Origin of the sequence: Rahnella sp. GSA61A (genome assembly GCF_019969905.1) — a bacterium.
Lineage (GTDB): Bacteria > Pseudomonadota > Gammaproteobacteria > Enterobacterales > Enterobacteriaceae > Rahnella > Rahnella aceris.
In genome coordinates, this window is record NZ_JAHXYO010000025.1 from 1 (window position 1) to 57671 (window position 57671).

50 protein-coding genes and 1 pseudogene (1 of these 51 running past the window's edge) are annotated in these 57671 nt (G+C 50.3%); 26 read left to right on the top strand and 25 right to left on the bottom strand.

Annotated features, from left to right (window positions below):
- Positions 1–224: pseudogene (locus LC431_RS22740) on the top strand (IS4 family transposase); the annotation flags it as partial.
- 47 nt (positions 225–271) lie between these two features.
- Here the strand turns inward: LC431_RS22740 and yeiP are convergent.
- A complete protein-coding gene (yeiP, locus tag LC431_RS22745) occupies positions 272–844 on the bottom strand; it encodes an elongation factor P-like protein YeiP (RefSeq protein WP_015696520.1) in 573 nt (190 codons plus the stop codon).
- A gap of 244 nt (positions 845–1088) precedes the next feature.
- Between yeiP and LC431_RS22750 the strand changes: the two genes are divergently transcribed.
- The gene (locus LC431_RS22750) at positions 1089–1343 is read left to right on the top strand and encodes a YkgJ family cysteine cluster protein (RefSeq protein WP_013574660.1); all 255 of its coding nucleotides are present in this window, start codon (positions 1089–1091) and stop codon (positions 1341–1343) included.
- Here the strand turns inward: LC431_RS22750 and LC431_RS22755 are convergent.
- Entirely contained in the window at positions 1340–2554 is a 1215-nt protein-coding gene (locus LC431_RS22755) for a sugar efflux transporter (RefSeq protein WP_013574661.1), read from the bottom strand. The two genes, LC431_RS22750 and LC431_RS22755, sit on opposite strands and share 4 nt — an antisense overlap.
- Positions 2555–3017: 463 nt before the next feature.
- On the opposite strand from LC431_RS22755, the gene fruB reads away from it, so the two are divergent.
- From fruB to fruA, 3 genes are read left to right on the top strand one after another with little or no spacing between them, the layout of a single operon-like run.
- Positions 3018–4148 (top strand): fused PTS fructose transporter subunit IIA/HPr protein, encoded by a 1131-nt coding sequence (fruB, locus tag LC431_RS22760; RefSeq protein WP_223510356.1) that lies wholly within the window; start codon positions 3018–3020, stop codon positions 4146–4148.
- Positions 4145–5080: a 1-phosphofructokinase gene (gene fruK / locus LC431_RS22765; protein ID WP_013574663.1), complete on the top strand. Its 936-nt coding sequence runs from the start codon at positions 4145–4147 to the stop codon at positions 5078–5080. The genes fruB and fruK overlap by 4 nt, the downstream gene beginning before the upstream one ends.
- Positions 5081–5095: 15 nt before the next feature.
- Positions 5096–6796, top strand: a complete 1701-nt coding sequence (gene fruA, locus LC431_RS22770) for a PTS fructose transporter subunit IIBC (protein ID WP_013574664.1) — start codon at positions 5096–5098, stop codon at positions 6794–6796.
- A 106-nt stretch (positions 6797–6902) separates the two neighbouring features.
- Here the strand turns inward: fruA and nfo are convergent, their stop codons facing one another.
- On the bottom strand, positions 6903–7769 hold the full coding sequence (gene nfo / locus LC431_RS22775) for a deoxyribonuclease IV (protein ID WP_013574665.1): 867 nt from the start codon (positions 7767–7769) through the stop codon (positions 6903–6905).
- Positions 7770–7859: 90 nt separating this feature from the next.
- Positions 7860–8966 (bottom strand): YeiH family protein, encoded by a 1107-nt coding sequence (locus LC431_RS22780; RefSeq protein WP_166860034.1) that lies wholly within the window; start codon positions 8964–8966, stop codon positions 7860–7862.
- Between the two features lie 188 nt (positions 8967–9154).
- Between LC431_RS22780 and yieE the strand changes: the two genes are divergently transcribed.
- The 4 genes from yieE to LC431_RS22800 all read left to right on the top strand — a co-directional run bounded on the left by yieE (position 9155) and on the right by LC431_RS22800 (position 13789).
- Positions 9155–10027 carry a DNA-binding transcriptional regulator YeiE gene (gene yieE, locus LC431_RS22785; RefSeq protein WP_013574667.1) on the top strand — a complete coding sequence of 291 codons (873 nt, stop codon included), beginning with the start codon at positions 9155–9157 and terminating at the stop codon, positions 10025–10027.
- A 131-nt stretch (positions 10028–10158) separates the two neighbouring features.
- Positions 10159–11634 carry an amino acid permease gene (locus LC431_RS22790; protein WP_013574668.1) on the top strand — a complete coding sequence of 492 codons (1476 nt, stop codon included), beginning with the start codon at positions 10159–10161 and terminating at the stop codon, positions 11632–11634.
- Between the two features lie 233 nt (positions 11635–11867).
- The gene (locus tag LC431_RS22795; RefSeq protein ID WP_013574669.1) at positions 11868–12950 is read left to right on the top strand and encodes an iron ABC transporter permease; all 1083 of its coding nucleotides are present in this window, start codon (positions 11868–11870) and stop codon (positions 12948–12950) included.
- Positions 12950–13789, top strand: coding sequence for an ABC transporter ATP-binding protein (locus tag LC431_RS22800; protein WP_013574670.1), 840 nt, complete (start codon positions 12950–12952; stop codon positions 13787–13789). Before LC431_RS22795 ends, LC431_RS22800 begins: the two co-directional genes overlap by 1 nt.
- A 193-nt stretch (positions 13790–13982) precedes the next feature.
- Here LC431_RS22800 and LC431_RS22805 read toward each other — a convergent pair whose 3' ends face one another.
- Both LC431_RS22805 and ompC read right to left on the bottom strand, forming a co-directional pair.
- Entirely contained in the window at positions 13983–14789 is an 807-nt protein-coding gene (locus tag LC431_RS22805; RefSeq protein WP_013574671.1) for a 5'-nucleotidase, lipoprotein e(P4) family, read from the bottom strand.
- Between the two features lie 203 nt (positions 14790–14992).
- Positions 14993–16102: a porin OmpC gene (gene ompC, locus LC431_RS22810; RefSeq protein WP_013574672.1), complete on the bottom strand. Its 1110-nt coding sequence runs from the start codon at positions 16100–16102 to the stop codon at positions 14993–14995.
- Between the two features lie 324 nt (positions 16103–16426).
- Here ompC and dinG point away from each other — a divergent pair, with 324 nt between their 5' ends.
- From dinG to LC431_RS22830, 4 genes are all read left to right on the top strand, one after another.
- Entirely contained in the window at positions 16427–18601 is a 2175-nt protein-coding gene (dinG, locus tag LC431_RS22815; RefSeq protein WP_013574673.1) for an ATP-dependent DNA helicase DinG, read from the top strand.
- Between the two features lie 45 nt (positions 18602–18646).
- A complete protein-coding gene (gene ybiB, locus LC431_RS22820) occupies positions 18647–19609 on the top strand; it encodes a DNA-binding protein YbiB (protein WP_013574674.1) in 963 nt (320 codons plus the stop codon).
- Between the two features lie 321 nt (positions 19610–19930).
- A complete protein-coding gene (locus tag LC431_RS22825; RefSeq protein ID WP_013574675.1) occupies positions 19931–20272 on the top strand; it encodes a zinc ribbon domain-containing protein YjdM in 342 nt (113 codons plus the stop codon).
- Positions 20273–20384: 112 nt separating this feature from the next.
- A complete protein-coding gene (locus LC431_RS22830) occupies positions 20385–22247 on the top strand; it encodes a M3 family metallopeptidase (RefSeq protein ID WP_153375120.1) in 1863 nt (620 codons plus the stop codon).
- An 84-nt stretch (positions 22248–22331) separates the two neighbouring features.
- Here LC431_RS22830 and LC431_RS22835 read toward each other — a convergent pair whose 3' ends face one another.
- Complete coding sequence (locus LC431_RS22835; RefSeq protein ID WP_223510357.1) at positions 22332–22961, bottom strand: flavin reductase family protein; 630 nt, start codon at positions 22959–22961, stop codon at positions 22332–22334.
- Between the two features lie 203 nt (positions 22962–23164).
- Between LC431_RS22835 and rlmF the strand changes: the two genes are divergently transcribed.
- The 3 genes from rlmF (at position 23165) to LC431_RS22850 (ending at position 26729) form a co-directional block, all read left to right on the top strand.
- Positions 23165–24133 carry a 23S rRNA (adenine(1618)-N(6))-methyltransferase RlmF gene (gene rlmF, locus LC431_RS22840; protein WP_223510358.1) on the top strand — a complete coding sequence of 323 codons (969 nt, stop codon included), beginning with the start codon at positions 23165–23167 and terminating at the stop codon, positions 24131–24133.
- 342 nt (positions 24134–24475) lie between these two features.
- Entirely contained in the window at positions 24476–25786 is a 1311-nt protein-coding gene (locus tag LC431_RS22845; RefSeq protein ID WP_013574679.1) for a PAS domain-containing methyl-accepting chemotaxis protein, read from the top strand.
- A gap of 703 nt (positions 25787–26489) precedes the next feature.
- Positions 26490–26729: a hypothetical protein gene (locus LC431_RS22850; RefSeq protein ID WP_013574680.1), complete on the top strand. Its 240-nt coding sequence runs from the start codon at positions 26490–26492 to the stop codon at positions 26727–26729.
- Positions 26730–27086: 357 nt separating this feature from the next.
- On the opposite strand, the gene glnQ is transcribed toward LC431_RS22850, so the two are convergent.
- The 4 genes from glnQ to LC431_RS22870 form a co-directional block, all read right to left on the bottom strand.
- A complete protein-coding gene (glnQ, locus tag LC431_RS22855) occupies positions 27087–27809 on the bottom strand; it encodes a glutamine ABC transporter ATP-binding protein GlnQ (protein WP_013574681.1) in 723 nt (240 codons plus the stop codon).
- Positions 27806–28465 carry a glutamine ABC transporter permease GlnP gene (gene glnP, locus LC431_RS22860; RefSeq protein WP_013574682.1) on the bottom strand — a complete coding sequence of 220 codons (660 nt, stop codon included), beginning with the start codon at positions 28463–28465 and terminating at the stop codon, positions 27806–27808. Before glnP ends, glnQ begins: the two co-directional genes overlap by 4 nt.
- 108 nt (positions 28466–28573) lie before the next feature.
- Complete coding sequence (gene glnH / locus LC431_RS22865) at positions 28574–29317, bottom strand: glutamine ABC transporter substrate-binding protein GlnH (protein WP_013574683.1); 744 nt, start codon at positions 29315–29317, stop codon at positions 28574–28576.
- Positions 29318–29718: 401 nt separating this feature from the next.
- The gene (locus tag LC431_RS22870; protein WP_013574684.1) at positions 29719–29985 is read right to left on the bottom strand and encodes a DksA/TraR family C4-type zinc finger protein; all 267 of its coding nucleotides are present in this window, start codon (positions 29983–29985) and stop codon (positions 29719–29721) included.
- A 497-nt stretch (positions 29986–30482) separates the two neighbouring features.
- On the opposite strand from LC431_RS22870, the gene LC431_RS22875 reads away from it, so the two are divergent.
- The 5 genes from LC431_RS22875 (at position 30483) to LC431_RS22895 (ending at position 37716) form a co-directional block, all read left to right on the top strand.
- Positions 30483–31571 (top strand): capsule biosynthesis protein, encoded by a 1089-nt coding sequence (locus tag LC431_RS22875; RefSeq protein ID WP_370633942.1) that lies wholly within the window; start codon positions 30483–30485, stop codon positions 31569–31571.
- A gap of 54 nt (positions 31572–31625) precedes the next feature.
- Positions 31626–33302, top strand: coding sequence for a polysaccharide biosynthesis/export family protein (locus tag LC431_RS22880; RefSeq protein WP_013574686.1), 1677 nt, complete (start codon positions 31626–31628; stop codon positions 33300–33302).
- Entirely contained in the window at positions 33302–35341 is a 2040-nt protein-coding gene (locus tag LC431_RS22885; RefSeq protein ID WP_223510359.1) for a capsular polysaccharide biosynthesis protein, read from the top strand. Before LC431_RS22880 ends, LC431_RS22885 begins: the two co-directional genes overlap by 1 nt.
- Positions 35342–35388: 47 nt before the next feature.
- Complete coding sequence (locus LC431_RS22890) at positions 35389–36660, top strand: capsule biosynthesis protein (protein ID WP_223510360.1); 1272 nt, start codon at positions 35389–35391, stop codon at positions 36658–36660.
- Positions 36661–36795: 135 nt separating this feature from the next.
- Positions 36796–37716 carry a right-handed parallel beta-helix repeat-containing protein gene (locus tag LC431_RS22895; protein ID WP_223510361.1) on the top strand — a complete coding sequence of 307 codons (921 nt, stop codon included), beginning with the start codon at positions 36796–36798 and terminating at the stop codon, positions 37714–37716.
- Positions 37717–37745: 29 nt separating this feature from the next.
- Here LC431_RS22895 and LC431_RS22900 read toward each other — a convergent pair whose 3' ends face one another.
- From LC431_RS22900 to rhtA, 11 genes are all read right to left on the bottom strand, one after another.
- A complete protein-coding gene (locus LC431_RS22900) occupies positions 37746–38930 on the bottom strand; it encodes a DUF6270 domain-containing protein (protein WP_223510362.1) in 1185 nt (394 codons plus the stop codon).
- Positions 38931–41234: a glycosyltransferase gene (locus tag LC431_RS22905; protein WP_112197083.1), complete on the bottom strand. Its 2304-nt coding sequence runs from the start codon at positions 41232–41234 to the stop codon at positions 38931–38933.
- Positions 41235–41249: 15 nt separating this feature from the next.
- A complete protein-coding gene (locus tag LC431_RS22910; RefSeq protein ID WP_112197084.1) occupies positions 41250–42119 on the bottom strand; it encodes a hypothetical protein in 870 nt (289 codons plus the stop codon).
- A gap of 14 nt (positions 42120–42133) precedes the next feature.
- Positions 42134–43240, bottom strand: coding sequence for a Stealth CR1 domain-containing protein (locus tag LC431_RS22915; RefSeq protein ID WP_112197085.1), 1107 nt, complete (start codon positions 43238–43240; stop codon positions 42134–42136).
- 107 nt (positions 43241–43347) lie between these two features.
- Positions 43348–44013, bottom strand: coding sequence for an ABC transporter ATP-binding protein (locus tag LC431_RS22920; protein WP_013574694.1), 666 nt, complete (start codon positions 44011–44013; stop codon positions 43348–43350).
- The gene (locus LC431_RS22925) at positions 44010–44786 is read right to left on the bottom strand and encodes an ABC transporter permease (protein WP_013574695.1); all 777 of its coding nucleotides are present in this window, start codon (positions 44784–44786) and stop codon (positions 44010–44012) included. The genes LC431_RS22920 and LC431_RS22925 overlap by 4 nt, the downstream gene beginning before the upstream one ends.
- Before the next feature lie 622 nt (positions 44787–45408).
- Entirely contained in the window at positions 45409–45912 is a 504-nt protein-coding gene (gene dps / locus LC431_RS22930; protein ID WP_015689551.1) for a DNA starvation/stationary phase protection protein Dps, read from the bottom strand.
- 414 nt (positions 45913–46326) lie between these two features.
- Positions 46327–47004, bottom strand: a complete 678-nt coding sequence (locus LC431_RS22935; protein WP_223510363.1) for an anti-sigma factor domain-containing protein — start codon at positions 47002–47004, stop codon at positions 46327–46329.
- Positions 47001–47582, bottom strand: coding sequence for a sigma-70 family RNA polymerase sigma factor (locus tag LC431_RS22940; RefSeq protein WP_013574698.1), 582 nt, complete (start codon positions 47580–47582; stop codon positions 47001–47003). Before LC431_RS22940 ends, LC431_RS22935 begins: the two co-directional genes overlap by 4 nt.
- Positions 47583–47647: 65 nt before the next feature.
- The gene (locus tag LC431_RS22945) at positions 47648–48211 is read right to left on the bottom strand and encodes a fasciclin domain-containing protein (RefSeq protein ID WP_217244203.1); all 564 of its coding nucleotides are present in this window, start codon (positions 48209–48211) and stop codon (positions 47648–47650) included.
- Between the two features lie 176 nt (positions 48212–48387).
- Complete coding sequence (rhtA, locus tag LC431_RS22950; protein WP_013574701.1) at positions 48388–49374, bottom strand: threonine/homoserine exporter RhtA; 987 nt, start codon at positions 49372–49374, stop codon at positions 48388–48390.
- Positions 49375–49773: 399 nt separating this feature from the next.
- On the opposite strand from rhtA, the gene ompX reads away from it, so the two are divergent.
- Entirely contained in the window at positions 49774–50307 is a 534-nt protein-coding gene (gene ompX / locus LC431_RS22955) for an outer membrane protein OmpX (RefSeq protein ID WP_013574702.1), read from the top strand.
- Between the two features lie 81 nt (positions 50308–50388).
- Here ompX and LC431_RS22960 read toward each other — a convergent pair whose 3' ends face one another.
- Genes LC431_RS22960 through LC431_RS22970 form a run of 3 tightly spaced genes read right to left on the bottom strand, consistent with a single transcriptional unit; the run spans position 50389 to position 52437 of the window.
- The gene (locus LC431_RS22960; protein ID WP_013574703.1) at positions 50389–51153 is read right to left on the bottom strand and encodes a molybdopterin-dependent oxidoreductase; all 765 of its coding nucleotides are present in this window, start codon (positions 51151–51153) and stop codon (positions 50389–50391) included.
- The gene (locus LC431_RS22965; RefSeq protein ID WP_119261412.1) at positions 51146–51787 is read right to left on the bottom strand and encodes a cytochrome b/b6 domain-containing protein; all 642 of its coding nucleotides are present in this window, start codon (positions 51785–51787) and stop codon (positions 51146–51148) included. The genes LC431_RS22960 and LC431_RS22965 overlap by 8 nt, the downstream gene beginning before the upstream one ends.
- 26 nt (positions 51788–51813) lie before the next feature.
- Positions 51814–52437: a hypothetical protein gene (locus LC431_RS22970; protein ID WP_013574705.1), complete on the bottom strand. Its 624-nt coding sequence runs from the start codon at positions 52435–52437 to the stop codon at positions 51814–51816.
- A gap of 213 nt (positions 52438–52650) precedes the next feature.
- Between LC431_RS22970 and LC431_RS22975 the strand changes: the two genes are divergently transcribed.
- The 4 genes from LC431_RS22975 to LC431_RS22990 all read left to right on the top strand — a co-directional run.
- Positions 52651–53325 (top strand): heavy metal response regulator transcription factor, encoded by a 675-nt coding sequence (locus LC431_RS22975; RefSeq protein WP_013574706.1) that lies wholly within the window; start codon positions 52651–52653, stop codon positions 53323–53325.
- Entirely contained in the window at positions 53318–54754 is a 1437-nt protein-coding gene (locus LC431_RS22980) for a heavy metal sensor histidine kinase (RefSeq protein ID WP_153375114.1), read from the top strand. Before LC431_RS22975 ends, LC431_RS22980 begins: the two co-directional genes overlap by 8 nt.
- A gap of 232 nt (positions 54755–54986) precedes the next feature.
- On the top strand, positions 54987–56663 hold the full coding sequence (gene eptB, locus LC431_RS22985; protein ID WP_112151168.1) for a kdo(2)-lipid A phosphoethanolamine 7''-transferase: 1677 nt from the start codon (positions 54987–54989) through the stop codon (positions 56661–56663).
- Between the two features lie 141 nt (positions 56664–56804).
- Positions 56805–57671: the 5' portion of an endonuclease/exonuclease/phosphatase family protein gene (locus LC431_RS22990; protein WP_119261416.1), read on the top strand. The gene runs 246 nt beyond the window's last position; only the first 867 of its 1113 coding nucleotides appear in the window; its start codon is at positions 56805–56807; the stop codon falls past the right edge of the window.

Genomic DNA, 57671 nt, shown 5'->3' on the forward strand with positions numbered 1-57671 from the left:
TGCCTTATCAGCTGAGTTTTAGCGGTGCAGTGTCGGAGATATTACGGTTGTTAATCGGGCTGCCGTGGGCATCAGCGGGAGCCATCCCGGGTCATCTGAAGCATTTTTACAGCAACGCAGCGATGCTCAAACTGCCCTCGAGACGTGAGCGTGAATATGTCAGGGAAGTGAGAGAAAAAAGGTCGAAATATCCCTTAAAAAACAATGCCGGTCACCTTAAGTGACCGGCATTACGCCGCAGCGTTCCTTTCAGCAGAGAGCGGGGCGCTGATTAATCCGCGCGCCCCATATAACGACGTTCTGCGATATGAATACGGATTTTGTCGCCAGAACTCAGGTATTCAGGAACCTGAATGTTCAGACCGGTGCTCATGACCGCAGGTTTGGTGCGGGAACTGGCGGAAGCGCCTTTGATGCCCGGTGCCGTTTCCACGATTTCCAGATCCACCGTCTGCGGCATTTCAAGCGCCAGCAGCTGGCTGTCCAGCGTCAGAACCTGCATGCCCTGCAAACCTTCTTCAGGGATGAACAGCAGTTCGTCTTCAATCTGCGCCTTATTAAAGGTGTAGGGCGTGAAGTCTTCGTCATCCATAAAGATGTATTCGTCACCATCAACGTAAGAGAAGTTCACTTTACGACGGGTCAGGGTAACGGTATCCAGGATATCGTCGCCTTTGAAGCGCTCTTCCACTTTGCCACCAGTACGAACGTCAGCGAAACGCATTTTGTACAAGGTGCTGGCACCACGGGCGCTCGGGCTCTGAACATCAATATCTTTTACCAGCAGCAATTTGCCGTCGTAGTTCACAACGAAGCCGCGTTTAATTTCGTTAGCACGTGCCATATAAATAACCTGTCAGGAGAGAGATAAATAATTTGCGACACGTTACCCGCGCCGCTGATTTCAGGCAAGCAGATAGCGTAAAAAGAGTCGCGAAAATCCGCTTTATGACGCATATTTTGCGCTTCGCCTGCCGGTATGAAAAATGTTCGGGTTATCGTGTTACAGAGTCGTAAATATTTCGCTGGTGGCGCATTACGCTGCCTGCTATTGTCGCGGCTCAAAATGAGGCCTGAGGAGGCTGTTGATGGACTGTCGTACTGATTGCGGAGCCTGTTGCATAGCGCCTTCAATTTCCAGCCCGATCCCGGGAATGCCAGACGGTAAGCCTGCCAATACGCGCTGTGTTCAGCTGGCTGATAACTTTCTGTGTAAGATTTTCACCTCACCACTGCGTCCGAAAGTTTGCGCCAGCCTGCAGGCCAGCCGCGAAATGTGCTTTACACATCGCGACCAGGCGCTGACTTATCTGATTCAGCTTGAGGCAGATACCGCGCCTTAAACCACCGCTGCGGGCACGTCTTCCGCCGGTTTATCGACGTTTTTCACATTCCAGATACATAACACCGAACCAATCACCATCGCCAGTGCGGCATAAAATACCGCATGGTATGTCCAGAACTGGGCGATCACCCCGGCCAGCGAACCGGCCAGGATCCAGCCCGCCCGCGTTGAATTGGTAAATAACGTGGTGGCCGCGCCTGCCTGACCCGGCATCAGATCCTGGAAATACAGCATGCCGATCCCGGCCAGAATGCCGATGAAAATTGCGTTCAGCAACTGTAAAGCAATCAGCATTGCCGCACCGGTAGTAAACAGAATGCCGCCGTAGAAAATCACCCCCGCCAGCACAGCGAAACGCATCAGGAAGCGTTTCCCCAACTGTTTAGCCAGATATCCGGCGATCAGCATGGTCGGAATTTCCAGACAGGCTGCACTGCCCATCAGTACCCCTGCCAGTTTTTCCGGCAGACCCAGTTCACGCACCACATACAGCGGCATATTGATCAGATAAATGCTGTTTGCTGCCCACATCAGTGAACAGGCGATGAACAGCATCAGCGTATCACGGCGGTTACGGCGTGGTGCTTCCAGCGTGGCGGTGGTCTTGATGTGCGCCTTGGGCATCGAAGGCAGGAACATCCACACCATCACGCCGCACAGCAAGAAAGCCAGCGTGGCAGCGCAGTACATAAAGGTAAAACCAAAGCCCATCGACAGGGCAAAGGCCAGCGGCGGTCCGACGACCCATGCCAGCGAAACCTGTGCGCGCAAAATGGAGCTGAACATTACGGCTTCGCGACCAGTTTTTTCGGAATGCTCCCGCGCTAACGCGAACATCTGCGGGTTCGCTGTGGAACCAAAGCTCGACAGCAAAACGCCGATGAACAGCAGGATAAAGTAATTACGGTTAAAGGCGAAAAGCACACAAGCCAGCGCACCCAGAATGCAGCAATACAAAATCAGCGTTTTGCGGTCACCGCGTTGATCAGACCAGGTCGCCAGCAACTGGCTGACGAAGATGCCAATCACGGCACTGCCGGTAAAGAAGATACCCACCATAAACGGGCTGACGTGAACCTGAGAAGTGAGGAACAGGCTGAGCGTCGGGGTCTGTAACGCGCCTGCAATGCCGGTAAGGAAGGCGATGATCAGAAAAGCAGTTGACGTCATGTCGGGTAAACGGCGGGCTGACGTTGTAGAAATTCGCATTAGCTAAGTGAACCAGAAGTAGAAGAGGGGACGAAATTTGCGCGAATGTTACGACAGTTTAAAAAAAACAAAAACAGGTTTTGATCATCAAAAATGTAAACCACAGTGAATTTGCCATACTGAATAATAAAACCGCACTTTGTGTCAAAAATGACCGGACGAGGCGTCGCGTCTTCACCGCAATATTGTCCGCAGAGAAGGGGGCAGCTTGCGTCAGCATTTTTCGTCAGCCTGACTTCAGCATTTGCGTTAAGTTATCCGTTTCGGAAAGCTCTCAGAAAGGAAACTGTGCGTAACATCAAAAAATCGTTACGCAAAATCAGGGAAAGCTTGATTTAAATACAGGCCGGATTGAGACTTCTTGAAACGTTTCAGCGTTGTCGGTTTTTCTTCTGAAATCTGATGGCGCTCCTTTTTTCTCAGTAAAGCTGAAACGATTCAATTTCAGCAGGAGAGGAGAATTATGTTCCAACTGTCACAGCAAGATATTCATCTCGGTGCGGCTGCCAGCGATAAGCAGGACGCTATTCGCCAGGTTGCAGCAGCACTGACTCAGGCCGGTCGCGTCAGCGCAGGTTATGTAGACGGCATGCTGGCGCGTGAGTTGCAAACCTCTACTTACCTTGGCAACGGCATCGCAATCCCGCATGGCACCACAGATACCCGTGATCTGGTGCTTGATACCGGTGTGCAGGTTTTCCAGTTTCCGCAAGGGATTACCTGGGGCGAAGGCCAGACGGCATATGTCGTGATCGGCATCGCAGCTCGTTCTGATGAACACCTCGGTTTGCTGCGTCAGCTGACGCACGTCTTAAGTGACGACAGCGTGGCTGATCGCCTGGCAAAAACAGATTCCGCTGAAGAATTACGCAGCCTGCTGATGGGCGAAAAAAATGCGGCTGAATTCCTGTTTGATAGCCAGTTGATCGCAGTCGATGTGGCCGCAGAAAACCTGATCACGTTACAGGCGCTGAACGCTGGCCGCCTGAAAGAGATTGGCGCTGTCGATACCGCTTTTGTCAGCGATGTGATCAGCCGTAAACCGCTGAACCTCGGGCAGGGCATCTGGCTGAGCGACAGCACCGAAGGCAACCTGAAAAGTGCTGCAACGGTAAGCCGTGCACAGCAGGTATTTGATCTGGATGGCGAAAAAGTCTCCATGCTGCTGACGATTTCCGTTGCTGACGATCAGCCGCTCGATGTGCTGAACTACCTCAGTGATTTGCTGATTGCCAACAAAGCTGAACGCTTGCTGACGGCAGATTCCGTCGGTGTGCTGGCATTGCTGACCAGCGAAGTCGAAGAACAAGCCAACGTGCTGACCGCTGAATACGTTATCCGTAACGAACACGGCTTGCACGCCCGTCCGGGTACCGCACTGGTGAACGTTATTAAACAGTTCAGCAGCGAAATCACGGTAACGAATCTTGATGGCAGCGGTAAACCTGCCAACGGCCGCAGCCTGATGAAAGTCGTGGCGCTGGGCGTGAAAAAAGGTCACCACCTGCGTTTTACCGCGAGTGGTGAGGATGCAGAGCTGGCATTAAAAACCATCGGTGAAGCGATTGCTGAAGGTCTTGGGGAGGGCGCATGAGCCGTCGGGTCGCCACAATTACCTTAAACCCGGCCTATGATCTGGTCGGATACTGCCCCGAAATCGAACGGGGTGAAGTCAACCTGGTACAAACCACCGGCCTGCACGCGGCAGGTAAAGGGATTAACGTTGCCAAAGTGCTGAAAGATCTCGGCATCGATGTCACCGTTGGCGGTTTCCTCGGTAAAGAAAATCAGGATGGCTTCCAGCTGTTATTCAGCGATCTGGGTATTGCGAACCGCTTCCAGGTGGTTAATGGCCGCACCCGTATCAATGTCAAACTGACTGAAAAAGATGGTGAAGTCAGCGATTTCAATTTCTCCGGCTTCAACGTCACGCCTGCTGACTGGGAACGTTTCGTAACGGATTCCCTGTCATGGCTGGGCCAGTTCGACATGGTTGCCGTCAGCGGCAGTCTGCCAGCGGGTGTTGATCCTGACGCTTTCACCGACTGGATGAAACGTCTGCGCGCACAGTGCCCGTGCATCATCTTCGACAGCAGCCGTGAAGCGCTGGTTGCCGGTCTGAAAGCCGCGCCCTGGCTGGTGAAACCTAACCGCCGTGAACTGGAAATCTGGGCTGGCCGTAAATTGCCGGAACTGAGCGACGTGGTAGAAGCCGCGCATGCCCTGCGTGATCAGGGGATCGCCCATGTGGTGATTTCTCTGGGTGCTGAAGGTGCATTGTGGGTTAACGCCTCCGGTGCGTGGATCGCTAAACCGCCAGCCTGTGAAGTCGTCAGCACCGTGGGTGCTGGTGATTCCATGGTCGGTGGTCTGATCTACGGTTTGCTGATGCGTGAATCCAGTGAACATACGCTACGACTGGCCACTGCTGTTGCTGCCCTGGCTGTCAGCCAGAGTAATGTCGGTGTCACCGATCGTCCGCAACTCGCGGCGATGATGGCCCGTGTTGATCTGAAACCCTTTTAATCCGCAGGAGTCAGAATGAAAATGCTGCTGATGATAGACAGTTCGCTGGGACAGGCTCGCAGCCAACTGGCAAAAAATTTGCTCGCTGCTGCTGCGGCGAAAGCAGGCCACTCGTTGACCGAACAGGCCGCTGACGCTGATGTAGTGATTGTGGCCGGTGAAACCGTGCCAAACGAACCTGCGCTGGCTGGCAAAAATATTTATACCGGTAATGTGGCTGATGCAGTCCGTGATCCGGAGGCTTTCCTGCAACGCGCTGTGGCTGAAGCTAAACCTTATGTCGCACCTGTTGCGGCAGCCGTTGCCGCTCCGGCAGCCAGCGGCCCGAAACGTATCGTCGCCATCACTGCCTGCCCGACCGGTGTTGCACACACCTTTATGGCTGCAGAAGCGATTGAAACTGAAGCCAAAAAACGTGGCTGGTGGGTAAAAGTTGAAACCCGCGGTTCTGTAGGTGCAGGCAATGCTATTACACCGGAAGAAGTTGCAGCGGCCGATCTGGTGATTGTCGCGGCTGACATCGAAGTGGATCTGGCGAAGTTTGCCGGTAAGCCGATGTACCGCACGTCTACCGGTCTGGCACTGAAAAAGACCAAACAGGAACTGGACAAAGCGCTGGTTGAAGCTGAAGTGTTTGAGCCGAAATCTCAGGGCGCAGCGACGGGTACCAGGAAGAAAGAAGCGGGCGGCGCAGGCCCATACCGTCACCTGCTGACCGGCGTGTCTTACATGCTGCCAATGGTGGTTGCGGGTGGTCTGTGTATCGCACTGTCATTTGTCTTCGGTATCAAAGCCTTTGAAGTGAAAGGCACGCTGGCGGCGGCATTGATGCAAATCGGTGGCGCTTCAGCCTTCGCGCTGATGGTGCCGGTTCTGGCCGGTTTCATTGCCTTCTCTATCGCTGACCGTCCGGGCCTGACGCCGGGTCTTATCGGCGGCATGCTGGCTGTCAGCACCGGTGCTGGTTTCCTCGGTGGTATCATCGCAGGTTTCCTGGCGGGTTATGTGGCGAAAGCCATCAGCGGCAAGCTGAAATTACCGCAAAGTATGGAAGCGCTGAAACCTATCCTGATTATTCCGCTGGTGGCGAGTCTGATTACCGGTCTGGTGATGATTTACGTGGTCGGTACGCCGGTTGCTAAAATCATGGCGGGTCTGACTGCCTGGCTGCAATCTTTGGGTACAGCCAATGCGGTACTGCTCGGCGCAATTCTCGGTGCGATGATGTGTACCGACATGGGTGGCCCGGTGAACAAAGCTGCTTACGCGTTCGGTGTGGCACTGCTGAGTTCTTCCGTCTACGCACCAATGGCCGCCATCATGGCTGCCGGTATGGTGCCACCTCTGGCGATGGGGCTGGCGACATTGCTGGCGCGTCATAAGTTCGAGCAAAGCGAACGTGAAGGCGGTAAAGCGGCGCTGGTATTGGGCTTGTGCTTTATCTCTGAAGGTGCGATTCCGTTTGCGGCCCGTGACCCGATGCGTGTTCTGCCATGCTGTATCGCAGGTGGTGCACTGACCGGTGCGCTGTCGATGGCATTCCACGCACAACTGATGGCACCACACGGCGGTCTGTTCGTACTGCTGATCCCAGGTGCAATCACGCCGGTTCTCGGTTATCTGGTGGCGATTATCGCCGGTACGGTTCTGGCGGGTGGCGCATACGCGATTCTGAAACGTTCAGATGCTGCGGTAGCCGCGAAAGCTGCTGCATAACAGTAAATCGTTAAAAAACAAAAAGGCGCGACATGTGAATGTCGCGCCTTTTTTATTGCGCCTTCCCTTCGCAGGGGAGGGCGCCGACCGGAATTTACGGTAAAAACTACGCCGCGGCTTCGTCATTCTCGGCAGTCTGCTGCGCTTTCAGCCAGGCGATTTCATCTTTCCAGATATCCGGATTGACAGTTTCGAGGATCATCGGGATGCCGTCGAAACGTGCATCTTTCATAATCCAGCTGAATACGGTATTGCCGATATTGCCTTCGCCAAGGCTGTGGTGGCGGTCAACGCGGCTGTTGAACTCGCTTTTCGCGTCGTTGAGGTGCATCCCTCGCAGATATTGAAAACCAACCACCTCTTCAAAGTGCTTAAAGGTTTTCTCGCATTCTTCTGCCGTGCGCAGGTCGTAACCTGCCGCAAAGGCATGGCAGGTATCGATACAGACGCCAACGCGGCTTTTGTCTTCCACGCCTTCAATAATTTTGGCCAGATGCTCGAAGCGGAAGCCAAGATTGCTGCCCTGACCGGCGGTGTTTTCGATAACCGCAGTCACGCCTTTGGTTTTATCCAGCGCAATGTTCAGGGATTCAGAAATCAGCGCCAGGCATTTATCTTCTTCGATTTGCATCAGGTGGCTGCCCGGATGGAAATTCAGCAGCGACAGGCCCAGCTGTTCACAACGTTGCAGCTCATCGAGAAACGCCTCGCGGGATTTCTCCAGCGCCTCAGTCACCGGGTGCCCGAGGTTAATCAGGTAGCTGTCGTGCGGCAAAATCTGATTGCTTTGGTAACCGTATTTTTCACAGGCCACTTTGAATTTTTCGATGACGTCTTCCGGCAACGGTGCGGCTTTCCACTGACGCTGATTCTTGGTGAAAAGCGCAAAAGCCGTGGCTTCCAGCTCGTGTGCCCTCAGAACCGCCTGATCGACACCCCCGGCCGCACTCACGTGTGCTCCCACAAACTTCATTTTTGCTCCTCAGTTATTCATCGCGTTTATGGACAAATGATAGCGCCTCCGGGCAGGAGGCGCAGCACTGAAGTGTTAAAAGCAGCAATATCAGCCAAAAAGATGCTGAACCACTTGGTTGATACCGGCACCGCCGACAATCAGCCAGATAAACAGCAACGCCGCCAGCAGCATCGGTTTAAGCCCCGCCTGACGCAGTGCGCTCATGTGGGTGGTCAGCCCGAGCGCCGCCATCGCCATCGCCAGCAGCACGGTATCGAGCGTAATCAGCGCCGGGATCCAGCTGTGTGGCAAAATATTCAGCGAGTTGAATGCTGCCACCAGAATAAACAGCAGGGCAAACCATGGGATAGTTATATTGCGCATGCCCGCATTCTGGCCACCTTGTTGTACCTCTTTACGTGACTTCCAGCCAGAGAGCAGCAGCAGGAATGGTGCCAGCATCATGACGCGGATCATCTTGGCGATCACTGCCGCGTTTTCCGCATCCGGGCTGACACCCTGACCGGCCGCCACGACCTGCGCCACTTCGTGAACCGTCGAACCGGTGTAAATGCCGAACTGAGCAGCGGTAAAACTCAGCCAGTGATACTGCGCATTCAGATGCCATAACCACGGATACAGAAAGATTGCGGCTGTCCCGAAGATAACGACAGTGGCGACTGCAACCGTTACTTTCTCTGCTTTGGCATTCAGCACCGGTTCCGTCGCCATCACCGCCGCTGCGCCACAGATGCTGCTGCCTGCGCCAATCAGCATCGCGGTATCGCGATCCAGTTTAAACACCCGCTGTCCAAGCCAGCAGGCGAGGGCGAAAGTGGAACACAACATCAGCGCGTCGATCACAATACCGGTCGCGCCGACATCGGCGATTTGTGCGAAGGTCAGCCGCAAGCCGTAAAGGATAATCCCCAGACGCAACAGACGTTGTTTCGCCAGCGTCACGCCGTCTTCGCACCAGGGTTTTGCAGCCGGATATACCGTATTGCCGACCACCATGCCGATGACAATCGCCAGCGTCAGTGCGCTCAGGCCGAGATGACTCAGTGCAGGAATATCGCTCAGCCAGAGCGCGAGTGCAGTGATCACACCGGTCAGCGCCAGGCCGGGTAACACGCGGCCAAAGCCCGACAAATGGGGTAAAGGGTGTTTATCCGCCGTCTTTTTATTTTCATTTTTAAGCGCAAGTGTACTCATTGTCCGTTCCTCGTTCAGGAGTGATGAAACAAGGCTACGCCGCGCTTATATAAAAATGAAATAGATTATTACTTTATAACCTAGCTGTAAAACTGGTATAAAACCTTCATTCAAAAGAGACCTGCAAGGCAAGGGTCTATACTTAAAGCACAGCGTGCTGTCAGGCGCGTGAGAATAGCGGGACATTTATGCACATAACATTGCGACAACTTGAAGTTTTCGCCGAGGTGCTGAAAAGCGGTTCGACCACGCAGGCGTCGGTTGTGCTTTCATTATCACAATCGGCGGTCAGTGCGGCGCTGGCCGATATCGAAGGGCAGCTTGGCGTGCAGTTATTTGACCGTGTCGGGAAGCGGCTGGTAATTAATGAGCATGGGCGTTTACTGTATCCGAAAGCGCTGGCGTTGCTCGAACAGGCGGGCGAAATCGAGCGACTGTTCAATCACGATAACGGTTCGCTGCGCATCGGCGCGAGCAGCACCATCGGCAACTATATGCTGCCGGCGATGATCGCGGATTACCGCCTGGATTTCCCCAATACGCCGCTGGAGCTGAATGTCGGTAATACCAATGATGTTATTAACGCGGTGGCGGATTTTCGTGTCGATCTCGGTCTGATCGAAGGCCCGTGTCAGATGCCGGAACTGATCACCCAGCCCTGGCTGGATGATGAACTGGTGGTGTTTGTCGCGCCGGAAAATCCGCTGGCAGGGCGGGTCGTTTCGCTGGAATCGCTGGCGCGTGAACCCTGGATCCTGCGCGAGCGCGGTTCCGGTACCCGTGAGGTGTTAGATCATCTGCTGTTGCCTCAGTTGCCGGATTTTAACCTGGTGATGGAACTGGGGAATTCCGAGGCCATTAAGCACGCTGTAAGGCATGGCATCGGGATCAGTTGCCTCTCGCGGCGGGTGATTTCTGAGCAGCTGAGCAGCGGTTCGCTGGTGGAAATCCGGCTGCCCGTCGCGCCGCTGGTGCGTAAGCTTTACCTGATTCATCACCGGCAAAAACATATCTCCGGCGCATTATCACGTTTTCTAACCTATTGTCGCGAAGCCCAATAACGGTCTTTCACTAATGATCTGCGGCCAGTTATGAAGGTGTCTTATAACAGGTCGTTCCTGCTATTCAGAGCGGCAGGTTTTGCTACAATCCGCGCTTAAATTTGCACATGACGAGCGGATATAGGGAAAAAATGGCTCAACAACCTACAAAAAATACGCAGGTGGCTCCCACACTGCGTCGCGAGCTGAAGGCACGTCACTTAACGATGATCGCCATAGGCGGTTCAATTGGTACGGGGTTATTCGTTGCATCAGGTGCGACAGTTTCCCAGGCAGGCCCGGGTGGGGCACTGCTTTCCTACGCATTAATCGGCATCATGGTTTACTTCCTGATGACCAGCCTCGGTGAGCTGGCGGCGTTCATGCCGGTTTCCGGTTCATTCTCCACTTACGGCTCCCGTTATGTTGAAGAAGGCTTCGGTTTCGCACTGGGCTGGAACTACTGGTACAACTGGGCAGTCACCATCGCGGTTGACCTGGTGGCCTCACAACTGGTGATGAATTACTGGTTCCCGGACACACCGGGCTGGATCTGGAGCGCCTTGTTCCTTGGTCTGATTTTCCTGCTCAACTACATTTCCGTGCGCGGTTTTGGCGAGGCGGAATACTGGTTCTCGCTGATCAAAGTGGTTACCGTCATCATCTTTATCGCCGTTGGCGTCCTGATGATCACCGGCATTATGCGCGGTGCTGAAACGGCGGGCTGGCATAACTGGGCCATCGGGGATGCGCCGTTTGCAGGCGGATTTGCCTCGATGATAGGCGTGGCGATGATTGTCGGTTTCTCCTTCCAGGGCACTGAACTGATCGGGGTGGCGGCGGGCGAATCTGAGAATCCGGGCAAGAATATTCCGCGCGCGGTGCGTCAGGTTTTCTGGCGTATTCTGCTGTTCTATATTCTGGCGATTCTGGTGATCAGCCTGATCATTCCTTATACCGATCCGAACCTGCTGCGTAATGAAGTCGGCGATATCTCGGTAAGTCCGTTCACGCTGGTATTCCGTAATGCGGGTCTGTTATCAGCGGCGGCGGTAATGAATGCTGTGATCCTGACGGCGGTACTGTCAGCCGGTAACTCCGGAATGTACGCCTCAACCCGCATGCTGTTTACCCTGGCGAGCGAAGGCAAAGCGCCGCGCATATTCGCTAAGCTGTCGAAAGGGGGTGTGCCGCGTAACGCGCTGTATGCCACCACTATCGTGGCGGCGTTGTGTTTCCTGAGCTCAATGTTTGGTAATCAGACCGTTTACCTGTGGCTGCTGAACACGTCGGGCATGACCGGTTTCATCGCCTGGCTGGGGATTGCGGTCAGCCATTACCGCTTCCGTCGCGGTTATGTCTTACAGGGCCGTGATCTGAAGAGACTGCCTTATCTGTCAGGTTTCTTCCCGTTCGGCCCGGTTTTCGCCTTTGTGTTGTGTCTGATCATTACGCTGGGCCAGAACTATCAGGCATTCCTGAAAGACACCATTGACTGGGGTGGCGTAGCGGCGACTTACATTGGCTTGCCACTGTTCCTGATCATCTGGTTCGGCTACAAGCTGAGCAAAGGCACTAAAGTGGTGAAATACAGCGAAATGGAATTCCCGGATCACGTCGATAAGTAACAGACCCCGATTTCCATGGCATTGAAAAGCGGAGCTCAGGCTCCGCTTTTTCATGCCTGCGATTCACGCCAGGAGACCCATTACGTCATGCTTTGTTACGCCCTTGTTTACTTTGAATGTCTGATAGGTTTTGCAAAACACATTGATAATTATTATCATTTATTTCCTTCCTACGGGAACCCCAGAACATGTTCTCCCGCCGTAAGTTTTAACTTAATGAGATTGAAGCGAAAATGAGTGCAACTACCGAACCCACCCTGAGGGTGAACGTCAACGCCGAAGACAGCGTTATGGGGCGATACCAGAATATCGTGCGCCGCCGTCTGTTAGTTATGCTGATCCTGGTACTGGCGATTGTCGTTTCACTGGTGATTGATTTCATTATGGGGCCTTCGGGGTTATCGCTCGGCACATTGTGGAAAACGCTGTTTGACGCCGCAGCGGCGGATCCGGGCACGCGGGTGATTGTCTGGGATATTCGTCTGCCTTACGCGCTGATGGCGGTGGCGGTTGGTATGTCACTGGGCCTTGCCGGTGCTGAAATGCAGACCATCCTCAATAACCCGCTGGCCAGTCCGTTTACGCTGGGCGTGTCTTCTGCTGCGGCGTTTGGTGCGGCGCTGGCGATTGTGCTTGGCATTGGTATTCCGGGCGTGCCGGATCAATGGTTTATCTCCGCCAACGCCTTCATTTTTGCTTTATTTGCCGCACTGATGCTCGACGGTATCACCCGCTGGACGCGCGTTGCCAGCTCCGGTGTGGTGCTGTTTGGTATCGCACTGGTCTTTACCTTCAACGCACTGGTTTCGCTGATGCAGTTTATCGCCACCGAAGACACCTTACAGGGGCTGGTTTTCTGGACGATGGGCAGCCTGGCGAGGGCGTCGTGGGTGAAACTCGGCGTGATGGTGCTGGCATTCCTGATTTTATTGCCGTGGTCGATGATGAGCGCGTGGAAACTCACCGCGCTGCGTCTGGGTGAAGATCGTGCCGTCAGTTTTGGTATCGACGTGCGTCGCCTGCGCCTCGGTACGTTACTGCGCATCAGTATTCTTTCCGCACTGGCGGTGGCTTTCGTCGGGCCGATCGGTTTTATCGGGCTGGTGGCGCCGCATATCGCCCGCCTGATGTTTGGTGAAGATCACCGTTTTTATCTGCCCGCCAGTGCGCTGATTGGCGCGCTGGTGTTGTCGATGGCGTCGGTAGCCTCTAAAAATCTGGTGCCGGGCGTCATTATTCCTGTCGGTATCGTGACGTCTCTGGTTGGCGTGCCGTTCTTCCTGAGTATTATTCTGCGCCACCGGGGGAACATCTGATGTCTGCGATGTTAGAAACGCGTCCTGAAGATTTACTGAATGCTGCTACGCAGGGCCTGCAAATCCGCGATTTCAACGCCGGATATCCGAAGCGCCGCGTGATCCGCAATCTGAATGTACCGATGTTGCCACGCGGGAAAATTACCGTTCTGCTCGGGCCAAATGGCAGCGGTAAGTCGACGCTGCTGCGTTCTCTCGCCGGGCTTAACCGTGCGGAAGGGCAACTGATGCTCGACGGACACGATTTAATGCCGATGCCGTTTGCACGACGTGCAGAGCAGGTGGTGTATCTGCCGCAAACTCTGCCTGCGGGCGTACATCTGCATGTGCTGGAATCCATTATCGTGGCGCAGCGCGCGTCCGGCGGCGGTAAAGGCAAGAATGCGGAAGGTACCGACACAGTGATGGCGCTTTTGCGTCAGTTGGGTATCGAACATCTGGCGCTGAGTTATCTCGATCAGCTTTCCGGTGGTCAGAAGCAACTGGTTGGCCTGGCGCAATCGTTGATCCGTCAGCCGTCATTACTCCTGCTGGACGAACCGCTCAGCGCACTCGATCTCAACTACCAGTTCCATGTCATGGATCTGGTGCGCAAGGAAACGCAGAAACGCAATATCGTGACAGTGGTTGTGGTGCATGACATCAATATCGCCCTGCGTCATGGCGACCGCGTGCTGATGCTTAAAGACGGTAATCTGATTGCCGATGGCGAGCCGGAAGACGTGATCACTGCCGACAGTCTGGCGCGGGTCTACGGTGTACGCGGCAGAATTGAGCGCTGCTCGCAGGGGACACCGCAGATATTGATCGATGGGTTAGTGGGGAATCCGGAGATTTAACGCGATGTCCTGACAAAAGGCAGACATTACTCAGGCGTTCACCGTTCCGCTCCCTCCCCTGCGAAGGGGAGGGCTGGGGTGGGGTATTAAAGCAAAAACGTTGGGTGAAGTTTCCGCTCAGGCAATTGATTTACAGTCTAAAACCCCCTCCCAACCTCCCCCTTCGCAGGGGGAGGAGCAAACCGCAACGGGCTTATTTCCCGCTCCACGCCTTCAAATTCTGCTCCCGCGCTGACAGTTTCTGCTCAGGCGTCAGCTTGTTGTAATCCTTCGCCAGACCACTTTCCCAGTCACCGTACAGCGGATTTGGCAGCACGATATATTGTGTACCGAAGTGCTGATGGTTCTGATTCACAAACGCCCGACGCTGCTCGTTGCCCTGATGGTAGGTGGCAGAACCAAAGTCATTCAGGTTGTCGCCGATGTAAATCACCACGTGATAACCCGCGGCTTTGATGGAATCAAAACGTGCCTGCTTGTTGGAGGTATCAGAACTCAGCAGCATGGTTTTTTCATTGGCGCCGGTAAAGCCCAGACGGTTCATATTATCCAGTGTCGCGGCGTATTCGCTGGTTTTGCGATTGGACACGTAGAACATCGTGCCGCCGTGAGTGTTGACATAATTAGCGAATTCAACCGCACCGGGAACGGCCGTTGCCTGGCGGGCTGCTGTCCACTGAGACCAGGTCTTGCTGTCGAATGGCTTGTTCGCTTTGACCTGCCACGCACTGTATGCGCTGTTATCGAGCATGGTTTCATCGAGGTCAACGACAACGGCTTTCTTCTGACCAGCCAGAGGCTGCGCCTGATCGAAAGCCATTTTGGCCGTGTTAAATGCCTGATAAGCCAGCGCCTGATATTCACCGGATTGCTGGAACCAGTTCAGTGCCATGACGGACTGATCGTTCAGCTTCTGCTGGGCATCGGTTTTTTGCTGCGCACAGCCACTGAGGGCCAGCATGATTAAAGCACTGGTGGTGCAAAGCGAAATTTTATTCATTGGTTGTCCCTATGCTTGTTACGAAGGATTCGCATTCATGAAAATCGTTAAAACTTTAGCAGATTCAGCGGGGTGTGAAAGAATAAATGATGAGTTACGCGAGATGTGCCGGAAAATGACAGAAATGAAAAAGGCCGGAGGGTGAGTCCGGCCAAAAAAATCAAAGACAGAGAAATAACAATGAGGGGGTAAAACGCTTAAATTTAGAACTGATAAACCAAGCCAACGGCAGTGATATCGTCGTTGTTCAGAGCCAGTTTATTGTCGTCAGACAGTTGGTTGATTTTATAATCAACATACGCAGACATATTTTTGTTGAAATAATAGGTCGCGGCTACGTCAACGTATTTAACCAGGTCGGCATCACCGATATTCTCAATATCTTTTGCTTTAGTCTGGACATAACCCAGTGAAGGGCGCAGGCCATTTTCAAACTGATATTGTGCAACGGCTTCGAAGGTTTGTGTTTTATTCGCAAAACCGCTGCCAGCCGGTGCGCCTGCAATTCCGCCAGGGACGGTGATTGCCACCATATTACGGGTTTCAGCATACATTGCGGCTAAATAAACGCCATTTGCGTCATATTTCATGCCGCCAGTCCATGCGTCTGCTTTATCACCTTTGCCGTAAGTGGAATTACTCTGAGCAGTTGTGCGGTCAGAAGAAGCATAGGCACCACCCAGGCTCACGCCGCTGTCACCCAGTGCGTAAGTGGTGGAAAGTGCATAACCGTCGCCGTTAGCTGTGCTGCTGCCGCGACCGTCGTTTTCATTTTTGCCCTGGTACTGAACGGCAACGTTCAGACCGTCAACCAGGCCGAAGAAGCCACGGTTACGGTAGGTGGCTACGCCGTTGGTACGGCCAGTCATGAAGCGGTCAGCCTTGGTATAACCGTCGCCGCCGAATTCAGGGAACATATCGGTCCAGGCTTCAACGTCGTACAGCGCACCGTAGTTACGGCCATAGTCGACGGAACCGTATTGACCGAATTTCAGGCCAGCGAAGGCCAGACGGGTTTTGGTGCCGGTGGTGCTTGGCGTTTTGCTGTCAGATTCAGCATGGTTAGCCATGACGTTGTATTCCCACTGGCCGTAGCCGGTGATCAGGTCATTAATTTGTGTCTGGCCTTTAAAACCGAAACGAATATAACTCTGGTCGCCGTCATTGCTGGCAGCGTCAGAGAAGTAATGCAGACCTTTCACTTTACCGTACAGGTCCAGTTTATTGCCGTCTTTATTATAAACTTCCGCTGCGTGTGCGCCTGATGCAATCAATAAACCAGGAATTAAAAGTGCCAGAATATTACGTTTCATGAATTTTTACCCTGCATTTTCTATTAAAAGCTTTTTGGGAAAGCTTTATATGAAGTCTTATGGAAAGACGCTAATCACCATTTTTTGCTGTGCATTCCGTGTGGACTCGGATTTTTCTCAGCGAGAGTTTTTTACCGTATTTTTGTGATCAATTTATGACAGTCAGAAATGAACTTTTTCTTTTTTTACACATCCTCCGTTTTTTCTGCACAATTTTCGTTCACCCGTAAGGAGGAGGAATTGAGATTTCGGGCTGCGCCGGAAGCGGGTCTGTGTGACAATAGCTCCCACATTCCTGTCTCACTTCCAACAAAAAAGAGATGCATGGCGCTTTCCCCCGCAGTAAAAAATCAGATAAGCCAGTGGTACAAAGCCCTGCAACAGCAAATCCCGGACTTCATTTCCCGCGCTCCGCAACGTCAGATGATTGCAGAGGTGGCGAAAGCGTTCTCGGGGGATTCTGCACGGCATCTGGCCATTGAGGCGCCAACCGGCGTCGGGAAAACGCTGTCCTATCTGATCCCCGGCATTGCCGTCAGCCGCGAGGAAGAAAAACCGCTGATTGTCAGCACCGCCAACGTGGCGTTGCAGGATCAGATTTTTAGTAAAGATCTCCCGCTGCTGAAAAAAATTATTCCGGATCTGAAATTCACCGGCGCATTCGGGCGTGGCCGTTATGTCTGCCCGCGTAATCTGGCGGCGATGAGTAACGAGAATGCGCAGGGCGACCTCGGGTTGTTCCTCGGCGATGAACTGGCGCCTTCCAGCGGCGAAGAACAGAAACTCTGTAAAACGCTGGAAACCGCGTTGTCCCGCTACGAGTGGGACGGATTGCGCGATCATTACCAGAAAACCATCGACGATCCGCTGTGGATAAAAATCAGCACCGACAAAGCCAACTGCCTCAGCCGTAACTGCCACTATTTCCGCGAATGCCCGTATTTTGTGGCGCGCAAAGAGATTGAAAGTGCCGATGTGGTGGTGACTAACCACGCGCTGGTGATGGCTGCGCTGGAATCGGAATCGGTGCTGCCGCCGGCGAAAGATCTGCTGCTGGTGCTTGATGAAGGCCATCATTTGCCGGAAGTGGCGCGTGATGCGCTGGAAGTTGAGGCCGAAATCACTGCGGTGTGGAATAACCTGCAACTGGACAACTTTGTGCGCCAGATTGAGCAATGTCTGGCGCTGTTCACCCCGAAAAATCCGCCGCCGCTGACCCATGCTGAACGCCTGCATAACCACTGTGCCGAAATGCGCGAACTGCTGCTGCTGATCGAGCAAGCGGTCAGCCAGCATCTGCCGCCTGCAGAACCGGAAGCCGAATACCGTTTCGAGCTGGGCGTCTTACCCCCTGAACTGACCGAACAGTGCAGCCGCCTGTTTAAACTCACCGATGGCCTGCGCAGCCTGGCAGAATACATGGTGAATGACCTCAGCGAGAAAACCGGCAAGCACGATATTATGCGTTTACACCGCGCGATTCTGCATATGAGCCGCATGCAGGGGTATCTCGAAACCATGAGCAAACTGTGGCGGCTGGCGGCGCTGGACAAGGCCTCGAATGCCCCGATTGGCAAATGGGTGACGCGTTCGTATTTCGATAACCAGACACATCTGGTGTTTCATTGCGCGGGGATCCGCGTCAGCGAACAGCTGGAAAAAATGCTGTGGCGCAAAGTGCCGCATGTGGTGATCACTTCCGCGACATTGCGTTCGCTGAACAGTTTTTCCCGGCTTCAGGAAATGAGCGGGCTGACGGAAAAAGCCGGTGACCGGTTTGTCAGCCTGGATTCGCCGTTTAATCACGTCGAGCAGGGCAAGCTGGTCATTCCGCAAATGACCCTCGAACCGGTGATGGCCAATGAGGCCGCGCATATTCAGGAAATGGCAGATTTCTTCCGCGCTGAACTGGCGAAAGGGGGGCATACCGGTCAACTGGTATTGTTTGCCAGCAACCGTGCGTTACAGCAGTTTGTGGCGCTGTTACCGGATTTACGCCTGATGTTACTGGTGCAGGGCGATCAGCCGCGCTACCGGCTGGTCGAGGAGCACCGTAAACGCGTCGCTGCGGGCACCACCAGCGTACTGATTGGCCTGCAATCGTTCGCCGAAGGGCTGGACCTGAAAGGGGAACTGCTGACGCAGGTACATATCCATAAGATCGCTTTCCCCCCTATCGACAGTCCGGTTATTCTGACGGAAGGTGAATGGCTGAAAACGCTGAAACGCTATCCGTTTGAAGTGCAGAGTTTGCCCAGCGCGTCATTCAATCTGATCCAGCAGGTCGGGCGACTGATCCGCAGCCATGAATGTACGGGCGAAATCGTGATTTACGATAAGCGCCTGCTGACAAAAAGTTACGGTGCACGCCTGCTGGCGGCATTGCCGGTATTCCCGATTGAACAGCGCGAAATGCCAGCGCCCGGTTCAGTGAAGCGTCCCGATATTCTCAAAACCGCGAAGAAAGACCCGGTTCGTCGCCGTGCGCGCAGACGATAACTTCTTTCCACTGAAACATGATTGCACAGACAAGGTAAGGCTACGATGGATTACACCAAACTCATCAAAGAAGTGGGACGGGGCAAAAATCACGCCCGCGATTTGAACCGTGAGCAGTCGCATGCGTTGTATCGCCACATGCTGGCGGGCGAGGTGCCGGATCTGCAACTCGGTGCGCTGCTGATTGCGTTTCGTATCAAAGGCGAAGCGGAAGAAGAAATGCTCGGTTTTTATCAGGCGATGGACGAGTGCGTGATGCGCCTTCAGGCACCGGCTGATCGTCCGCTGCCGGTCGTGATCCCAACCTATAACGGTGCACGTAAACAGGCGAATCTGACGCCGCTGCTGGCTATCCTGCTCAGCCGTCTCGGCTTGCCGGTGCTGGTGCATGGTGTGGATGAAGATCCGACCCGCATCACCAGTGCTGAGATTTTTCGCGCGCTCGGCATCCGCGCAGCACAAAGCCAGCAGGACGCACAACAGCTGTCAGATGCGGCTGACGCACCGGTATTTGTGCCGATCTCCGTACTTTGCCCGCCAGTCGAAAAACAGCTCGCGTTGCGCTGGCAGATGGGGGTGCGAAACAGCAGCCATACCCTGGCGAAACTTATCACGCCGTTTACCGGTCAGGATTCCCTGCGTTTATCGAGTGTTTCGCACCCTGAATACGTGCAGCGTGTTTCCTCGTTCTTCCGCCAGATTGATGGCCGTGCGCTCCTGACGCAAGGCACCGAAGGGGAAGTGTACGCGAACCCTTCACGTTTTCCGCAGACGCACTTTATCGCCGGTGGCGAACAGCGCGTACTGGCCGAAAAAGAAGAGATTTTCGGTGCGGACGTGCCGGCAAGCAAAGATGTCGCCACTACCGTTGCCTACATTCAGGAATGCCTGAAGGGCGAACGCGCTATTCCGCAGGCGATCATCACGCAACTGGCGTGTTGTCTGGTGGCCGCAGAGGTTTGTGCCGATATGGTTGAGGCCAGAATGATTGTGGATCAGATTTTTTAAAAGCTGGGAATGAGCTCAGTTAGCTCCTCCCCCTGCGAAGGGGGAGGCGGGGAGGGGGTATTAAGGTCAAAACTATAGTCAATGCATACTTCAAAATTTTTAGTTTTTCTTTAATACCCCACCCCAACCCTCCCCTTCGCAGGGGAGGGAGCTTAAAAAACCATATTTATCATCGAGAAATTCACTTCATATACCTGTCTCAGCTCCCCAAAAACTCCGTTACCCTGTTCAAAAGTGTGGTTAACCGCTAAAATAGAGAAACTACGAAATTTATTTCATGATTTCATTCGTTTTTTTATAAAATTTTATGGGGATTTAAATATGGAAACTTTACCAGCTTGCCCGACGTGTCAATCCGAATTCACCTGGCAGGACGGCGAAATGCTTAACTGCCCTGAATGCGGTCATGTCTGGTCGATGAACAGTGATGCTGCGGCAGATGATGATGTACTGAAAGTGGTGGATGCCAACGGCAATCTGCTGGCGGATGGCGATTCTGTCACCGTGATCAAAGACCTGAAAGTGAAAGGCAGTTCTTCGATGCTGAAAATCGGCACCAAAGTGAAAGGCATTCGTTTAGTCGAAGGCGATCACAACATCGATTGCAAAATTGATGGTTTCGGCCAGATGAAACTCAAATCTGAGTTTGTTAAGAAAAACTGATCTCCGCACCTTCCTGCCTGACGTTCAAAAGCGGTTTTGCCATATCGACATAACCGCTTTGCGAACATACACTCAATGCATAATCTCGTTAACTTTCAGCAGAGAAGAATGCATGAAACAGGCTCAGGACTACTTTAACGCCCTCAATCGCGATTACCTCAACGTTCATCAGGACAAAGAAAATTTGTTCTGGCAACACTATATGGGCACCGGTGATGACACTGTTTCTGCGGCTTTCTCCGCTGCTGAAACGGCGTACAAACGTTTTATCGCCCAGCCTTCGCGCCCGCAGGAATTGCGTGATGCGATTGCCCGCGTCGAAAAAGAATCCGCCAGCGAGGCGCGTGATGCCTTACTGCACGGTCTGCTTGGCTGGCTGAATTTCTTTGACTGTAACGTGATTGAAGACCCTAAAGCACAGGCGCTGCTGGATGAAATTATTCAGGCGGAATCGGCGCTGTTCGGCAAACGTAAGCAGTACCGCATGACGCACATCAACAGCAAAGGCGAGCGCGTTAATGCCTCCCTTGGCGAGCTGCTGACCAATCAGGCGAATAACGAAAATGAAGTCTACCGCCGGAGTTCGCAAAATGCATTGCGCGAACTGGAGGACTGGCTGCTGCATAACGGATTGCCTGAGCTGATCGGCTTGCGTAACCGTTTTGCGCGTCAGCTCGGTTACCGCAACTACTTCGATTATAAAGTGAATAAAACCGAGCGCATGTCGCCGGAACAGTTATTCGCCATCCTCGATCGTTTCGAAGAGCAAACCCGCGAAAGCAACACCCGCAGCCTCAATGAACTGGTCGCGCGTGAAGGCGACGCCGCACTATTGCCATGGAATATCCGCTTCGCCAGCGCCGGTGACGTCACCCGTCAGCTCGATCCTTACTTCCCGTTCGCTGATTCCCTGCGTCGCTGGATAGACAGCTTCAAGCGCCTGAATATCGGCTTTAACGGCGCAGAAATGCAGCTGGATTTGCTGGTACGCGAAGGCAAGTTTGAAAATGGTTTTATGCACGGGCCGGTGCCGCCGTTTTATGACAACGGCAAATGGGTGCCAGCAGTGATTAACTTCACCAGCCTGGCGAAACCTGATCAGATTGGCAGTGGCGCGAATGGCCTGAATACGCTGTTCCATGAAGGCGGCCATGCGGCGCACTTCGCCAATATCCGCCAGAATGCGCCATGCTTCTCGCAGGAATTCCCGCCGACGTCCATGGCCTATGCGGAAACGCAATCCATGTTTTGCGACAGCCTGCTGGAAGATGCTGACTGGCTGAAACGTTATGCGAAAAATACCGCAGGTGAACCGGTGCCGGATGAACTGATCCGCGCCAGTATTGAAGCCCGTCAGCCGATGCGTTCCTTCAATGAACGTCACATTCTGCTGGTGCCGTATTTCGAGTGGCAGCTTTATCAGTGGCCGGATGAGAAACGCACGCCGGAAGCGATGACCGCGCTGGCGCGTGATGTTGAAACCCATATTCTGGGCGTCACCGGCAGTCCGCGTCCGACGCTCGCTATCCCGCATCTGCTTTCCATGGAATCCGCCTGTTCGTATCAGGGCTATCTGCTGGCGATGATGGCCGTGGAACAGACCCGCGCTTTCTTCCTGAAACGCGATGGTTATCTGACCGACAATCCGGCCATCGGTCCGGATCTGGCGAAGCATTACTGGACGCCGGGTAACAGCGTCAGTCACGACGATACCTTGCGCAGCCTGACCGGCGAGGGGTTCAATCCGGATTATCTGGCGCAGGCCTGTAATCAGACCGTGGATGCGGCGTGGCAGGAAGCGCAGCAGACCATTGAAAAGGCATCAAAACGTGAGCAACCTGAAGCGGATTTCGATCTGAATGTGCATATCCGCGTGGTGGATGGCGCGTTGATCCTCGCTGACAGTGCCGACGGTGATGACGCGATGTGTCAGGATTTTGCGGATTTCGTTGAACAGAACTACGGTAGAAAATAGTTACAGCAAAAAATAAATATCATGCGTAAAAAAGCCACCGGCAGGGTCAACGTGCGGTGGCTTTTTTTTGTCTTACGCCTCAGGTCAACGGGCGTCGGGGCGTATCAGGTCAAAGCGTAAATCTTCTGAAATACCGTAATAGGCAGAAGGGCCACCGGCGCGTAATACCGGTTCGGCAAGCGCAGTCTGATAAATGCCGTCAATCAGCAGATGTGGCGCAATATGCACGGCAACCACTTCGCCCAGCACCAGCCAGGTATCGATATCGCCTCCCGCAGCGGTTTTCAGCTGAATACACTGCGTCAGTTTGCACTCAAAGTTCACCGGGCTTTCCAGCACGCGGTCAGCGGCAACCAGGGTGCCGGGTTGTGCGGTCAGGCCTGCGAATTCAAATTCATCCGCGCCATGTACCAGCGAGGCCGAACTTTCATTCATTTTCACCGCCAGCGGTCGGGTGGTGAGATTCCAGACGAATTCGCCGGTTTCCACGATATTCGCCACGCTGTCTTTCCAGCCACTGCTGGCAAAACCGATGATCGGCGGACGGTAATTGAAACAGTTGAAGAAGCTGTACGGCGCCAGGTTGCGTTGTCCGGCGGCATTGCGTGATGAAATCCAGCCAATCGGACGCGGGCCGACAATGGCGTTTAACGGATCATGGGGCAGGCCGTGGCCTTTAGCGGGCTCGTAGTAGTAACGTTCATCAGTGTTCATGATTTTCCTCAGCAAATAATTCATAAAGACTATGATTTGTACATTACCCGAATTAATCAGACGTTGACCGTTTTTATGTGCCCGCCCGAGTCAGCATGCATCCGGCAGGCGGCGCTTTGTGGTATCTTGTGCGCCATTCATAAATATCCAACGCCCCATCGCATATTTCATGCGTCGCGCACACCTTTCGGAGAGTCACTCAGGTGGAAAAAAAGAAAGTCTTCCCTCAGGAAAAAAGCGGTCTTCACCCGCGAAATCGTCATCGCAGCCGCTATGATTTCCCGGCCCTGATTGCCAGCAGCCCGGAACTTGCACCGTTCGTCGTCGAAAATAAATGGGGCGATTTGTCGGTTGATTTCGCCAACGCTCAGGCGGTAAAAGCCCTGAACCGTGCTTTGCTGCGCGATTGCTATCAGATTGAAAACTGGGATATTCCGGCTGATTACCTGTGCCCGCCAATTCCCGGGCGTGCAGATTATATTCACCATCTGGCAGATCTTCTGGCGGGCAGCAACAACGGCAATATCCCGCAAGGCAAAGACATTTCCGTGCTGGATATCGGTGTGGGCGCGAACTGTATTTACCCGATTATTGGTTTACGCGAATACGGCTGGCGCTTCACCGCCAGTGAGATTGATCCGGTATCAATGGCGGCGGCTAAAAAAATCGTCGCCACCAATCCGCAACTGACCAATCAGGTGCGTTTCCGTTTACAGGCGAAACCGCAGCGTATTCTCGACACCATTATCCGCCATGATGAGCGATACGACGCGGTGCTGTGTAATCCGCCGTTCCACGCTTCAGCGGCAGATGCGGCATCCGGCAGCCAGCGTAAACGTCAAAACCTGGGGCTGGACAGACGTACGGGCACCGCAGAGCTTAACTTCGGTGGTCAGCACAACGAATTGTGGTGTGAAGGTGGTGAAGAAGCCTTTGTGGTCCGTATGGCAGAAGAGAGCGCCGGTAAAGCGCAGAACTGTTTCTGGTACACCGTGCTGATTTCCAAAAAAACGACGCTGCCGTTACTGTATGACGCACTTCGTGAAGAGGAAGCGACGGATGTCCGCACTGTCGAAATGGTGCATGGCAACAAGATCAGCCGTTTTGTCGCCTGGACTTTCCTGACGCCTTCGCAGCAAAAAAGTTGGGCAATCAAACGCTGGTCAGTCTGATCACGTTGTGAATTCCTGTATTCCAGCGTGTTTATCTGACGGTGAATATGCTGGAAAAAATACTCCTGCCAGCCCCTTTCTTTTTTGGTGAATTAAATTAAGCTTAATTGACTATAATAAAGTTTGTTAATTATCAGAGTAATGATTTTGCTGGTGAGCTTATTTTTCACTGCGCTATTTAAATTTTCACGCACCTGCCTAAACCCACCCAGGGGTCAGACTAATCTTTCGCATGATGATGAGTAACTTTACTCATCATTTGTGGGAATTAGCACGTGTATTTTTATAAATTAACTGTGATTACACATTAATTCACGTTATCAGCCACAGGGTGTCTGTCCTATGCAATTATTTTCTCATCAGTTTAGTACGATATGGCGTGATAAATTCGCTGCGATCCAGCAGGCGGTTCCGATGATCGCTTTCACGCCGGAAGGCGTGGTGCTTGAGGTTAACGACCTGTTTCTCAGCAGCATGGGGTACAGCAGAAACGAGGTGATTGGTCAGCCTCACCGGATTTTCTGCACCCCGGAGTTTGTTGCCAGCGATGCGTATCGTCTTCACTGGGAAGGTTTGCGGCAGGGAAAGTCGGTCAGCGGAAATATTAAACGTGTACACAAAAACGGGAATATAATCTGGCTTGAGGCAAATTATGTTCCGGTGAAAAATAAACAAGGCAAAGTGACCGAAATAATTAAAATTGCCAGTGATGTATCTGAAAGAATTAATGAATCCCACGAGCATCAGGGAATTTTACAAGCACTTGACCGTTCAATGGCGCTGATTACCTTTACACCTGAAGGTCATGTGATTTCTGCGAACAATAACTTCCTGAAAGTCATGGGTTATTCTTTGCAGCAAATTAAGGGCCATTCCCACACGATGTTTTGTGTCCCGCAATACTGTGATTCCCACGAGTACCGCAATCACTGGCAGCGTCTGAGAAACGGTGAATTTATCCTTGGCCGTTTTGAGCGCATCACTGGCCACAGTCAGTCTGTCTGGCTGGAAGCGAGCTATAACCCGGTGATCGATGATGACGGCAAAGTGATAAAAATCGTCAAAATCGCGCATGACATTACGGATCAGATGGATCAGCAGCGTCAGCAGGAAAGCATGATGACGCACGTGCATGAACTGTCGCTGACTACTGACAAAACCGCGGCAGAGGGCGTGACCATCGTCCGGCAGGCAGTGGAAGATATGCAGGAAGTCGAAGCGCTGGCGCGGCGGACTTCCGACATCATCGGGCAGCTCGGTCAGACATCTGAACGTATTGGCGAAATGGTTGATACCATCCGCCGTATTTCGTCTCAAACCAACCTGCTAGCCATCAACGCCACCATCGAAGCCGCGCATGCGGGCGAGCAGGGCAGGGGATTTGCCGTGGTGGCGGGTGAGGTTCGCTCACTGGCCGATCAGTCCCGCAAGGCTGCCGTCGAAATTGACCAGCTTACGCAAAGCATCCGTGATGGTGTGATGGCCGCGATTGATGGTATGGGGAATTGCGTCAACCGCGCAGGCGGTGGCGTGGTGCTGAGCCGCAATGCCGGTGATGTGATCAATCAGGTTAACCTCGGTATGCAGGATCTGGTGCGGATGATGGCGGAGTTTTCGGTCGTGGCGAGGGAAAAGGAACAGACCAGGCATTAGTTGCAGGAGGCCGCTGCAACGGGGAGGCTTTCAACCCCTTTGATCGAGAACATTTCGGTTTCTCAATAACGGTTATCACGCGGCCTCTCGCGCCGAAACCGCCCAAAGGAGGGAAGTGCTTTCCCTCCTTTGGATTCCTCCCCGCCTTTACAACAAGTGCTTCGTTCAGGTACCACCGTGACAGGCTGGAAATCTTGCCGCTGCGCGGTGCCTTCTCTCGGTCCTGAAGCCATAGGTCTTCAGGCCGCTCCGTTCAGCAAGATTTCTGAATCGCTCGCACGATCATAAACATGAGATCTGCTCCTCCCCCTGCGAAGGGGGAGGCGGGGAGGGGGTTTTAATAACGACTCTGTGATGAAGTTACTCATAATATTACCTGAATCTATGCTTTACATTGATTACATTTTTGTTTGCGAGATGCTTTCCAATGCTTTGAAAAGCCAATTTTTTATTAAATTAATCGGCGTAAATTGTTTCCTGCTGCGGCAAAATCCGTAGCCAGGATTTGCAACCTGTGACATTTGAAATATTCATGGTTAAATACACCGTGGATCTCCGCCAGCATATTATGGCGGATCAGACAGAGCAGCCTTCGGGCTGGCTGGTTTTCTCAAATGTCCGGTATTGCAAACTCTGTTTGATCTGCCACCCATGCGATTTGCAACGCATGTATGACGCCACAACAAACATTTGAGGGTTTACCATGATTATTTCTACTTCTTTACCGAATCCTACCGCTGATGGCCTGTTCGATAAGACACCGCTTGAACCCGATGAGCTTTGTGATCAATGCCGTGCACTTTGTCTGGCTATCACCGAAATCTGCAATCCAGTTGCTAAAGAAATACTGAATTTTGTTCTTTTGGAAAGGCTGAACCTCTTAAACGATGTGCTGGCATTTTCAGCAAATGATGAAGACGTTATGGATCAAATAGCCGTTTGAGTCGTCTTTAAAACCCCCTCCCCGCCTCCCCCTTCGCAGGGGGAGGAGCAGATCTCATGTTTATGATCGTGCGAGCGATTCAGAAATCTTGCTGAACGGAGCGGCCTGAAGACCTATGGCTTCAGGACCGAGAGAAGGCACCGCGTAGCGGCTAGATTTCCAGCCTGTCACGGTGGTAACTGGAACATAGCCAGCAAGCGGCAGCGCGAAGTAAGAAAGCGAGGGGAAATCCAAAAGGGGAAAAGCACTTTCCCCTTTTGGGCGGTTTCGGCGCAGCGCGTTAAGCGATCACCGCACTTGAGAAACCGAAATAATTCCGGTCAGAGTTAAAAGCCGCCCTTGCAGCGGCTTTCTGCATCAGGAAACGTGTTGCAGGAACTCGCGCAGACGTTCGCTCGGCGGGTTGTTCACCAGATCAGCCGGTTTACCGTCTTCAGCAATACGGCCTTTGTCGATAAAGATTAAGCGTGAAGCCACTTTCTCGGCAAAGCCGACTTCGTGGGTCACGATAACCATTGTCATGCCTTCTTCTGCCAGCTGCTTCATGACGGTCAGCACTTCGTGACGCAGTTCAGGATCCAGCGCCGAGGTTGGTTCATCAAACAGCATCAGTTTTGGCTTAACCGCCAGTGCACGGGCAATCGCCACGCGCTGCTGCTGGCCACCGGAAAGCTCTGACGGATAGTGGTTGGCGCGTTCAGACAGGCCCACTTTTGCCAGCAGTTCTTTCGCCAGTTTATTGGCTTCATCCTTCGACGCACCACGAACGCGGATCGGGCCGAAAGCCACGTTTTCCAGCGCTGTCATGTGCGGGAACAGGTAGAACTGCTGGAACACCATACCGGCTTCCTGACGGATCAGACGTTCATCGACTTTCGGGTCGTTCACTTTCAGGCCATCAACAATCAGCTCGCCGGACGTGATTTCTTCCAGCTTGTTGATGCAGCGCAGCAGTGTGGATTTACCGGAGCCGGATGGCCCGATGATAACCACGACTTCACCCTGAGAAATGTTCAGATCGATGTCGTGGAGCACCTGGGTTTTACCAAAGTGTTTTGAGACGTTCTTGAATTCAATCATATAATTTTCAGTTTGCGTTCTAAGCGGCGCAGAACAAAGCTCAGAGCCAGCGTGATGATCAGATAGATAACAGCAACCGCACTCCAGATTTCCATGGCGCGGAAGTTGCCGGCGATGATTTCCTGGCCCTGACGGGTCAGCTCGGCGACACCGATAACGATAAACAGCGAGGTATCTTTGATACTCACGATCCACTGGTTACCCAACGGTGGCAGCATGCGGCGCAATGCCAGCGGCATGATGATGTAACGCAGCGTTGCACGGCGCGACAGACCCAGCGCCAGACCCGCTTCACGGAAACCGTTGTGAATCGACAACACCGCGCCGCGCGTAATTTCAGCAATATAAGCACCGGAGTTGATGATGATCGTCACCACCGCCGCGCTGAACGGGTCGATCCGCAGATCGGGCACCATCATCGGCAGGGCGAAATAAATGAACATTACCTGTACGACGATAGGCGTACCGCGAATGAGCTCGATAAAGACCAGTGCGACGTTGCTGCTAAACCAGCCACCAAACGCGCGGGCAAAACCCGCAATCACACCAATAATCAGACCGCCAACCAGACCGAGGACCGAAATCCACAATGTCATTTTGGCGCCTTCGAGCAGGATAGGCAGAGCGGGCCAAATTACGCTCCAGTCAAACTGCATGGATTATCTCCTGGTAAAACCACAAACTGCGCCTGTGCAGATTTGCATCTGACAGGCGCTTCTTATCAAGTGCTCTTTCTGAAAAGGAACGACTTAAATGAAAAGGACTTATTTAGGTTCGGTATCAAACCATTTTTTGTAGATTGCTGCGTAAGTACCATTCTCTTTGATGGTTTTCAGCGCGGCGTTGGCTTTCTCACGCAGGTCACTGCCTTGCGGGAATGCGATACCGTATTGCTGGCCAGCCAGTGAATCGCCGACCGCTTTGAACTGACCTTTACCGGCCGTTTTGATGAAGTACAGAATGTTTGGCGTGTCGTGCATGACCGCATCAGCACGGCCCGTGCCCAGTTCCATGTAAGCGCTGTCGATGTTCGGGAACTGACGCAGATCTTTGGTCTGCACGTTGGCTTTCATGTAATCAACGGAGCTGGTACCGCTTTTCACTGCAACGGTTTTACCTTTCAGATCAGCAACGCTTTTGATGGCGTCGTTATTGCTCTTAACCATCACCATCAGGCCGCTGTTGTAATAGCCGTCAGAGAAGTCGATGGCTTTTTTACGTTCAGGCGTGATGGTGATACCCGCCAGCGCCAGATCGATGTTGTGTGTTTGCAGGGCAGGAATGATGCCGCCGAAGTCCATTGGTTTCAGTTCATAGGAGACTTTCATCTCTTTAGCGACCGCGTCCCACAGGTCAATGTCGAAGCCGACGTACTTATCGCCTTGTTTGAATTCAAACGGTACAAACGCAGTGTCGGTAGCTACGATCAGTTTTTTATCTGCTGCGTGGGAGCTAACGGCAAAGGCCAGAGTTAACGCGGCCAGGGAAACTTTTAAGAGTGACTTCATCAGTGAATTTCCTTTGTACATATTATGGGAACGACTTTATATTACGGCGCTTTGATGCAATATTCATGCCAAATGACAGGTATATTAAAATTCAATGGCTTATCGCTTTGCTGAACCGATCAGGCAGTGATTAAAAATCAGATTGCACCAGTTTGGCGCATTGCTGCACGTCGCCATGTTCTCTCATGGTGCACAGCTTCATCATTAACCATATGATGTATTTTAAACAATCATTAATTAACAAATGCGCTGCTCAAATGATAACTTGCTCTAACTTTATTGGTACATGAGCAAAACCTGTGCTCAGTTTTGAAGCAAATGTAAAGAGAAAAGCGGGGGTAATAACGGGGGGAATGACTTGTGTTGAACCATAATGGTGCGTCAACGTATAAGGTAAAGTTCTAGCGCAACTGGCTGTCTTTACTGCCACGACGATTGTAGCCCGCGTGATCTTGCTGCTTTTTATCCAGGGCGGCCTGACAGGTGACGCAATATTGTACGCCCTGAAGGGCTTTCCGGCGCGCCTCCGGAATGGGTTCGCCACACTCCTTACAATAATGCGCACTTTCGCCATGCCCGAGAGACTGACGTGCGCGATCAACGGCATCATTGACCGTTGAATCAATCTGATCCTGCACTGCGCCATCTTGCGCCCATCCGCTTGCCATAGTGACCTCTTTTCCTAAGAGTTATCCGATAGAGTTTGTGTTATTTCGAGCTCTATGTTAAAAAAACCCATGAATTGAATGAATGTATTTCAGACATAAATAGATTGTGTGAATTTGTTGCTTTTCGCATATTCGTGACCTCATGATCTGCCTGCGGAGCCTTGTTCCTGGCAGGTCTTAGCGACTTATCATTCAGTTCCCCTCGCTGCCTTGCAGCTACGACCGGCCAGACCAGGAAATGGATTTCGTCAGACACATGTGCTTGCTTGGCTAACCATGATAAGTGCCCACTCTTAAGTGTAGTCCTAAACACGATGAAGATTTCGCACCGTGATCCATTGGCTGGGGATATCAACGCAGTTTCACGGTACTTTTAATAAAGCACGATAATAAAAACGTGCAGTTTGTCATGATGATAATAAATGTTTATTGAAAAAATGAAGTCAGCATGGCCCGGGGAACATATCGCCCGGGTTGGTCGGTCTCCGTATTTTAGTATGGCAACGCTGAACAGCAATTTGGGTAAAATTGTCATTGGCCTGCCGATGGCGTTACTGATCATCTATCTGGTGATTTTCAGTCGTCCGCGTTATCTCAGTGAATCCACCGTTGCGATCAAAAGTTCTAACGACATCAGCGGCACCAGCCTGAATGTCGGCTTACTGTTGGGGGCAGGAAACCCGGGCACAGCCCAGGATGCGATGTATTTAAAAGAATACATCAACTCACCTGACATGCTGGCCGCGCTGGATAAGCAACTCGATTTCCATTCCGTGTTCGGCAGGAGCGGCTTAGATTTCCTCTATCATTTGCCCAAAGATGCCAGCCGCGAGCAGTTTTTAAACTATTATCGCGATCGTATTGCCGTCACGTATGACGATAAATCGGGCCTGCTGACTATCGGCACACAGGGCTTCACCCCGCAGTTCGCTGAGCAGTTTAACAAAGCCGTTCTCAAAGAATCTGAACGCTTTATCAATGAAATTTCTCATAAGATCGCCCGCGATCAGCAGGCATTTGCTGAAAACGAAATGCTTGAGGCCCGTGCACGTCTCAATGCGAGTAAAGCGCAGTTGCTGGCGTATCAGAACCACAACAATATTCTCGACCCTGAAGCGCAGGCGATTGCCGCCACCACGCTGGTGAACACGCTCGTCGGGCAAAAAATTCAGATGGAAGCGGAGTTACGCAATCTGCTGACTTACCTGCGTGACGATGCGCCACAGGTGATCAGTGCGCAAAATGCGATTACGTCTCTCGGCAAACAGATTGATCAGGAAAAAAGTAAAATTACTGCGCCTGATGGCCGTCAGCTCAATACCATGGCCGTGGATTTCGAAGAGATTAAGTCGAAAGTGCAGTTTGATACTGAACTCTACAAACTCACCCTGACATCCATTGAAAAGACGCGTGTTGAAGCTGCCCGCAAACTGAAAGTGCTGTCGGTGATCAGTTCGCCTCAGTTACCGCAAGAAACCACCTTCCCGAATGTCCCTTATATGATCGCCAGCTGGTTGCTGGTGTGCTGTCTGCTGTTCGGAACGATTAAATTATTGCTGGCCGTTATCGATGACCATAAAGACTGATGTGGTCTGTATCGCTTTCCCTTTTTGCCTGAAGAATCGCCTACAGAGTTTGTTATGAAATTATTGAAGTCCGTTGTTATCTTGCTGGCCTTCCAGCTGACCCAGGCCAATGCCGTGGGGATCAATGCCGATCCGAATATGACCGGCGCGGCACCGTTGCCGACATTTTTAACCGGCCAGACGCAACAGACGAGTCCGGATACCGGCTTTGATGATTCCCCACCGCCTCCGGTTCCGGCGGTGATGAGCCGCATGTTCGGTGCGCAGTTATTTACCGGCGGTGCGGCTGCCGATAACGCGGCCAGTATCGGTTTCAACCCGAATTACATTGTCGGCCTCGGCGATCAGGTACAAATCCGTTTGTGGGGCGCGTTCAATTTTGACGGCGCGCTGACCGTTGACCCGAAAGGTAATATCTTCCTGCCAAACGTCGGCCCGCTGAAAGTCGCAGGCGTCTCGAACAGCCAGCTGAACAGCGTAATCACCACCAAGGTAAAACAGGTTTATCAGGCCAACGTCAACGTGTATGCCTCCCTGCTTCAGGCACAGCCGGTCAAAGTGTTTGTCACCGGTTATGTGACCAATCCCGGTTTATACGGCGGTGTGGCGTCTGACTCCCTGCTTTCTTATCTGAGTAAAGCCGGCGGCGTCGATACTGAACGCGGCAGCTATGTCGACATTGTGGTGAAACACAATGACCGCGTGCGTTCGCGCATTAACCTGTATGACTTCCTGCTCAACGGCGATCTGCGCCTGTCGCAATTCTCTGACGGCGATACCATCGTGGTCGGGCCGCGTCAGCACACATTCAGCGTGGAAGGCGATGTCTTTAACAGCTATGACTTTGAATTCCGCGACAGCACCATTCCGGTCAGCGAGGCCCTGAGCTGGGCACGCCCGAAACCGGGCGCGACGCACATGACCATTATCCGCCAGCAGGGCAGCATGAAACGCAGTGAGTATTACCCGCTGGGATCCGCACCGGGGCGCTCATTGCAGGATGGCGACAAACTGATTGTCAGTTCCGACCGTTATGCGGGCACCATTCAGGTTCGCATCGAAGGCGCGCATTCCGGTGAACACGCCGTGGTGCTGCCGTATGGCGCCACCATGAGCCAGCTGTTGCCAAAAATCCGCACCAACAGCATGTCGCAGATTAACGCCATCCAGCTTTACCGTCGTTCTGTCGCGCTTCGCCAGAAAGAGATGCTGGATCTGACCTTGCAGAAACTCGAAGAAGCATCACTTTCCGCACAGTCCTCGACGCAGGAAGAAGGGCGTTTGCGTGCGCAGGAAGCCCAGTTAGTCAGCCGTTTCGTGGCGAAGGCGCGTCAGGTGGTGCCGAAAGGCGAAGTGGTCCTGAGCGAAAATAATCTGAATGAAGTGATCCTGGAAGACGGCGATGTCATCAACATTCCGGAGAAAACCTCACTCGTGATGATCCACGGTGAAGTGCTGTTCCCGAATGCGGTGAGCTGGCAGAAAGGTCTGAGCCCGGATGATTACATTGAGAAAGTCGGTGGCTACACGCAAAAAGCCGGGAACTCGAAAGTCATCCTGATTAAACAAAACGGCGAAGCGATTAACGCCGAAGACGTGAAAACGTTGCAGCCGGGGGATGAGCTGATGGTTCTGCCGAAATACGAATCGAAAAATATCGAAATCACCCGTGGCATCTCGACGATCCTGTATCAGCTGGCCGTCGCCGCGAAAGTGGTGCTGACCATTTAATGATTGGGATCTTTTCAGCGGGCATACAACGTATCCCGCATCTGGAAGCGTTTCTCGGCGAACCCTGTCGCAAGCTTTCGCTGCTGCGACCGGTGCCGGATGGCATCACCCGCATCGCGGTGTGGGGTTACCGGCCAACCGGCGGGAAAGCCGTCGCGCGGGCAGAACAGTCAGGCTTGCCGGTGCTGCGGCTGGAAGACGGGTTTATCCGCTCCCTGGGGCTGGGTGTGTCGGGATGTCCGCCGCTCTCAATGGTTTTAGAGACGCAGGGAATGTATTACGACGCCTCGAAACCCAGCACGCTTGAAATGCTGATCCGCCAGCGTGAAGAGAATCAGCCGCTGCAGGATACGGCGCGGCAGGCCATGCAGATCATCGTGGAAGGTGATCTGTCGAAATACAACCAGGCACCGGCCTGCACAAAGGCAAAACCCGAGTGTGGCGCGGTGCTGGTGGTCGATCAGACTTTCGGTGATATGGCGGTGGTTTATGGCAATGCAGGCGCGGAGCAGTTCGAACAGATGTTGCAGGCCGCCATGGCAGAAAATCCGACGTCTGAGATTTGGGTAAAGATCCACCCGGATGTTTTGCTGGGCAAAAAAGCCGGCTATTTCACGCAGATTACCCAACTGGCGCAGCAGGATCCACGCATCAAACTGCTGGCTGAAAATGTCAGCCCGCAATCGCTGTTGCGCGTTGTCAGCCGGGTTTACGTGGTGACGTCTAACTACGGATTTGAAGCGCTGATCGCCGGAAAACCGGTCAGCGTGTTTGGTCAGCCGTGGTACGCAGGCTGGGGACTGACGGATGACCGTCATCCTCAGTCCGCATCGCTCCGGGCACGCCGGGGTACCGCCAGCGTGGAAGAGTTGTTCAGCGCGGCCTGTTTGCGTTACAGCCGGTACATCAATCCGGCTAATGGCAAAAGCGGCACATTGTTTGATGTTCTCAGCTGGCTGCTGATGCAGCGAAAGCATCAGCAACAGCGGGCGGGACGCCTCTGGTCGCCGGGACTGACCCTCTGGAAGCGCAGCATTCTCGGGCCTTTCCTGCGAACTAAAAGCAACAAAGTGAATTTCAGTAAACGCTATGCCGGTGAAGTGGCCTGTGTCGTGTGGGGCATCAAAGGCGAGGCTCGCTGGGGTGCTCAGGCGCAGCAGCGTCAGATCCCGCAATGGCGAATGGAAGATGGTTTTCTGCGTTCGGCCGGGCTGGGGTCTGATCTGCATCCGCCGCTGTCGCTGGTGCTGGATAAAACCGGTATCTATTACGATGCGACGCGCCCGAGCGACCTGGAACTGTTGCTGAGTCACAGCAATCTGGCGCCATGCCAGCAGCAGCGGGCTGCCACGTTACGCCAGAGACTGGTTGCCAGCAAAGTCAGTAAATACAACCTGGGTGCGGCGTTTACCTTGCCCGCTGAAGCGACGAATAAAACGGTGATTCTGGTGCCGGGGCAGGTTGAGGACGATGCCTCTATCCTGACCGGCACGATATCCCTGCGTACCAACAGCGCGCTTTTACGCACTGTCCGGGAACGTAACCCCGGCGCTTACATTATTTATAAGCCTCATCCGGATGTTCTGGTGGGGAACCGGCAGGGGCACATTCCCGCCGAAGATGTCAGCCGCTGGGCGGACAGTCAGGCGCTGGATGCAGACATTATTCAATGTATTCAGGCTGCCGACGAACTGCACACGCTGACGTCGCTGTCAGGTTTTGAAGCGTTGTTACACGGTAAAAAAGTGGTGTGTTACGGCATGCCATTTTATGCCGGATGGGGACTGACGCAGGATGAGCATGCCTGTTCACGCCGGCTGCGCAGCCTCACCTTAGACGATGTGGTTTACCAGGCGCTGATTGCCTACCCGTCGTATATCAACCCGCAAAGTCGGGAGCCCATTTTGGCAGAGCAGGCGGTTGAACTTCTTGCTGCGACGCCCCGGGCACAAATGCAATTCACCAGAGTTAAAGCGGGCAGGATAGTCCGGTATTACAGAAAACTGCTCATGCTGGTCCGGGTGACGTTGACGACCTGAACCGGCTTCTTACTACAAGCTTATTGCATTAATGGAAACGGACTGAAATGGACAGTAAGGCGCTTACGACATTACTTTCTGGGAAAAAATATTTGCTGTTGCAGGGGCCGATGGGGCCTTTCTTCAGCGATTTAGCTCAGTGGCTGGAGTCTCTGGGGCGTGAGGCGGTGAATGTCGTCTTTAACGGCGGTGACAGGGTGTATTCGCGAAAGCGTGAATACCGCTTGTACCAGCAAACGCCAAAAGAGTTTCCGACCTGGCTGAAAGCCACCTGGCAGGATTACGACTTCGATACCATCGTGTGTTTCGGGGATTGTCGTCCGCTGCATCAGGCGGCAAAACGCTGGGCACAGGCTAAAGGCATACGCTTCCTCGCGTTTGAGGAGGGGTATCTGCGCCCGCATTACATCACGCTGGAGCAGAATGGCGTGAATGCCTATTCCGGCCTGCCACGCGATGCGGAGTTCTACCGCAGCCTGCCTGAAATGACCATGCCGGAAGTTGAACAGCTGAAACCTTCAGGCTGGCAGCGCGTGCGTTATGCGGCCGTGTATTACCTGGCGGGCTGGCGCTACCGGCACGACTTCCCAAAATATCGCCATCACAAATCCTTCTCGCCGTGGTATGAGGCGCGCTGCTGGACCCGTGCTGCCTGGCGTAAAAAGCTGTACGCCTTCCGCCAGCGCAACATTTTGCAGCAACTGCAGACGGATCTGGATCAGCGGTATTATCTGGCCATTTTGCAGGTATATAACGACAGTCAGATCCGCAATCACAGCCCGTATCAGGATGTGCGTGATTACATCAATGAAGTCATGCACTCGTTTGCCAAAAAGGCCCCTTCCGCTGAGTATCTGGTGATCAAACATCACCCGATGGACAGAGGGCACCGCTTATACGGGCCGCTGATCCGCCAGCTTGGTAAAAAATACGGCATCGCTGACCGCGTAATCTACGTGCATGACCTGCCGATGCCTGAGTTGCTGACGCATTCCAAAGCGGTTGTTACCATTAACAGCACCGCGGGTCTCTCTGCGCTTATTCATAACAAGCCGCTGAAAGTGATGGGCAACGCGCTGTATGACATTAAAGGCATTACGTATCAGGGACATCTGAACCAGTTCTGGCAGTCAGGGTTTAAACCCGATGCGAAGCTGTTTAAGCAGTTCCGGTTATACTTGCTGAAGAATACGCAGATTAACGCCGTATTTTATGGTGGCAATAAAGTGGATATCGCCACAGCGACTGATAACCCATATCACCCGGTATTTATCAGTCAGAAACTGATTATGAATTACACCAAACATCAGCCTTCATAACGATTAACCTTCAAAAACAGGCAGAGGAATATGCACAGATGCAAAAAACGTTTATCAGTTCCACCCTGTGCATATTTCTCATTAGCTGTTCTTCTGCCTTTATTTCTTTCTGCCTGTGCCGGTGCAGTTCCCTCGATGCACTCTCATGAGTGCGAATTGCCTGAGGTGCGCGGCAACACCACGCTGTCCCCTCACTGCGTTTATAAAGAAGCGGTCATCATCACCAGCAGCAACACCACGTTAGATTGCCGGGGAGCGGTGCTGGAGGGGGACAATGAACGCCCTTTTGGCATACTGATCAACAGCAAGGGTAAGCCATTATCCGATGTCACCGTCCGTAACTGCAAAGTGCTTAACTTTACTCACAGCGGGATCCGTATCACTTCTGACATCGCAGCCAATAAACTCAGCCCGAACCACGAAAAAAACTACCGCCGGACACCCACACGGATAACCCTTGAGAACGTTGAAGTGACCGGCAGCGGACGCGTAGGAATTTACTTTGACGATTACGTGACTCATTCAACGTTAAGCCACTCGATTGTCCGCGACTCGTATATGTCCGGTATCTACCTGGAGCATTCCTCGCGTAATAATAAAGTCGTGGATAACCAGATCATCGACAACGGCCATGAGCGTTTCGGCAAGGGGAAGCGTGAAGGATTAGCCGTCGATTCGTCAGCTTACAACCTGATTGAAGGCAACCGTTTTGAATCCAACGGGGCAGGGGGTGTGTTTCTGTATAAGAACTGCGGCGAGCATTTCAGCACTGGCAAATCCGTGATCCGCTGGCAGCACAGCGACTACAACGTTATTCGCAACAATACCTTTGTGAATGAACCCGTAGGCATCTGGCTGGCATCCCGGCAGAACCGGGACTTATCAGGATTTGATTGCGGGGATAAACCGAGGGACAGTTCCGGTAAATACTTTAACGATTATGCGGATAATAATGTGGTGGAGGGGAATAAGTTTGAGAAGATAAAAAATAATATTCAGAATGAAGGGGACGATAATATCATCAAATCACACATGCATACTTCATTAAATTTTTAAGGCATTTGTTATAATGATGAGTAGTAAAATCATTCTCGCATGGCTAATAATTTTAATTGCTTTGCTCTTGAGAGGTAAAAAGTATTGTTATAGTGATAAGGATGCGCGCCCCATAAGTGATTTGAATCACAGAAAGAAATGTAATAGGGTGAGTCTAATTGAGTAACACCGCTATGATTGATTTTAATATGATCGTAAATATATTCTACGAAACTATTATATTCATCAATTGTGTATTTGACTTTGTCAAATTTTATGAATTTCTCCCCGTCAAAATAATGTGAGCACATAAATACCTTATTAATGATTATGTTCTTTGAAGGGATTATTTCTGAGGCTAGTGATATCAAATTTGAAATGGCATTAATAGATATCTCAAGTTTTTCTTTAGAGTTAAAATTTAAAGTTGTCTCTGCTTTTAATTCATTTTTAGCTTCAGTGCTTCGAAAGCTCCATGAGTTTGTAATTACACTGTCATTGTAAATTAATAAATCAAATCTTTCATCCATCAAGTCAATAATAAATAAAGACTCTTTTTGAAGGGATTTTATTGTTTGCTCTAATGTAGTTTTATCGAGATCATGTTTGACGCACTGAGTTAGAAATTCACTTTTTATATTAATCTTCTTTTCGTTGTAGTCTATTTTTTGAGCCAATAAAGATGCAATGCTATTATTTGATATGTATGAATTTATCTTGAAGGTGTTCTTCTTGTAAGTGTCTTTATATACTCGTAGTATATCTCTTGAATCACAACTTCCCAAAATAGTTGTATCAATTTGTAGTTCTAAAGAGTTACTTGCCAATATTTTGGTGACTGAGTTTAGCGATGTGTTTACTCGCATAACATTATTTATTTTAGTAGGTAAAAAATTATTGCCTAGCAATTCTACATGATCGATGCTTTCTATTATATCAATGTTTACATGCTCTGGAATTAGATTGATGAATTCTAAAGTTTTTTCTTTTTGTTTGCAATTTAACTTACTCCCAATATTACCAATAAAAGAAATATATATATTTGTTATATTTGTTATATTTGTTAAAAATGTTGCAAAGCTAAAATAAAAAGAATCATCAACCGCTAAGGAGAGAACTTTATCTTCAGTTAAAAAATCGATCAAAGAACCAAGCTCGATGTAATTGACTTCTTCCTTGCTAATAAACATATCTTCAGGAGGTGCATCGTAACCAAAGTAATAATTTTCTGACATTTAATTTTCCTCAATTAAATCTAGGATTCTTTTACTATTTAAATTATCTTTGTATTTAAAGAATATTTTTGATTTATCATGGTCTGCCTTTTCCATTAGGCAATTGTTCTTGATCATTTTTTCCAGATTAAAATACAAGTCATTTATATCTTTAGATATTGTCCCAGGCATATCCGTTAATGGATTGATTAATGGTCCGCCGCGGGCGGCAAAAAATTTTTCTTGATCAAACCAATAATATAAGACGGGCTTGTTCTGGTAAAGCATATCGAAAGAAGCCGATGAGTAGTCAGTTATCATCATGTCAGAATTTATTATAAGTGATTGAACATCAACGTCGTTCATACTATGTATTTTATAACCGGATAAATGGGTGGTAGTACGCAAATATTTATGCAATTTGTGATGTAAACAAGCTTCTAGCGTGTATCCATAATTTTGTAAAAGTTTATTGATTAGAGGGTTGGATAATAGTTCTATCAATTTTTTATAATAAGAGGATTGCTGAAATTGCTCTGTAGACATTCGACTTAAGTTATCTCTCCAGGTAAACATAATAAATATTTTTTTCGTTGGGGAATTTTTTTTCTTTGGTAGAAAATCAAATCTTGAAAGTCCAGTAACTGCAACTTGATTTTTTTCAAACCCAAAGTTTTTACAAACTAGATTACGTTCATGCTCTGAACTAACAATGAATTTATGTGGTAATTCTAGACGCTTTTCCATTGAGTTTTGATCATAGTAACCAGTTGCTCTGTTTAAAGCAAAAATTCCATGCTGAAGAAAATATCGTGGTTTGGTAATGTGCTGAGAAGCAACATCTTTCCATCGGAAAAATATGTCTCTCATACTATCGCTGAAGATGTATTTTTTTGCTGCGTGGAATATTATAAAATGTTTTAAAGAGCCATAATAAACAACATTAGAGTTATTGATTATATTTATAGCTGTAGGTGCATCTTTCTTTATGACATAAAAATATTCGAATTTTAATAGTTTGTTTTTACGAGGAAATGAATTTTGAGCGTATTTAAATAAATGGTAGCTGGAGTCATTTGCTGTATTACCTAGACGCTCACCAATCAAGCAAATATTTCTTTTTCTATAGAATGTTCTGGCAACAAGTGATGCAGTTTTATATTGAATGTTCCAAGATAATTTTTTGTGTGATTTGATTATTTTCTTTACTTTGAAGGAGATTCTTGATCTAAGGCTATTCTTCGATTTTAATAGTAAATAGTCTTCAATAATGAGATTGTCTTTAACGATTGCAGCATGTTTAAGACAACTTTTTTGATACTTCTTATTTAAAATTCTGTGGGCTTCAGAGTAATAACCATGATAAATCAGAATCATGGGCAAGCGTCGGGAGGGTGTAAAAACTTTTAAAATATCGTATCCAATAGATTTTTTGAGGAACGTATTCAACTCTTGATATATTTTTTTGCATGCTAAGAAATTATTGTCAGCTGAAAATTTTGTTAATCTATAAAGTATTCCACGCAAGATAAATAATTTAGCCAGCCATGTTTGTCTTGGTGGTAGTTTGAACTGATTTGTTAGTGCATAAACTTTAATTAAATCCTCAAACACTTTTTCATTAACGATTTGTGTACATGACGGATTATCCTCATCATCTCTTCCACGATATAAATAGGTTACTGCTGGTGTGGAAGAAATATGGTTTGCCTTATACATTGCACTAATAACGAAAATCCAATCCTCTGCCAGTTTAATCCCCACTGGGAATTTTATATCGTTTCTAGTTAATAAATTCTTACTATATAATTTCCCCCAAGGTGGAGGAGTATTCATTAGTATAGACTTATGAAAGAATTTTACTTTTCGTAACGATGCTGATGCCACTTCAGAGTGAGCCTCGATATACCAAGATCGTCGGCTATTAAATGCTTTACTATGAGAAACAATAACCTCTGACTTAGTTTCTTCTGCAATTGCTATGAGTGATGAAATTGCATCTTGTGGAAGAAGGTCATCGGAGTCCAGGAACATAATATATTTACCTTTCGCAATACCTAGGGCATTGTTTCTTGCAACTGATTGACCTGAATTTTGTTGCTCTAATAATATAATATTAGAGTGGTCAGCCATGTACTTTAGTAAAATATTTTTTGAATTATCAGGCGAACCATCATTAACACAAATTATTTCAATATAATATTTTGTGTGTTTTTTACTTAACTTTTGAATAATAACTGAATCTATACATTCAGCAAGATATTTTTCAGTTTTGTAAACCGGTATGATGACAGAAACTAATGCTTGTTTTTCTCGAATATCCATGAGAATGCCTTGAATTTATTGTGTTGAAATATTAGCAATACAGTTTTTATAGTGATCATTTTTGTCTATTAATGCTAGGCCGATTAATAAGCTTAACTTTCCTGTTGATTTTATAATATTTATCCCTTCCGCTTCGTATCTATATTCCCCTCCCTTTATAACCTTACTTATATCTATTTCTGTGACTGTTTTTTTCCTAAAACCTTTTCCATTCCAGTTATATAATTTAATGGTATTATTTGGAGATCCCGTTAACGCGTATATTGAACCGGCATCTAATGCAAGTCCCTGCATTACTTCATTTTGTGGGAAGTTAATTTTAGTTGGCATTAAGTGAATAATGTTTTCTTCAACATCTAAATCACCCATATATATGACTTTTTTACGACTTTCACTCGAGGCCCAAACAATTACTTTGAGAGGGCTGTTTCTATCCATGGCAATTATTTGATTTCCATATATTTTTTGAGAGTAAGTGTATTTTTTTATGATTTTGTTTTTATGTAATAATATTACAGATGGGGACTTGTAAGAGTTGGTCGTTGTAATTACCGAGTTTTTAACGAATAGCCCATCAAGGTGTCCGATTGAATCTGTATTGGAAAATATCATTTGAGATATTAATTTTTTACTGTTGTCATACTCTTCTAGTAGTTGGCTGTCGTGTTCTTTATTGTCAAAACTTAACCAAATAGTATTTTCATTGTCGTCAAAAAAGAACGATTGCATTATTTTTTTTGTGCTGGATGGAAAGCAAGTAAATTTTTCTGCGAAAAGTTTTTTTGAGTTAATTATGTTATTGTTATTTTTTGAAACTATATCAGCAAGGTTTTGAGCATGCACAATACTGGAATATATTAATATAAAAAAAATAATAATCTTCATTTTTTATTCCGATGTTATTTTTTTCTAGAAGAGGAATTGAATTGATCTTCAAGTGCTTCTTTAAGATGCTCTTTATAATTATCTAAATTTGCCGTTTCGGAGTTAAAGTCATTTGCACAAAATGAATGAGGTTGTTCGCCAGTTATTTTTTTTATCTTCAGAGATTTATAATAGCTGCGGGCAGCTTTAGAGCGAATGTTGAAATAATGGCATACGTCTCTTTCTAAAGTTGCTTTGCCTTTGATATACGCTAACCATGGCACAAAAAAAGTTGCCATATTGATATCATTATTGGTTCGAAACTTGTTTGACAGAAAAAGTGTTATCTCAGTTTCATATTCTTTCCATGCCAGCTCAAAAAAACTTTTTTGCAACGGTACATATGTATGCACTAACGGAGTGTCAATATTTATATTGAAATCTTCATCGAATATTTTCGCCGACTTTGTAGATGCAGATAACGTCGGCGTCTCAGTGCCTTTTAAGGACATATTTTTTAGGCTTTTTCGAGAGATAAATAATGAAGAAAGGCCATTGCTTTTGAAAAAATGTCCCGGCGGCAGTGGTCTTGCGACGAAGACATCATCATTAAAATAGATGAAATGCTCAGCAAGATTAGGCACTTTGTGTAAGTGCGCCTCAATGACATGTGAGTTAAAGGTTGGGAGATATTTATCATCAATGATTTCTTTATGATCAATAATTTTTATTTTCTTGTTTGATTCACATCGCAAAGGATTTTGATTATCTGTGATAATAAAAATATTTCTTACCCAAGGCAAATAAAGCTCAATGCTTTTAATTGAATAACGCAGTTCATCATGATTGTTAAAACGCGCATTATCAGTGGAGAAATTACCTAACTTTTCAATATCAACTTCAGACTTATAGTTTTTATACTTCTCTTTCCACTTAATGTCTGAATCATCAACCCATGTAAATACCACATCGATAGGGAAATTAATAGGCAACAGGTTTTCAATAGCAAGGTTATGCTTGATTAATACGTTTTCTTCTAATTCAGGACACTGAATCTCATTCCTAACTATCGGGTATCTCTTGTTAAAATAATCCCTAAAGAAAACTCCAGGACTTTTGATAAATTTTTTTAGTTTTTTCATGTGATAAAAAACCTACAGTGAAAAACGATGACACTTCTCTTTAAGTAAGATACTGAACAACTTCGCTCACATGGGGACTATGACATTGCAATGAGAAGCACTATTATTCATATCCCTTCATCATTTTTATAAGTGGTAATAGCTTCATCAACCGATTCGAAGTACTTCACTTTGTTATCTCTTCCAATAAACAAAGCCACATCGCAAAACTCTTTCAGTGATCCGAGGCTATGTGAAACCATCAGAAAGCTGGCTTCCTCATGTCGTGCTTTGAATAAGTCTGCGCATTTTTGTTTAAATCTGGCATCGCCGACTGCGGTGACTTCATCGACAAGATAGTAATCAAATTTAAATGCCATGCTCAGGCCAAAACCCAGACGGGATTTCATACCGGAAGAATAGGTTTTAATCGGCATATCAAAGTATTTGCCCAGTTCGGCAAACTCTTCGACAAAGGCGACTTTTTCACGTAACTGATCTGGTGTGGAATAGAGGCGGGCGACGAATTTTACATTTTCACGTCCGGTCAGGCTTCCCTGAAATCCGCCGGCCAGGCCAACCGGCCAGGAAATGGTTTTCTCCGTGTGAATTTTGCCGGAATCCGGGCGGTCAATCCCGCCGATGACGCGTAATAATGTTGATTTACCCGCGCCGTTACGGCCAATCAACGCCACGCTTTTACCTGAAGGCAGCTCAACATTGAGATCTTTAAAAACGTAATGGCGGCCTTTCGGTGTGCGGTAGGATTTTGTCAGGTTTTCGATTTTTATCATGATGTCAGCATCGCCTCTTCACGATTCCGGTAGAGGGCCAGGCCGATAAACAATACAACCAGAGTACAGGCAGCCAGATAATTCAGGCTGACGCCTTCACTGATATAACCCGGTACGACTGATTCGCGGCAAAGCTCAACCACGTGGACGATAGGGTTCCACAGCAGGTAAGGCCAGTATTCCTTCGGTATGTTATGCAAAGAAAACATAATGCAGGAAATGAAATAGAGAGGCTTAATCAAAATAGGCAGGAACTTTTCGGTCTCCGGGAATGACTTTCCGACCACCATAAATATTAAGCCCATACCGCAGGAGAACAGCACTAAAAGTACCCAGACCAGAATCAGAGTAATAAGCTTTGTGACTTCAAACTCTTCGCCCAGCAGGCCGACAATGGCCATAAGTAACACGTACACGACCGCGTATATCAGCGCTTCCAGCATTGCTCTGGCGATGATGGTATCCACAGGGCGAACCGGGCGGTAATTAAACAAACCCTGGTTGGCTTCAATCGCGCCAATAGAACGGTTGGTAATATTGCTAAATACAAAGAAAGGGATAATGCCGTTGATCAGGAAAACCGGAAACGAAATATCCGGCATAGTGCGGTGCATCACGTAGCCAAAAATGGCCAGCATAATCAACATATGTGCCATCGGCTCCAGCGCTGCCCACAGATACCCTAACCGGTACTTACCAAAACGGGTTTTGATTTCCCTTAAAAACAGCGCTTTCACCGCCGCTTTCTGTACTTCTAAGCCACTACGTGCCATCAGATTATTCCAGTTTTTTACATTTTCCACGCTACCGCCCCTGGCTTACAGCAGCCAATGCGCTCGGAATCGGGTCGGATTGTGGGAGGCGGCACATCTTTGATGCTGCCGCAGCAGGGGAGTCACTTTTCCGTAAGTTGCATTTAGGGGGTTAATGCGGTGTCACATCCCTGTAAATTATCTTTAATTTTTATTAGGTTAGGTTGGCAGGTGTTTTTCACAAAAATGCAAAGGTTGCGAAAAAATATTTCAGCAAGTTTCAGGTGTGATCGAGGTTATGTAAAATTGCTTTGAGCTATTAATTTGTATTAAATCATTCACACCGCCTATTGGTTTAAGAATTCTCTTAGGATGAAAATAAACATTAAGTTTATCAGTGGGATAATGAAACCGGTTCCAGGGGGTAAAGTTGAGAATGTAGTTGAAAATGTAACTATTTATCAGCGGGATTATTAAATGTAGATGTAAAGTTACAGGGTAAGAGGGGTTTTAAGTGCAATTCGCCAGAAGAGGATACAGGTATTTGTTATCGAAAATGAAAAGGCCAGTGACTTTCGTCACCGGCCTTTTCTTGTTAATCGCTCATTTTACCGCCGTATGATCCCGCGGTCAGAGCACATTGTTACTCAATATTTGATTCGATGAACCACAGGAATTTATCCAGGTCGCGCGATGCAGCGGTGAAAATATCTGCGGTGTCTTCATCTTCTACTTCGCCGATAGCCTTACGGGTATCGTTCGCGACAACACCATAACGTTCCGCCAGGGCTTTCAGATGTTCCTGCACGGTATGGATGTTGGTCGGGTAACTTTTCAGCGGGGTTTTATCGTTAACAACCTGCACGGTACCCAGCGCCACACCACCTAACTGCACCACACGTTCTGCGATGGTGTCCTGATGGTCAATAATCGCGGTACGGAAACCATCAAGCATTTCGTGTACGGCAATAAAGTTTGCGCCACGCATGTTCCAGTGAGCTTGTTTGGTGATCAGCGACAGATCGATGTATTCAGTCACCAGACGGTTCAGCACCTTGATAGTATTGAGTTTGACGCTTTCATCTAAATCATTGCGTGTGTAGATAAGCTCAGAAGATTTCGTTTTGACCAGTTTAGCGGTACTCATATACATATCTCCTTGTTTCATTAAAATTAATTGCTACTAATGTATTTCGTAACTGCATTCAGTATAGCAATAAATTGAAAATTTGCAGGGCGTACATTCCTATCGTTCTGATAGCGTGTGTCTTATAAGCTCTGCTGTGATTTCACTTCCAGCTTATCATGCTGATTTATAAGGTGGATAGGATTCCTCCTGAACTTCCACTTCTATTAATCTGCTAAAATAAACTAAGACTGATAATTATTTTCATTACGTGGGGAAAGATATTTTTAAATGTAAGTGACAGTGTGCGGATATATTTTTACCGGGACTTTGTTCTGGTATGGAATATGACCAGTCGGCATAACAGTTTGCCGTATTTAATATTGAAATATAACGGCGGGATAATACCCGCCGTTAATCACTGTCTGCTGTCCTTTAAAGCGCCATCGCACCGCTATACAAAACGGCACCCGTCGGTTGCCCGGTCGGCGAACCGCCGTGAGGCTCGAGGCTTATTGCCAGCGTAAAACCTGCATCCGGCATTTTCGCTGCCAGCGCCAGTTGCGTCGGTTGTTGCGTATTCAGCAAGCCGAGGGAATGCGGCTTGCCTCCCGGCGGAATGGCCCACAGTTCAAGGCTGTGATCTGCGCCGATATTCTGCGCATTGATCGGCGTCAGCAACAGGCTGCGGGTGCTTCTGTCCGCGCTGACCACCCACTGTCCGCTTTGCGTACCGGCGCTGCTGGCCAGTATCGCCACCGGCATTGGCGCTTCTGGCTGAACCAGCAGGCGGGGGATCAGCAACAATGCGGCAAGCCCGGCGGCCAGCGCCCAGCCCATATAAGCCCGCACCGGTCGTGTCGCCGGAGCCGGAAGTCTGGCCGGTTGCAGCGCAAGGTTATGCTGAATGCGTTTCCACACCGATGCAGGTGGGATGACCGGGGTTATCTGATTATCCAGTTGCGTGAAAGCTTCCTGCCAGCGTGCCACTTCGGCCGCCAGTTCAGGGTCTTCCTGCATTTTTTGCTCAAACTGAATCCGGGCCGCGCCGCGCAAGGTGCCGAGCGCATATTCAGCCGCCAGGGCGGCATGATAATGGCTTCTGCTTTTCATAGTCCTACGCAGCTCTTTAAGTGATCCAGGGCGCGACGTATCCAGCTTTTGATCGTCCCCAGAGGTTGTTGAAGATGCGATGAGACCTCACCGTGCGACAGGCCCTGATAATAGGCAAGGATCAGGCTTTGTCTTTGTTCGGCGGGCAGATGTGCGAGGCAGGTGGCCAGAATTTTGGCGTCACTGTCCTGTTGCAGCCGTTGCAAGGGGTCATCATAGTCGCTGGCATCTCCGTCATGCATTGTCTCGTCCAGTTCATCTAACTGGTTATCGCTCCCGCGCATCCAGTCGATAGCGCGGTTGCGGACAATATGGGTAAGCCAGGTCATCGGGGAACTGAGCGCCGGATTATACGAGGCAGCCCGGTTCCACGCGGTGATATAGCTGTCGTGCAACACTTCTTCTGCCCAGGCATGTCGCCGCAACATGCGTAATGCGACGGCGAATAGCCGGGGGGACGTCAGACGATATAACTGCTCAAATGCCTGACGATCGCCAACGGCCATGGCGCTCATCAGTTCGCGCTGTACTTCCGGCGCATTCTCTGGTGTTGGCTTAACGAAAAAATTGTCATGCATTCGCGCGTCCTGACTTACTGAGGTGCTGTTTCATAAGAGAAATCATGCCCTCAGTATAGCCGGTATTATTTTGGCATCAGGACGGTATCAATGACGTCGATCACACCGTTCTTCTGCTGGACGTCATAAGTACTGATGTTGGCGATATTCCCCTTGCCATCTTTGAGCTGAATATTGTGAGGTCCGTTGTTCAGGATCCACAGTGGCTGGCCGTTAACGGTTTTCAGTTCCGCCGTGCCGTTGCCTTTTTTCAGCAGTTTTTCCAAATCTTTCATTTCATATTTACCGGCCACCACGTGATACGTGAGGATGCTGGTCAGGGTGGCTTTGTTTTCTGGTTTCACCAGATTATCCACGGTACCCGCCGGTAATTTGGCAAACGCGGCGTTGGTTGGCGCAAACACGGTGAACGGGCCTTTGCCCTGCAGCGTATCCACCAGTCCTGCTGCTTTTACCGCCGCCACCAGCGTGGTGTGGTCTTTCGAATTCAGGGCATTTTCTACGATATTTTTGGACGGATACATTTCAGCGCCACCGACCATGGTGATGCTTTGGGACATCATTGCAGCCATTGACGCGGTGCTGAGCAGCAGAGAAGCACAGATTGCGGTACGGAGTAATGTTTTCATGATGGTGTCCTTCGTCAGTTAAGGAGGTGAGGTCTTGCCTCACCTCTATACATACGAATGACCCCCTGCTTTTGGATGCAGGAAAAATGAAATAAATGAAAATAATTTTCAACCTGCTGATAGAAAAGAAAAAGCCACATCGGGATGACGTGGCTTTTTTATACGATGCGGTGCCATTACTTCCCGGAAGGGGTATTTCCGGCAATATCCACCGTCTCGATTTTGGTTTTGCGCTGCAGGGTAAGTGTTGAACCGGCGGAAGCCGCGATAATCGCCGCCAGCCCGATCCACTGCGTCGCGGTCAGGAATTCACCGAGGAAGATAATGCCGGAAAGCGCGGCCATCGCCGGTTCCATGCTCATCAGCGTACCGAAGGTTTTGGCTGGCAGTTTGGTCAGGGCCATCATTTCCAGTGAATAAGGAATGGCGGAAGTGAGCAGGGCGATCAGCAAGCCGAGCGGTAAAATATCCCAGCTGAAAATAGAGGTGTGTGCCTGGATTGCGCCAATCGGGAAGAAGATTAACGCCGCAATCAGTGACCCCATCGCGGCGGTGCCCGGTCCGTAACTGCTGCCAGCACGTTGTCCGGCGAGGATATAAACCGCCCAGCAGCCACCGGCGATCAGCGCAAAGCACGCACCTTTGAGGTCAACACCGCCAGCACTTTGCCCGAGGGGTAACAGGAACAGTAACCCGATTACGGCCAGCACGACCCAGATGAAATCCACCGGACGGCGTGAGGAGAACATCGCGACCGCCAGCGGGCCGGTAAATTCCAGTGCAACGGCAATGCCCAGCGGCACGGTACGCAGGGCCAGATAAAACGAATAGTTCATGCAGCCCAGCGCCAGGCCATACATCATCAGTGCACGCAAATTACCGCCGCGCATTTTCAGGCGCCACGGACGAAAATAGAGCAGCAACAGAATAGAGCCGATACCAAGACGCAGAGCCGTGACACCCTGCGGGCCGACCACCGGGAAAAGCGTTTTTGCCAGCGACGCGCCGCCTTGTAATGACAACATGGCGATCAGTAACAACAGAATCGCCACCAGCGGTGAGGTTTTTTTCGGTAACGCAGGGACGGGCGGGCTGTTGTTATGCGTCGCTGCCTGCAGAGCGATCTGCGGATCCTGCGGCTGATTTTGTCCTGACTGTGTCATCCATTGCGCCTTTTGAGGTGATCCCATGAATCCGGAAACTTCAGATTTATAGTTTTGAAAAGAAAGGTAAAGCGCTGTCAGTGTAGAGGGAAAAGTGGCGAGAAAAAATCCTCACGAAAAAGTTTTTTTCGGAACGTGTTTGTTAAAAAACTTCCTAAAATAGTTTGTTTTTTGAGCAAATTTTTAGGAATTATCTGCTAATCTCAAAAAGTTCAATAAGTTTACCTTATAGTTTGTGTGACTAAAATCCCAATAAAATTAAATGGATAGCGTGTGCTGGAAACTTCCTGTTACACCATATGATGCTTTGGACATCTTAATTGAGGCAGAGTTTCACACTAGTTTTTGTTATATTTTCAAACGTGAAGGTTACTTTGGTTTCTCTTTTTGAGGTGGTTTATGAAAAAAATTGCATGTCTTTCCGCATTAGCTTGCGTAGTTGCACTGGGCGTTTCTTCAAGCGCTTTCGCTGACACCAGCACCGTAACTGCTGGCTACGCTCAGGGTGACGCACAAGGCGTTGCTAACAAAGCAAACGGCTTCAACTTAAAATACCGCTGGGAACAAGATAGCAACCCACTGGGCGCTATCGGTTCTTTCACTTACATCGAAGATGACAGCTCTCCTGCATCTGGCGACTACCGTAAAGCACAATACTACGGTCTGACTGCGGGTCCTGCTTACCGTCTGGCTGACTGGGTTTCCATCTACGGTGTTGTGGGTGTTGGCTACGGCAAATTCCAGTACAACGAAGCAGCAGCATCTACTGCTAACCGTGAAAAAAATGACACCAGCGATTACGGTTTCTCTTACGGTGCTGGTCTGCAGTTCAACCCAATCCAGAACGTTGCTCTGGACGTGTCTTACGAACAGTCCCGCATCCGCAGTGTTGATGTTGGTACCTGGATCGCAGGCGTGGGTTACAGCTTCTAATTCTTCGCCGCAGCGTAACGCTTTGCCGTTACCCTCCCGCGAAAACAAAAACCGCTCAGCTGAGCGGTTTTTTTATGCCTGTCAGATCCCGCTGAACCAGTTATAACCCTGATCTTCCCAGTAGCCGCCGGGATATTCATTGGTGACGAAAATCGCGCCAATATGTTTGGCGTTTTTAAAGCCGAGTTTGGTTGGCATCCGCAGGCGTAACGGGTAACCAAAATCGGGGGGTAAGGGTTTGCCGCCAAAATCCAGAGCCAGAATGGTTTGCGGATGCAGTGCCGTCGCCATATCAATACTGGAATAATAGCGGTCGTCACATTTGAATCCGACATATTTGGCTGTCAGATCCGCGCCGACGTGTTGCAGAAACGTTTTCAGCGGTACGCCTTTCCACTGGCCGATGGCGCTCCAGCCCTCAATGCATATCAGCCGGGTGATCTGGCTTTCCTGCGGCAGGCGCTGCAATTGTTCCAGTGTCCACGGCGCTTTCTTTTGCACCAAACCGGAGACTTCCAGCCGGTAATTGGGGATGTCGATTTCCGGCACGTTGTATTCGGGGTAATACGCGTTGAAACGAAACGGTGTGGTGATTTGATCGGCGCGATAGGTTTGCGCCAGTTTCTGGCCGCTGAACAGCCAGCTTTGTACCCGGTCGTTCCAGCGGGACATCGCCCACAGCACTTTATCGACCTGATCGCCGTCCTGCAGATTACAACCGGTAAGCATCGAAACCGCGCCCAGCGTAAGGCCGGAGCGCAATAACATACGGCGTTGAATATTAACCAGTTGCTTGCGCTGATCGGGTTCAAGAATAATTTTTGGCCGCTGTGTTTTATCACTCATCGGCTCGGTCCTCCGTGCTAATTTTTTTGCCGCCGGTCAGCATCGCCACGAAGGTTTTCGGCACCAGCAGAACCATCAGTACGTGAATAATGACGAACAGCAGTACGCCGCTCATCGCAAAGAAATGCACATAACGGGCGATATCAAAACCGCCAAACAACCAGACCAGACCGCTGAACTGCGCGGGTTTCCAGATCGACAAACCCGACAGCACCAGCAGCGCGCCCAGCAACAGAACACCGCTGTACATCAGTTTTTGCACCGCGTTGTACTGACCCAGCTTGTGCGGGAGTTTGAATGTCAGTGCGCGAACGGTATCGCGCCAGACCGTACGGGGCGAAAAGGGGAAAAAGTCGCGTCTGAAATGACCGCTGAAAATGCCCCACAGCAGATAGAACAGGGCATTGGCCGCCAGCAGCCACATTACCGCCAGATGCCAGGCAATATTGCCACCCAGCCAGCCGCCGAGGGTGGTGTTCTGCGGGAAAGTGAAAGCGAAAAGCGGGTCGGCGTTATAAATCCCCCAGCCGCTCATCACCATGCCGATCATTGCCAGCAGATTGATCCAATGACAAATGCGAACCGGCCAGGAATGAATCCGGCGCTTCCGGGGCGATGAGAGCTGAGGTTTCACGCTTAATCTCCTGTTGTTCGGCCGGATTACATCGGCGGCGCGATGCCGTCTTTACCGGCAGCAATACCACGGGCAACCAGTGCACCTTTGTCATCTTTTATGGCAAACAATACGATTTTAGTGCCCGGTTTCAGCAGGCTGCGGTCGCCCGGCGCCAGCAGTACAACCGGTACGTCGTCAGGCACAATGACCGTTTTCTCGGCATCGTGATATTTCACGGTCAGGGTGCGGCCATTGCTGTTCACCAGCTTGCCGACGGTGCCGTTGGTCATGGTATTGATTTTGCCATCGGCGGATTCAAACGGATTGAAGCCTTCACCGCTGCCGCGCAGGCTGGGGGCGAATACGTGCACTTCCAGTGCTTTCAGCGTGCCATTAGCCTGCGGAACGGCGGCCGTCCCGATGAAGCTGTCCGCTTTGATATCGCTGATCTGCCCTTTGGTGACGGCATTGATCTTGGTCTGGTCGGTCAGCTTAACGTCGAGTTTTTCGCCCTGACGTGTGGTGATTTGTACCGATGAGTCATTAACTGAGTCAATGGTTCCGCGTGTAGGTTTAATCACATTATCGGCGGCAAATGCCGATGTCATCCCGCTGCACATCAGCAGGGAACCCAGTAACAGACCAGCGAGACGTGTTGGTGCATTCATGATTAATTCTCCATTTTCCAGCGTTTTTTCATTCTGTTAGATGAATCACTGAACCTGCCAGTGATGAATAACTTTCTTAAGAGTGGACGATAAACCGGTATTGGCTGATGACAAATTGATGACAAAATTGTCATCAAAGGTGTCTGACGAAACTGATAAACTTTCGGGTGAATCATTCTCTAGGTGAATGGTCATGCGGCGCTGAGGGCCTGAATGCGAATACTGGTGATTGAAGACGATGTCAGTACAGGCGATTACCTGAAAAAAGGGCTGACAGAAGCAGGTTACAGCGTAGATCTGGCGCGCAACGGTGCCGACGGCCTGTTTCTGGCGCTGGAAGAGGGGTACGACGCGGTGATCCTCGACGTCATGCTGCCGGGGCTGAACGGCTGGCAGGTGATGGAAGTCCTGCGCAAAAAGAGCGACGTGCCGGTGCTGTTTCTCACCGCCCGCGATGAAGTACAGGATCGCATTCACGGGCTGGAGCTGGGGGCTGACGACTATCTCATCAAACCGTTCTCCTTCACCGAACTGGTGTTGCGTATCCGCACCTTGCTGCGCCGCCCGGCCGCCCGTGAGCCGGATGCGTATTCGGTGGCGGATCTGAATCTTGATGTGCTGCGCCGCCGCGTGACCCGTCAGGATCAGACCATCGCACTGACCAATAAGGAATTCATGTTGCTGCAGTTGCTGATGCGCCGCGAGGGTGAGGTTCTGTCGAGAACCATGATCGCCTCGCAGGTCTGGGACATGAATTTCGACAGTGATACCAATGTAGTGGATGTCGCCATTAAGCGTCTGCGTGCCAAGGTTGACCGCAGCTTTGAGGTGAAACTGATCCATACCGTGCGTGGCATTGGTTACGTGTGCGAAGTGCGACATGAGTGATCGTCAATTGACTCACCTCCCGAAACGCGCCATGTCGCTGACGCTTCGCGCCACCTTACTTTTCGCGCTGATCGCCTCGATGGTGGTCAGTGCCGTCGGTTTCTACCTCTATTACTCGATGGATAAAGAACTGGTACGCCGCGCGGATTACCAGGTCAGCGGGCGTGTGCAGTATTTCCGTCATCTGCTTGCCAACGAATTCCCGCTGTCGCAACTCAGCCGTAATCCCGGCCTGTTTGAAAATATGCTCGGCAACGAGCGCGATATCCTGACGTTTCGTCTGTCCGGTGAGAAGCTATTGATCAACGTCAATCCGTCGCGGCTGGCATTGCCCCCGGTAGCGGCGGTGCCTGACGGCCAGCCGCTGACGCTGAATACGGTGCATCATCTCACCGCCCCCGATGGTACGCCGGTACGCTTTGCCCGTGCGGCGGTACAGATTCAGGACGGGCGGACAGTTGAAATCACCGGCGCGCATTTCATGACCGAGGAGTCGCGTCTGTTGCAGACTTTCCGCTGGGAAATTATTGGCGCGGTGTTATTCGCTTATTTGCTGATTGCCGCACTGGGTTATCTGGTGATCCGCCGCGGATTGCGGCCGCTGCGCAATATGGCGCATGAAGCGGCGCAGATCCATCCGGGCAGTCTGTCTACGCGTTTGTCTTCGGAAAATGCGCCGCAGGAATTGCAGCAATTAATTTATTCTTTCAATGACATGCTGGACCGGCTCGCCGAGGGGTATCAGCGGCTGACACAATTTTCCGCCGATCTGGCGCATGAAATCCGCACCCCGGTGGGCGCGCTGATGGGGCATTGTCAGGTGGCGTTATATCAGCCCCGGACAGTGGAAGAATACGAAACGCTGCTGGCGAACAATATAGAAGAGCTGGAACGCATTTCACGTATGGTGGAAAACATTCTGTTCCTGGCGCGCGCTTCCGATGCGCGCTCGGTTCTGACCATCACCGGTATTGATGTTTCATCTGAAATTACCCGTATCCAGGAATATTTCGAAGGGCTGGCCGAAGAGCGTGAAATGACGCTTCAAGGGCAAGGTGAGGGAACCTTGCATGCGGATGCGATCCTTTTCCAACGTGCGCTGAGTAATCTGGTCGCTAATGCGGTGCGTTATGGCCGCGAGGGAAGTGCCATCGTGCTGCGCGCCGAACCCCATGCAAAAGGCATGAATATCCGGGTGATCAGTCAGGGTGAGCCTGTTCCGCCGGAAAAACTCGGAAAACTTTTCGACCGCTTCTATCGCGCGGATGCTTCACGTAGCGAAGGTGGCAGTTCCAGCGGCCTTGGGTTGTCGATTGTTCAGGCCATTATGGCCCTGCATCAGGGAAGTGTCAGCGTAACCAGTTCCGCGCAGGGAGAAACGTGTTTTACCCTTTATTTTCCCGCATCCGACCGCAAGCTTTCTCAATAGTTTCTCAATGAAAGGGAAAAATTGCGTAAAAAAAGCCGGAATATTTCTTTTTCATGTAATTGAAATAAAAAGGATTCGTTAATTTTGTTACATTATCACATTGGAAGTCACCATTCAGTTTGAACGAAAATGCTCAGCCCGGAGTCTATATGTCCTAAGGAGTGGGTTCCAACCTCCGGTATGAGCGGTTAGTACAACGCAGCCAGACTCACAAAAGAGCCAGTTATTGCCAATGCATAAAATTCGTACACTTTCGCAACAGAGCATTTCTTTGTTCGTTGCACTTTACCTGGGGCTTCTGCTAAACCTTCCGATTTTCATCCGTCGTTATCAGCAACTGCATTATGACAATGCCTTGTCGATTGCTGTCGAAATGGTTGCCTGTTTTGCCCTGGTCTATTTCCTTTGTATGTTGCTGTCGTATACCGGAAAAACCGTTTTCCGTGTCCTGATGACCGCTATCGTGATTTCCTCTGCCGCCGCCAGTTACTACATGATTCTGTTTAACGTTGATATCGGTTACGGAATTTTAGCGGCAGCGCTGGCGTCTGATTCCATTGATTTATCGAAAGAATCTATCGGAACACATTTCATCGCCTGGACCGTGCTGGTGAGTTTGTTGCCGGTACTGTTGCTGTGGCTGAGCAAAATGCCGGGTGCGGCTCTCAAACAAACGACGTTTAAAAAACTGGCGGTCAGAACCCTGCTGCTCGCGGCCTCCGGCCTGCTTTGTTACATGCCGCTGCAACTGATGGGCAAAGTGCAGGATCGCCACGACATCGTAAACAACCGCATGATGGCGAGTTATGGCGGTGTGGTTGCCGGCACATATTCACCGTCTAACTGGCTTTCGGCGCTGGGTTTGTATACTTACAGCAGTTACAGCCAGGCGGAAGACACCAAAAATCTGTACGATCCGGCCAAACATTTCACGTATACCGCACCGGCAGATGCCAAAGATATGTACGTGGTGTTTGTGATCGGCGAGAGCGCCCGCCGCGACCATATGGGGCTGTACGGCTACGACCGTGACAACACGCCAAATCTCGACAAAGAGAAAAATCTGGTCGCCCTGCAGGGCTATTCCTGTGATACCGCCACCAAGCTTTCCTTGCGCTGTATGTTTGTCCGCGAAGGCGGGGCATCTGAAGAGCCACAGCGTACGCTGAAAGAAATGAACGTCTTTTCCGTGCTGAAAAGTAATGGCTGGAGTTCAGAGTTATATTCCATGCAGAGTGAAGCCTGGTTCTATAACAAAACCCGTGCGGATGATTATTCACTGCGTGAAAACATCGCGTCTGAAAAGCGCAACGCCGGTAAGCCGGTGGATGACATGCTGCTCATCGATGAAATGAAAGACTCGATGAATAACCATCCTAAAGGTAAGCATCTGATTATCCTGCATACCAAGGGTTCTCATTATCTGTATTCAGACCGTTATCCGCGTTCTTTCGCTAAATATAAGCCGGAATGTATGGGCATCGATGATTCCTGTTCCACCGGGGAAATGATTAACGCTTACGATAATTCACTGCTGTATACCGATTACTTCCTGTCGCAGGTCTTTGACCAGTTACGCGATAAGAATGCGATCGTGTTCTACGCCTCCGATCACGGTGAGTCGATTTCGAAAAGCATGCATTTCCACGGTACACCGCGTGATCATGCGCCAGCCGAGCAACGTACGGTGCCGATCATGGTCTGGGCGTCGGACAAATTCCTGGCGAATGATCAGAACAAGGCCAGTTTCCAACAACTGCAAAAAATGGCTGCCGAGAAGAAACCGGCGTTCCATGAAAAACTGTATGACACCATTCTGGGCTGTATCGGTTATACCTCGCCAAATGGCGGGATTGTCGAGCAGCACAACTGGTGCCATGTGCCTGATCAGGCAGCCGCCACAAAATAATCTTTGCTGAATCTGCCGCCTTTTTCTGATGATGGGAGAAGGCGGCGACATATCCCTCTTTTTCAGTCACAATCGGTTAACAACAAAATACCCGTCATATTGAGGGTATTATTTTTGCTTTTTTATCAGGGCCGATAACCGATGCAAGCATTACGAATAACCATTTGCGTACTGACGGTCATTATGACCCTGCTGACGCTTCTTCCTGTGTCGCGCAATCAGCGCTGGTGGGTGCGTGTCTGGGATTTCCCGCGTTTACAGATGGCCTCGCTGTGCCTGTTTTTTCTGCTGACTGAACTGGCGATCATGCCGTTCGGTGATGCGATCACCACCACGGTGATCATCCTGACCGTTGCCTGCATGGCGTATCAGAGTTGGTGGATTTTGCCTTATACCCGCCTGTATCCGGTACAGGTGAAGAAAACGGTGCCCAACGGCCATTCGCGTATCAAGATCATGAACAGCAATGTGCTGACCACTAACCGTGAGCCGGAAAAATTACTCGCGCAGGTCAGGCATTATCAACCGGATATTCTGGTGCTGCTGGAAACCGATCAGTGGTGGGAAGATCAGATGGCAGAACTGGATGCCGATTATCCGCACAGCCTGCGCTGTCCGCTGGAAAATCTGTACGGTATGCATGTGTATTCGCGCCTGCCGATGCAGGCGGCGAAGATTCAGTATCTGGTGGCTGATGATATTCCTTCCATGCATTTTCGCGCTGAACTGCCGTCCGGCGAGCAGGTGATTTTGCACTGTCTGCACCCGATGCCGCCCAGCCCGACAGAAGCGGATGAATCCACCCGCCGTGACGGGGAACTGGTTGCTGTCGGACACACGGCAGCGAAAGCGCGTTACCCGACCATTGTCACCGGCGACCTGAATGACGTGGCCTGGTCGCGCACCACGCGGCTGTTCATGAAAATCAGCGGCCTGCTGGATCCGCGCCGCGGTCGTGGCATGTACAACACCTTCCATGCCAGTTATCCGTTCCTGCGCTGGCCGCTG

Coding starts and splice junctions, on each gene's coding strand:
- yeiP (WP_015696520.1), bottom strand. CDS start 844: ATGGCACGTGCTAACGAAATTAAACGCGGCTTCGTTGTGAACTACGAC.
- LC431_RS22750 (WP_013574660.1), top strand. CDS start 1,089: ATGGACTGTCGTACTGATTGCGGAGCCTGTTGCATAGCGCCTTCAATT.
- LC431_RS22755 (WP_013574661.1), bottom strand. CDS start 2,554: ATGCGAATTTCTACAACGTCAGCCCGCCGTTTACCCGACATGACGTCA.
- fruB (WP_223510356.1), top strand. CDS start 3,018: ATGTTCCAACTGTCACAGCAAGATATTCATCTCGGTGCGGCTGCCAGC.
- fruK (WP_013574663.1), top strand. CDS start 4,145: ATGAGCCGTCGGGTCGCCACAATTACCTTAAACCCGGCCTATGATCTG.
- fruA (WP_013574664.1), top strand. CDS start 5,096: ATGAAAATGCTGCTGATGATAGACAGTTCGCTGGGACAGGCTCGCAGC.
- nfo (WP_013574665.1), bottom strand. CDS start 7,769: ATGAAGTTTGTGGGAGCACACGTGAGTGCGGCCGGGGGTGTCGATCAG.
- LC431_RS22780 (WP_166860034.1), bottom strand. CDS start 8,966: ATGAGTACACTTGCGCTTAAAAATGAAAATAAAAAGACGGCGGATAAA.
- yieE (WP_013574667.1), top strand. CDS start 9,155: ATGCACATAACATTGCGACAACTTGAAGTTTTCGCCGAGGTGCTGAAA.
- LC431_RS22790 (WP_013574668.1), top strand. CDS start 10,159: ATGGCTCAACAACCTACAAAAAATACGCAGGTGGCTCCCACACTGCGT.
- LC431_RS22795 (WP_013574669.1), top strand. CDS start 11,868: ATGAGTGCAACTACCGAACCCACCCTGAGGGTGAACGTCAACGCCGAA.
- LC431_RS22800 (WP_013574670.1), top strand. CDS start 12,950: ATGTCTGCGATGTTAGAAACGCGTCCTGAAGATTTACTGAATGCTGCT.
- LC431_RS22805 (WP_013574671.1), bottom strand. CDS start 14,789: ATGAATAAAATTTCGCTTTGCACCACCAGTGCTTTAATCATGCTGGCC.
- ompC (WP_013574672.1), bottom strand. CDS start 16,102: ATGAAACGTAATATTCTGGCACTTTTAATTCCTGGTTTATTGATTGCA.
- dinG (WP_013574673.1), top strand. CDS start 16,427: ATGGCGCTTTCCCCCGCAGTAAAAAATCAGATAAGCCAGTGGTACAAA.
- ybiB (WP_013574674.1), top strand. CDS start 18,647: ATGGATTACACCAAACTCATCAAAGAAGTGGGACGGGGCAAAAATCAC.
- LC431_RS22825 (WP_013574675.1), top strand. CDS start 19,931: ATGGAAACTTTACCAGCTTGCCCGACGTGTCAATCCGAATTCACCTGG.
- LC431_RS22830 (WP_153375120.1), top strand. CDS start 20,385: ATGAAACAGGCTCAGGACTACTTTAACGCCCTCAATCGCGATTACCTC.
- LC431_RS22835 (WP_223510357.1), bottom strand. CDS start 22,961: ATGAACACTGATGAACGTTACTACTACGAGCCCGCTAAAGGCCACGGC.
- LC431_RS22845 (WP_013574679.1), top strand. CDS start 24,476: ATGCAATTATTTTCTCATCAGTTTAGTACGATATGGCGTGATAAATTC.
- LC431_RS22850 (WP_013574680.1), top strand. CDS start 26,490: ATGATTATTTCTACTTCTTTACCGAATCCTACCGCTGATGGCCTGTTC.
- glnQ (WP_013574681.1), bottom strand. CDS start 27,809: ATGATTGAATTCAAGAACGTCTCAAAACACTTTGGTAAAACCCAGGTG.
- glnP (WP_013574682.1), bottom strand. CDS start 28,465: ATGCAGTTTGACTGGAGCGTAATTTGGCCCGCTCTGCCTATCCTGCTC.
- glnH (WP_013574683.1), bottom strand. CDS start 29,317: ATGAAGTCACTCTTAAAAGTTTCCCTGGCCGCGTTAACTCTGGCCTTT.
- LC431_RS22870 (WP_013574684.1), bottom strand. CDS start 29,985: ATGGCAAGCGGATGGGCGCAAGATGGCGCAGTGCAGGATCAGATTGAT.
- LC431_RS22875 (WP_370633942.1), top strand. CDS start 30,483: ATGGCAACGCTGAACAGCAATTTGGGTAAAATTGTCATTGGCCTGCCG.
- LC431_RS22880 (WP_013574686.1), top strand. CDS start 31,626: ATGAAATTATTGAAGTCCGTTGTTATCTTGCTGGCCTTCCAGCTGACC.
- LC431_RS22885 (WP_223510359.1), top strand. CDS start 33,302: ATGATTGGGATCTTTTCAGCGGGCATACAACGTATCCCGCATCTGGAA.
- LC431_RS22890 (WP_223510360.1), top strand. CDS start 35,389: ATGGACAGTAAGGCGCTTACGACATTACTTTCTGGGAAAAAATATTTG.
- LC431_RS22895 (WP_223510361.1), top strand. CDS start 36,796: ATGCACTCTCATGAGTGCGAATTGCCTGAGGTGCGCGGCAACACCACG.
- LC431_RS22900 (WP_223510362.1), bottom strand. CDS start 38,930: ATGTCAGAAAATTATTACTTTGGTTACGATGCACCTCCTGAAGATATG.
- LC431_RS22905 (WP_112197083.1), bottom strand. CDS start 41,234: ATGGATATTCGAGAAAAACAAGCATTAGTTTCTGTCATCATACCGGTT.
- LC431_RS22910 (WP_112197084.1), bottom strand. CDS start 42,119: ATGAAGATTATTATTTTTTTTATATTAATATATTCCAGTATTGTGCAT.
- LC431_RS22915 (WP_112197085.1), bottom strand. CDS start 43,240: ATGAAAAAACTAAAAAAATTTATCAAAAGTCCTGGAGTTTTCTTTAGG.
- LC431_RS22920 (WP_013574694.1), bottom strand. CDS start 44,013: ATGATAAAAATCGAAAACCTGACAAAATCCTACCGCACACCGAAAGGC.
- LC431_RS22925 (WP_013574695.1), bottom strand. CDS start 44,786: ATGGCACGTAGTGGCTTAGAAGTACAGAAAGCGGCGGTGAAAGCGCTG.
- dps (WP_015689551.1), bottom strand. CDS start 45,912: ATGAGTACCGCTAAACTGGTCAAAACGAAATCTTCTGAGCTTATCTAC.
- LC431_RS22935 (WP_223510363.1), bottom strand. CDS start 47,004: ATGAAAAGCAGAAGCCATTATCATGCCGCCCTGGCGGCTGAATATGCG.
- LC431_RS22940 (WP_013574698.1), bottom strand. CDS start 47,582: ATGCATGACAATTTTTTCGTTAAGCCAACACCAGAGAATGCGCCGGAA.
- LC431_RS22945 (WP_217244203.1), bottom strand. CDS start 48,211: ATGAAAACATTACTCCGTACCGCAATCTGTGCTTCTCTGCTGCTCAGC.
- rhtA (WP_013574701.1), bottom strand. CDS start 49,374: ATGACACAGTCAGGACAAAATCAGCCGCAGGATCCGCAGATCGCTCTG.
- ompX (WP_013574702.1), top strand. CDS start 49,774: ATGAAAAAAATTGCATGTCTTTCCGCATTAGCTTGCGTAGTTGCACTG.
- LC431_RS22960 (WP_013574703.1), bottom strand. CDS start 51,153: ATGAGTGATAAAACACAGCGGCCAAAAATTATTCTTGAACCCGATCAG.
- LC431_RS22970 (WP_013574705.1), bottom strand. CDS start 52,437: ATGAATGCACCAACACGTCTCGCTGGTCTGTTACTGGGTTCCCTGCTG.
- LC431_RS22975 (WP_013574706.1), top strand. CDS start 52,651: ATGCGAATACTGGTGATTGAAGACGATGTCAGTACAGGCGATTACCTG.
- LC431_RS22980 (WP_153375114.1), top strand. CDS start 53,318: ATGAGTGATCGTCAATTGACTCACCTCCCGAAACGCGCCATGTCGCTG.
- eptB (WP_112151168.1), top strand. CDS start 54,987: ATGCATAAAATTCGTACACTTTCGCAACAGAGCATTTCTTTGTTCGTT.